This window comes from Cupriavidus sp. 22TCCZM04-2 (assembly GCF_057798895.1).
In genome coordinates, this window is sequence record NZ_JBYOJS010000021.1 from 56,350 (window position 1) to 106,444 (window position 50,095).

A 50,095-nucleotide genomic window follows, 5' to 3' on the forward strand; every position below is an offset into this window, starting at 1 on the left:
GGCCTGCCGGACGACTCGCCCCTGCGCGATGACCTGCCCGTCAACCGTGCCTTCCTAGACGTGGCACAAGATGAGCCCGAGATCCACGTCGAACCCGGCTTCGAAGGTCAGCTCCACGCGTTCAACCTGTTCAAGTACCTTTCCCGCTCGGACGTGACGTGGAACCCGTCGGTCACGTCGGTCTGCGGCCAGAGCCTGTTTTGCCCGACTACCGAAGAGTTCATCCTGCCGGTCTTCCACGGCAACGACCGCGTGGAGTGGTTCCTGCAACTGTCCGACGAGATCATCTGGGACATCGGCGACAAGAACACCGGCGCTCCGCGCGCCCGCGTCACCATGCGCGCCGGCGACATCTGCGCAATGCCGGCCGACATCCGCCACCAGGGCTACTCGACCAAGCGCTCGATGCTGCTGGTGTGGGAGAACGCCACGCCGAACCTGCCCAAGCGGTACGAAAGCGGGGAACTGAAGCCGTATCCGGTGGAGTTCTGATCGTCCGCTCCGTGCCTTGCGCCTCACATACTCCTGGAACATCGTCATGCTGAACAAGCTCTTCATCAACGGCCGCTTCGTCGATGCGCTGGCCGGCGGCACCATCGACGTACTGAATCCGCACGACGGCAGCCTCATCACCGCCATCGCTGCGGCCGAGGCAGCCGACGTGGATCTTGCCGTCGAGGCTGCCGCCAAGGCGTTCCCCGCCTGGTCCCGCATGGCCGCCGCCGAGCGCGGACGCCTGCTGCTGAAGCTCGCCGATGCCATCGAAGCCAACGCCGAGGAACTCGCGCAGCTCGAATCGCTCGACACCGGCCACCCGATCCGCGATTCGCGTGGTCTGGACGTGCCGCGCACCGCCGCCTGTTTCCGCTACTTTGGCGGCATGGCCGACAAGCTGCAGGGCTCGGTCATCCCGGTAGAGACCGGCTTCCTGAACTATGTGCAGCGCACCCCCATCGGGGTGGTCGGCCAGATCGTGCCGTGGAACTTCCCGCTGATGTTCACGAGCTGGAAAATGGGCCCGGCACTGGCGGCAGGCAATACGGTGGTGATAAAGCCGTCCGAGCTGACGCCGCTGTCGTCGCTGCGGATTGCCGAGCTGATGGCCGAGGTGGGCTTTCCGGCGGGCGTGGTCAACATGGTGCCGGGCTACGGACACACGGCGGGCCAGCGGCTGGCCGAGCATCCCGGGGTCGGCAAGATCGCCTTTACCGGGTCGACCGCCACTGGCAGGCGCATCGTGGAGGCGTCGAAGGGCAATCTGAAGCGTGTGCAGCTCGAGCTGGGCGGCAAGGGCGCCAACATCGTCTTCGGGGATGCCAACCTCGACGCGGCCATCAACGGCGCCGCCTGGGCGATCTTCCACAACCAGGGGCAGGCGTGCATCGCGGGCTCGCGGCTGGTGCTGCATGAACGCATCGCCGACGAGTTCCTCGACCGCTTTGGCAAGCTAGCGGCGTCCATCCGGCTGGGCAATCCGCTCGATCCGGAAACCGAGATGGGGCCGCTGACCTCGGCCCAGCATCGCGACAAGGTGTTGTCCTATACCAGTGTGGCGCGAGAGCAGGGTGGGCGAGTGCTGACCGGCGGCCGGGCGCCGACGCTTGCGGGGCTCGAGAAGGGTTACTACGTCGAGCCGACCATCGTCGAGGCAAAGCCGCACGACCGCGTGGCGCAGGAGGAGGTGTTCGGCCCCTTCGTCACCGTGCTGCGCTTCGGCAATGACGAGGAGGCGTTGTCCATCGCCAACGCAACCGAGTACGGACTCGGCAGCGGCCTGTGGACGCGCGACCTGGGCCGCGCGCACAAGATGGCCGACAGCATCCATGCCGGCATGTGCTGGATCAACTGCTACAAGCGGGTGAACCCCGGCAGCCCGTTTGGCGGGCTTGGGCAATCCGGCTACGGTCGCGAAATGGGCTTCGAGGCCATGCACGACTACACGGAAGCGCGGTCGGTATGGGTCAACGTGGACGCTACGATACCGCCGCATTTCAAGCGCTGATGCACTGGGCGGGTCAATGAGTCAGGGAGGGGGGATGGAATCCTTTGTCTACCAGGCCACACCGTCGCGGGTGGTCTTTGGGCCGGGCCGACTGAATGCGCTGCCCGATGAGGTGAAGCGGCTCGGCGCGCAGCGCGCGCTGGTGCTCACCACGCCGGAGCAGCGGCCGCTCGGCCAGCACGTGGCCGCGCTGCTCGGCGAGTGCTCGGCGGGCGTCTACAGCGAGGCGGTGATGCACGTGCCCGTCGAGGTGGCGCAGGCCGCGCGCGATGAGGCGGCGCGGTTGGGCGCCGACTGCTACGTGGCGGTAGGCGGCGGTTCGACTATCGGCCTCGGCAAGGCCATCGCTCTGGTCTCGGGGCAGCCCATTATCGCTGTGCCGACCACCTACGCCGGGTCGGAGGTGACGCCGATCTACGGGCTGACTGAAGGGCGCCTGAAGAAGACCGGTCGCGACCTGCGCGTGCTGCCACGCACGGTCGTCTATGATCCCCAACTGACCCTGAGCCTGCCCGCCGGGATCTCGGCCGCCTCCGGCATGAACGCGATGGCGCATGCGGTCGAGGCGATGTATGCCGAGGATGCCAACCCGATCATCAGCCTGATGGCCGAGGAGTCGATCCGCGCGCTGGCAGGATCGTTGCCCGCCGTTGTGCAACGGCTGGACGACATCGAAGCCCGCAGCCGTGCCCAGTACGGCGCGTGGCTCGCGGGCGTCTGCCTGGGCACGGTCGGCATGGCGATCCATCACAAGCTCTGCCACACGCTGGGCGGCACCTTCAACCTGCCGCATGCGCAGACGCACGCCACCATGCTGCCGCATACCGCACACTACAACCACGCCGCGGCGCCGCGCGCGCTGGAACGCGTGGCGCGGGCGCTGGGTGGCGAACGGGCGCGGGACGCCGGCCCGCTGCTGTTCCGGCTGAACCAGTCGCTGGGTATCGCCACGGCGCTGACCGCCATCGGGATGCCGGAGGACGGGCTGGACGAGGCCGCCACGCTGGCCTGCACCAATCCGTACTTCAACCCCAGGGCCGTCGAGCGCGACGCGGTACGGGCGCTGCTCGAACGCGCCTGGCGCGGCGAAATGCCGGCCTGAATGCGGCAATCACACCTCAGGAGAGCCAACATGGAGCGAAGCCCCCACGCTGCCGCCGACGCCGCACTGACCGAGCAGGTCATCGCCCGTTTCAGCGACACACCCGACCCTCGCCTGCGCGCGCTGATGCAGGGGCTGGTTCGCCATCTGCACGCGTACGTGCGCGAACTCGAGCCGACAGAGGCGGAGTGGTTCGCCGCCATCCAGTTCCTGACTGATACCGGCAAGATGTGCGACGGACTGGTCCGCCAGGAGTTCATCCTGTTGTCGGACACGCTGGGCGTGTCGATGCTCGTCGATGCGATCAACCATCGCCAGTCCACTGGCACCACCGAAACCACCGTGTTCGGCCCGTTCTATATTGCCGGCATGCCTGACCGTGCCTTTGGCGAGAACATGGCGGTCACGCCCGGTACACCCGCGCTGGTCCACGGCCGTGTTTGCTCCGCCGATGGCACGCCGCTGCGCAATGCGGTGCTCGACATCTGGCAAACCGCGGAGAACGGCATGTATTCCGGCCAGGATTCCGCCCAACCCGCGGGCAACCTGCGCGGCCGCTACCGCACTGACGACGAGGGTTACTACGCGATCCGCACCATCGTGCCGGTGAGCTACCCGATACCGACCGACGGCCCTGTCGGCCGCATGCTCGACGCCACCAGGCGCCATCCTTGGCGGCCGGCACACCTGCATTTCATGATCGACGCGCCCGGCCATCGCCGGCTGGTCACGCACCTGTTCAACCAGGGCGATCCATACCTGAACTCGGACGCGGTGTTTGGGGTCAAGGAATCCCTGCAGGTAGCGTACGAGGAGCGCCCCGCGGATGATCCATTGGCACGGCGTTTCGGCTTCGATGGGCCGTTCCGTGAAGCGCGCTACGACTTCGTCCTCGAACCGACCTCGCAAGGCTGATCGCCATGTCCCGCTTCTATGCCATCTTCGCCACTGACAAGCCCGGCATGCTGGCCGTCCGCGAGCGTGAGCGCCCCGCGCATCGCGCCTATCTGCGCAACGCCGCAGCCGCGCAAGGCGTGTTCGTGCGACTGGGCGGCCCGACACTGGACGCACAGGCCGACACGATGAACGGCACGCTGCTGGTCATCGAGGCCGAGCACATCGACGATGTCCAACGCTTCGTCAGCGACGATCCTTATATGCACGCCGGCATCTTCGAACGTGTGGAGATCCGACCGTGGAACTGGAGTCTGGGTCTGCCCGGGCGCGAGGGGTGACGATATGGACACCACCGTGCTGTGCCATCTCGATGACGTGCCCGACGGCGGCGCCCGCGTGATCGACCGTGACCCGGGAGTCATCGTGGTTCGCCGGGGGCAACAGGTCTGGGCCTACATCAATCGATGCCCTCACTTCTCCATTCCGCTGGACTTCGAGCCGGGTACCATCTGCACGTATGAGGCCGAAGTACTGATGTGCGCCCATCATTCCGCGCTGTTCCGGTTTACCGACGGCGTTTGCATCGACGGTCCGTGCCGTGACGCGACGCTGTCATCGCTGGCCGTGCAGGTGATCGACGGGCGGGTGTGCCTGTGCTAGTCGCCGCGCACCATGGCTACTCCTTCACGGCATGTTTCCTGTCGCTATGGGCGTGTGACATGGCATACCGATGGATGAGGGCCGGATGATGGCCCGACCGAAATGGCAGCAGCAGGGGAGCGAGCCCGACTACCGGTTCTCGCTTGCGAACGAGCGTACCTTCCTCGCGTGGATCAGGACCGCACTCGCGATCCTGGCCGGGGGTGTTCTGCTGGATCAGTTCGCCGGACATGTTGAACCGAAGATCCTGCTGGCAACGGTTGCGCTCGCATTGTCAGCGCTGGCAGCGGTGATTGCCAGTTGCGCATACTCGCGCTGGAAGGGCAACGAGATCGCCATGCGCAATGCTGGCCCGCTGCCGGCATCCCGTGGAATTCCATTGCTGGGTGCCGCGATCGTCTGCGTTGCGTTGGTTCTCTCTCTCGGGCTCTTGCTGAAGTTTCATTGATGCGCGATCCAGGGGTTCAACCTGAACGTACGGCGTTGGCCTGGCACCGCACGGCGCTAGCCATGCTGGTCAATGGCGCGCTGTTGGTCCGCGCAGCGGCAGAGGCTCGATCGCCGCTGGCCTGGGTGGTCGCTCTCCTGGTCGTGGTTTCCGCCTTGGGGTTGTTTGTCCTCGGATGGCTCAGAGGCCGAGCCATCCTGTTGGCTGCGGCATCCTCTTCATCGCCGCATGCCGCAGCGATCGCCGCGCTGGTCGGTGCCGTTTGGCTTGCCTGCGCAGCGGTGATGTTAAGCGGCTTCCTCGAGATCTTCGGGTAGTCGCGAGCGGTGAAGAGTCCAATCCGGCGCATACAATGCGCGCATGACTTCGATCCCAGGCCGGAGGCCTCCCTCCTTCAACTTCGCTCATCGAACGGTGCCACGGTCCGCAACCATGCCATTAGCCTGGGGCGGGAAGGCTGAGATGCGCGTGCTCTGCTATCAGTCGCGTGATGTCGGCCTGCTTCGATCGTCGCTTCCCGACCCTGAAGAGACCCTCGGTTTTCCCGAAAGCGACCAGTGGACGATGTCGCAATCCGTGCGCAATGCTCGGAATATATTGAAAACCGACTACTCAACCTCCAGCGCCGTCAGAGTCGCAGGGGGAGACTGACTTTGTTGCCGCCTAGCTATGAGCGGGAAATATGATTGCGTCGTTTGGCGACCGCTTTCCGAACCAACGGAAGTTATGCGAGCGGGCACACTACTACGTCTGCCGGCTTCTGAGTTTGCGGTGCATTGAGTAGGACATCGACTGGGTGATTGACCTACTCTGCCGAGCATCCATCTGGAATTTCCGCTTATTGCTGCTCACCTTGCCGAGCGCATTTGGCTTATGGCAGACTGACCCTAAAGCTTGCCAACAAGATTATGCCAATAACGACCAATGCGGCCACTGAGGAAAAGTCAGCGCCGCGTCAGCGGTGGTTGACTCGCGAAAGAATTGTTCTTTACAGCGCTGCGCTGCTGGCCTGTCAGGTCATTCTGATCGGAATCTGGGCGATGGCCCACTGGGCGTGGCATATCCCCAGCGTTCCGCCCCCAGGCATCGATTTCCGGGTTTATTGGAGTGCCTCATACATCTCTCTTCATGAGGGGGCCATCCAAGCGTTCAATCCGCAGCAGTTGGCCGCTGTAGAAGCCAGATTGCTGCCCGATACCCCATTGGGAGAAATGTATGCGCCATGGGTTTATCCGCCCACGTTTCAGATATTGATCTACCCTCTGGCGCTGCTGCCGTACCTTGCGTCGTATTTGTTGTTCGCAGGTTTCGGGCTCGCGTGCTGCATGGCTGTGTGCGCGCCGGCAGTGAGAGCGGGAGCATTGCCGTGGGTCTGGGTTGCGGCTTTTCCAGGTATCTGGGTAGCCACTGTATGCGGCCAGAACTCTCTTCTGACGTTGGCGCTGGCGGCCGGCGCACTGGGACTGCTGGAGCGTCGCCCCGTCTTGGCCGGTGTGTGCGCCGGCATGCTCGCGATCAAGCCGCAGCTGGCGGTGCTCTTTCCTTTAATGTTTCTTTGTGGCCGACATTACCGAGCATTTGGCGCGATGGCAGTAACAGGTGTCCTGTTCTGTATGGTGAGCGGACTGGTGTTCGGACTACCGCTCTGGCTCAAGTTCTTCAACATGCTTGCGTGGTTCAATACAGTCATTGTGCAGAACGGCGAGGGCGATATCTGGAATGCCATGCCTACTGCGTTTGCACTCGCACGACGAATGGGAGCAAGCCTGTCGGTCGCCTACGCAATCCATGCGGCGGTCGCGGTGCCCGCTGTGTTGGCGACCTTGTTCCTGTGGATACGGAGGGCCCGCATCGAGTTGCGCTGCGCAGCGATCGTCGTCGCGACAATGCTCTTCCAGCCTTACCTTGTTTACTATGATCTTGCGTGGTTGATCTTGCCGATCATTTATCTGGGCGTTGACGGCAAAATGCACGGCGCATGGACTCGCGTCGAGTGCTTGACAATTGGCCTCGCGTGGCTCTTGCCAATAGCATCGTTTCTGGCCGTATTCAAGCCGTCGATCGGACAGTGGGGTGCCCTCCTGTTGCCAATACTGCTGATCGTTGTAGTGCGCCGCGCTCTGCCTTCCCGTGCAATTAATACGAGCTTCTGAGGCACGAGCACGCATGTGCCGCACAGCAGGTTGGCATCTCTGCGTCCGCTAAATCAAATGGTGCAGCGCCGAATCGGTGCAACAACTGAGAATTCGCTTCCAGTCACAAGCAGAACTGGCTCTGCATTGTCGACAATTTACGTAGCCATATCGAACGCTCCTTGCTGGCCGGGTGCGGCACGACGTTAGCACAACCAAGTGCTCCTCCTGAACTGGTCCGCGTAGGGCAGAAGATGCCCGATGCGGTTCTCTGGAATGTGTGAATCCACATTGACGACTATTGGACAAAAGGCCGGGAAGAGTCCCATTGCTCAGACGATCGGAGAACCCGGCATCGACCGGTTGACTCCGCAATCCCTTGCCGTCATTCGGGTCGACGCGATGGCAATGGCCGTTCTCGACAGTTCAAGGCTAATCGCTCCCGCCTCATCGGCCCGTCCTTGCAGGCGCGTTCTTCGCGTTATTAGGAATCAAACCACAGTTAGGTATCCGAGTCCCACTTGTTCTGATATGCGGTCGTCATTGGTGTGCGCTCGCGTCCGCCGTCGCGTTTTCGCCGCATCAGCTTTTCAGAGTGTGTGAGTCGCCGATAACGCAAATTTGTGGCCGCTCGTGCCAACGGTCTATGGCGTACTGCGAATATGCGGCGTGTCGTATGTAACGACTTATGCACTTCACGTCACGGCGGCGTTGTTCGTCGTCGGCTGGGTCACTTGGTTTTGGTCAAGGCCCGCGCGCTACACGCTCAAGGCGGCGGCGTTCGTCTGCGGGACTCTTTTCATGCAGCCATATATGGGCTTCTACGACCTTGCCTGGTTGGCAATTGTTATTGCGTTTCTCGCTGTGGATATGCGGGAGCACGGCTCGCGTCCCGTAGACCATGCATTGCTCGTCGTCACGTGGCTAATGCCATTGCAGGCATTAGCCGCATTGCGGTTTCCTACCCTTCTTCAATGGACGCCTGCCGTCCTCATCATGCTCTTGGCCGTCATCATTCGGCGACACCTAGGCGCCGATGGACAAGTCTCAGTAGGTTGCCGTTAGCAAGGTAGGACCGGTCTGGACAAGTGTAGGCTTGTTTCGCGCGGCTTGTAGCCGCTTCCCCGTGCAGCGAGCGGCGGTCGTGCGGGTTCGGGAGCGCTCGCGGAATCGCTTCCGTGCGTCACCTCCGCAGCTTTGTCGGACAGCGCCCGATACCGACGTGGACCAAGCGCGCACAGGCTGTCAGCATAAGCATGCAGGAGACAGCCATGCCAGGGAAGAGCATCCATATCATGCCTACGCGGCGTCTTATCGTGCCCGTCGTGCTTGGCGCATTGGCTGGGCTGGCAGGAGTTGCCGGCGACGCGCGCGCGGACGTCGCCGCGGGCCAGTCCAAGGCACAGGTCTGCTTCGCCTGCCACGGACCTCAAGGCAACTCTACCAACCCCGCCTATCCGGTGCTGGCCGGCCAGACGGCACGGTACCTCTACCTGCAGTTGCGCGACTTCAAGGAAAAGCGGCGCATCGACCCGGCCATGTCACCGATGGCAGCGCCGTTGTCGCGCGAAGACATGCAGGACCTGGCGAACTACTTCGCGGCGCAGAAGCCGGTGCCCTCGAGCTACAAGGTCGAAGCCGCGCGCGTGGATGCCGGGGGCAAAAAGGCTGATGAAGTGCTTTGCATGACATGCCACTTGGGCGGCTTCTCCGGGCAGAACGAGATTCCCCGCGTCGCCGGCCAAAAGTACGCGTACATCGTCAAGCAGCTCGAGGATTTTCGTGCGAAGCGGCGCACCAACGATGCCGGCAACATGACCAGCGTGTCACGCAACCTGACCGACGACGACATCAAGAACCTGGCCAGCTACATCACCAACCTGAACTGAGCAGCCGCCTGGAAAGGCCGCACGCATCAAGCCTTGGGCGCAGCAGCTTTCGGAACACGCTGGGAGAAGCCCCTGCGTGAATAGCCGGACTGCAATGCTGGCTGCGCACTTCTCGTTGCAAGGCTGTTGCTCAGTGGCTCTCTGTAACCCAACGTTAGGTTCTCTGCAAGCTCCCGAGCGAACGGCATCCGCCGTTCCGCCAGGTCCAGCATCCGCCGGACCATCATCGCGTCCTTCAGTGGCTCCATCACGAGCTGGATGGTGCCGCCGCAAGGCAGCCCCATGCGTCGCGCTTCTTCCGCGTTGACACCGTAGGACCTCCGGCGTGCTTCCCGTCAGCCGCGCCGTCCGGCCGCGATAGATCAGGTCGTCCTCGATGCAGCCGCCAGAGACCGAGCCCGAGACCCGGCCATCGTCCCGCAGCGCGAGCATGGCGCCGACCGGGCGGGGGCTGAGCCCCAGGTGCGGGTCACCGTCACCAGCGTCACGCCGAATCCAGCATCGACAGCGCCTCGCGTCCTTCAGTACCTGCAGGTCGATGCTGTCCATGATGTGCTCCGCGAATGGCGTGTCTATTTTTCCGCGAGACGGCCCAGCGTCTCAGGTACGATTGCTGCCCCTGCCAGGTAGACCAGCGTGGCCACTGCGACGAAGATGCTAAGGACTACCGGAAGGTCGGCTGGTGTGCGTGCAGCGAGTGAGGCCAGGGTCGGCATCATTCCACCAATGGCGAAACCGATGTTCCACGAGAGTCCCGTGCCCGAGGCGCGGATGCTGGTGGGGAATCGTTCGTTCAGGAAGATCAGGATCGGCGCAAAGCCGGCGCACCCGAGCATGCTGAGGGCCGTCGCGTAGAGGCCACGGAGAACGGCGGTCGGTGCGGCCGGCATCCACTGGTAGAGCAGCGGCATCAGCACCACGCTCACCGCGCCGATCAGCAGGAAGGCGCGCTTGCGCCCGATCATCGTGCTCAGGTGGCCCGCTGCTACCGACGCCACAATCACGCCGACGCTGCTCAGCATCAGGGTCGCCGCAGCCTCCCCGGGGGATGCCTTCACCACGACCTTAAGGAAGGTCGGCAGGTAGCCGGACGTCAGGTAGTAGGCGGTGCCGCCGCCCACTGTGAGGAGAATGTTGACCAGCAGCACGCCGCGATATTCGCGCGAGAACAGCGTGCGCAGGGGATGCGTCTGCGGCTTTGCTTGGCCGCTTGCCGCTGTTGCCGCTGTTGCCGCTGTTGCCGCTTTTGCCGCTTGCAACTGCTTCCACAGCGGCGACTCCTCCAGCGAACTGAAGATGACCAGCCCGAGCACCGAGCTGACGATGCCGGCGAAGAACATGCAGCGCCATCCCCAATTCTCGAAGGCGTCGCCGGGAAAGAGGGCCGTCATCGCCATATACGTGATCGACGCCAGCAGCGCCCCAATGCCCGCGCCGCCACCGCCCACCAGCCCCGACACCGCGCCGCGCCATGACGGCGGTACCGATTCCGTGCCGATGGTATGCGTCGACGCTACCACCCCACCGACGAACACCCCCTGCACCAGGCGCAGCAGGATGAACAGCGCCGGCGCAAAGAGGCCGATCTGGCCGACCGTCGGCAGTAGCCCGAATGCCGCTGTCGACAGGCCCACTCCGGTCACGGCAACCACCATCGCCCCCTTGCGGCCATGTCGGTCCGCGTAGGAGCCGAAGATGGCGGAGCCCAGTGGCCGCATGAGCAGCGTGACCGCGAATGATGCATACACCGCTGCCAGCGACAGCATTGCATGCTGGGACGGAAAGAACAGCTTGCCGATCACGGGTGCCACGAACAGCAGGATGAACAGGTCGAACAGATCGAGCGCCCATCCCATGCATGAGGCCGTCACCGCTCCCAGCACCTGCCGGTTGCTCGCAGCCGGTGACACCACGATCCCCGAGCCGCCCGGTTTCGTCTTGTCGTTTGCCAGCATTTCCATCGTTGTCTCCTTGTTTCTTTGAACAAGCGGCTCCCCGCGATGCCCGCCAAAGGGCATCGCCGCGAGTCCTTCTTACCTTTGGGGCGGCCAGTTCAGCCGCGCCCGCGCATACGGTCAGCTACCGCGAAATACAGGCTTGCGCTTCTCGTGGAATGCTTCCACGCCCTCGCGAAAGTCGTTCGAGCTACGCAGGCGGCTGTAGCAGTGCCCTTCGAGTTCGATGGCGATCGACAGCGGCGCGTCCTCGGTGTCATTCAGCAACTTCTTGGCGGTGCGCTGGGCCAGCGGCGAGAATGCACGCAGTTCGTCGGCCAGCGCGTCAGTGGCGGCTTCCAGTTCGGCATCGGCCACGCAGTCCACAACGAGGCCCCAGTCGTAGGCCTGCCGGCCGGCAATGCGGCGCGAGCGCATGACGATGTCCTTGGTGCGGCCGACGCCCACCATCTTCTGCAGCCGCGCGGAGCCGCCCGAGCCCGGAATCTGGCCGAGCTTCTGTTCCGGCAGCGCGTACTCGGTGGTGTGGGTGGCGATGCGGAAGTCGCACGCCAGCGAGAGTTCGAAGCCAACGCCGAAGCAGTAGCCCCGGTTGGCGGCAATCACCGGCTTGCTGCAACGCGCCGGCGCCGCAATGTTCCACGCCAGCTTCGATACGTGCTCGGGCGATGCCTCCAGGAATCCCTTGATATCGCCCCCGCTCGAGAAATGTTCACCTTGCGCGCGCAGGACGATGACGCGCACGCGGTCGTCGGCGTCCAGCGTCTCGAACACGGCGCGCATCTGGTCGCGGGCAGCCATCGAGATCACGTTGTAGGGCGGGCGGTGCAGGATGATGTCGGCCCGCTCGCGCGCAGGGTCGATCTCGACGGAAAAGCCGTCGAGGTCCTGGAGCCGCTGCTGGTCGGGATGGGTCAATGCGAAGGTTTGTGTCACGTCGTTACTCCTTTGTCGGGACGTTGGAAGAAGGGCAGGAAAGCGAGGTGTATTCGCCGGCCGACAGTTTGCGGCGCAGGATCTTGCCGACCGGCGACTTCGGGAGTTCGGCCACGAACACGTAGTCACGCGGGCGCTTGAAATTGACGAGTTCGGAGCCGCGGCAGTAGGTGTCGAGTGCCAGGGCGTCCACGCAACCGCGCGGCTTGACGAAGGCCACTACCTTCTGGCCCCAGCGGGGATCCGGCAGCCCGGCCACGGCCACCTCGTCCACGGCCGGATGCAGGGAGAGAACCGACTCGATGTCGGCGGGAGCGATGTTTTCGCCGCCGCTGATGATCATGTCGTCCACTCTGCCGGTCACGAAGAGATCGCCGTCGGCGTCGAAGTAGCCGATGTCGCCGGTGAAGTACCAACCTTCGTGCAGCGACTTTGCATTGGCGTCGTCGCGGTTCCAGTAGCCTTCGAACGCTTCATCGCCGCGCAGGTCGGCGATGATCTGACCCTCTTCGCCGGGAGCGGTCACCGCCTCAGGCGAAGTGGCGTCCAGCCGTACCACGCGCAGCCGTGTATTGAGGCCGGCGCGACCGGCGCTGCCCGGCTTGCGCCCCGCGCGCTGCTCGATGCTGAATGTGTACACCTCGGATGAACCGTAGTGATTGACGAACAACTCCGGGCGGAATGCTTGTTCGAGCCGTGACAGCAAACCGTCGCTCATCGCCGCGCCGGCGAAGCCAAGCTTGGCGACCGTGCGGACACCCATGCTGTCGAAGCCCGGGTCGGCCAGCAGGTCGTGGTACAGCGTAGGTACAAGATAAAGGCAGCTCACGCGATGGTCGGTGATGGCCTGCAGCGCCTGCGATGGGCTCCAGCGCCGCACGCAGACGAACAGGCCGTCCACCAGCGCCATGGCAAGCAGCGAGCGCACGCCCATCGTGTGGTACAGCGGCATCACGCCGAGCGTGCGCTCGCCGCGCCGATACAGGTTCTGCGCGACGTGAGCCAGGGCGGCGGCGCGCTCCTGCCGGTGGCGGCGCGGCACGCCCTTCGGGCTGCCGGTGGTGCCGGAGGTGTACAGCATCAGCGAGATGTCGTCGGCTGTTGCCAATGTGCTGTCGAGCCGGGGTGTGACGTCGAGCAGGGTGTCGAATGACAGCGAGCCGCCTGGCGCATGGTCCAGTGCGATGCAGGGTATCTCCTGCGCGGCGGAGCTCTCCAGCACGGCGTCGGCGCTGACGGGCTCGAACACCAGCGCCCGGGCGCCGGCATGGCGCACGCAATAGTCCAGCTCGTCCGGCTTGGCGCGCCAGTTCAGCGGGACGATGACCACACCGGCGAACTGGCAGGCCCAGTGCAGCGTAGCCGCCTCCCAGCGGTTCTGCAGGATGGCCAGGAGGCGATCACCGGGGCGCAGGCCGAGGTCGTGCAGGCCGGCGGTCACGCAGCGAATGCGCGCGAACCATTGCTCGTAGGTCAGCAGCAGGTCGCCGTCGACGATGGCGGGGGCGCTGGGGCTGCGCTCCACGCTTTGCAGGAAAGTGCGGCCTAGATCAAGCATCGCGGGTCTCCCCGACTGTCGCCGCTTCCACGTGGCGTGCCCGCGCCCGGCTGGCCGCGACATCAAGGACGGCGGCGACGACCGGCGTGTAGCCCGTACAGCGGCACAGGTGGCCGGACAGCATGTCGCGCACCTGCGCCTCAGTCGGCTCGGGCACCCGTTCCAGGTAGTCCACGCACGACATCAGGATGCCTGCCGTGCAGAAGCCGCATTGCAGGGCGTGGTGGCGTCGGAAGGCTTCCTGCAGGTCGCTCAGGCCTTCGCGCGGCGCGAGGCCCTCGACGGTGTCGATGGCGCGGCCGTCGGCCTGTACGGCCAGCATCAGGCAGGATCGCGCGGCTACGCCGTCGACGCGCACCGTGCAGGCGCCGCAGACGCCGTGCTCGCAGCCGACGTGCGTGCCGGTGGCGCCGAGTTCATGACGCAGGAAGTCCGACAGCAGCTCGCGCGGAGCGCACAGGCCGCTGCGCTCGCTGCCGTTCAGGATCAGGGTGACGCGACGGCGCTCGTCGCGCCGCATCACTGAGAGCGTGCCGGCTGGCGCGCCACGTAGGGTCTTGCTCATCTTGCCTCCTCGATTACGCGCATGCCCAATTGCCGCACCAGGTGGCGGCGGTACTGCGCGCTAACATGGGCGTCGTCCTGCGCGCCCAGCTTCCAACTGAAATCGTTGATGGCCTCGGCCAGCGCCTTGCCTTCCAGGTGTGGCCAGCTCTCCAGTACTGGCCGGTCGGCCACGCCGCCCACGGCCAGTGAGATGGCGTCGTCCGTGACGATCGCAGCGCACGCGACCAGCGCGAAGTCGCCATGCCGGGCCGAGAACTCCATGAAGCCGTAGCGCGCGCCAGGCCGCCTCAGCGGGAAGCGCACGGCTTCCACCAGTTCGTCTGGCTCGCGCGCGGTCATCAGCATTCCCTGGAAGAACCCGGCGGCCGGCAGCACGCGGCGGCGGCGCAAGGAGCGCAGCACGACCTCGCCACCGAGTGCCGTGAGCACCAGCGGCAGTTCTGCGCTGGGGTCGGCGTGCGCGACGGAGCCGCACACCGTGCCCCGGTTGCGGATCTGGAAATGGGAGATGTGCGGGAAGGCGAGCGCGAGCACCGGTACCTCGTCGGAGAGCGATGCGCGCCATTCGACGCTGCCCTGCGTCACTGCGGCGCCCACCACAAGATGGCCGTCTTCTACGCGCACGGTATTGAGGTCGGCGGTGCGAGAGATGTCGACCAGCAGTTGCGGCTGCGCGAGCCGCATATTGAGGACGGCCATCAGCGACTGGCCACCGGCCAGAATGCGGGCGTCCTCGCCGGCACGGGCCAGTGTCTCCAGCGCGTGCTGTGTGGATTCGGCGCGCAGGTAGTCGAACGCGGCGGGTTTCATCGACGAACTCCCAAGAGCGCCAGCATGCGAGCGATCCATCCGGGACTGCGCACCGGCTTGCCGCCTGCCTGCCGGCCGAGCGATTCGAACAACTGGCGCAGCACCACTTTGGCCGCGCCTTCGAGCATGCGGCCGCCGACGGCCGCGACCTTGCCGGACACCTCGGCCTCGTAGTCGTACGCGAGACGGGTGCCGTCGCCGTGCGGGGTCAGCTCTACCATTCCGGAGCCGCGTGCGCTGCCGAGCGAGGACAGGCCGGCGCCTGCCAGCCTTAGCCGGTGCGGCGGCTCCAGGTCGGACAGCGCGATCTCGGCTTCGTAGCGCGCCTTGACCATGCCCACGCCCACGGTTACGTCGGCGCGGTAACGGTTATCGCCGATGCGTTCGAGCGCGTGGCAGCCGGGCACGACCTGGGCCAGCGCTTTCGGGTCGAGCAGGACGGCGAAGACGGCTTCAGGTGTGGCATCGAGATCCACCGTCCCGCGTGCGCACAGGGCCTTCGCGGCCTTGCCGCCTTTGCCGTTTGCAGGCGCTGCGTCTTTCGCCGCTTCGGCCAGTTCGGGGCGCGACGGCGGCGGATCGTCAAAGCCGATCATCGCCATCACCTTGGCGGGCGTAAGTGGCAGGCGGATGTCGCGCACGCCGAGTGCGTCCGCCACGGCGTTAGCGACGCAGGGCGGTGTGCTCATATTGTTGCCCTCGCCGAGCCCCTTGGCCCCGAGCGGCGTGAACGGGCTCGGCGTTTCCAGATGAACGATGACCGGGTCGGGCACTTCGCACGTGGTGGGCAGCAGGTAGTCGGCCAGCGTGCCGGACTGGAAGCTGCCATCGGGGCCATAGCGGAACTCCTCCATCAGCGCCGCGCCGAGTCCCTGCGCGAAGGCGCCGCGGATCTGGCCGTCGGCCAGTGCCGGATTGAGCAGCTTGCCGGCATCGTGCGCGGTGACGTAGCGGTCGATGCGCACGCGGCCGGTGGCACGGTCGATCTCCACGCCGCACAGGTCAAAGGCGAAGCCGTAGCAGGCGGACGTGTTGACGCGATCCTGTTCGTCCGGCGCGTCGAGGTTGGGCGGCGACCAGAACACGGTCTCACGCAGGCCGGGTTCCTCACCGGCAGGCAGGAGTTGCGGCGACCAGTGCGGCGCGTTGCTGGCGGCGCGGGCGAAGGGGAGTGCGGTGTCTGGCGAAGCGCTCTTGCGGGCAATGCGGCCGTTGGTGAAGACCAGTTCGGCCGGGTCGCAACGGAGGTGGGAAGCCACGATGCGCGCCAGCTTGTCGCGCACGCGCGTAGCGGCCAGGTGCACGGTTCCGGCCACGGCGCCGGCGAACCGACTGGAGTAGTTGCCTGCGGCGACGGACCACGCGTCCTTGTGGGTATCGAATTCGACGTTGACCGCCACGTCAGCGGGATCGATGCCGAGTACATCGGCCACGACCTGTGCACATACGGTCATGTGGCCCTGTCCCGCTGGCGTGGAGGCGACGGTCACTACCACGCCGCCGAGCAGGTCGACGCTGACTGTTGCGCTGGCGATAGCGCCGTTCTTTGGCCCAGCCTTGCGGCGTGCCTCGGCCGGTGTGGCGGTGGTGATGTAGCCCATGTTCGATACCGACGGCTCGACGATGGCAGCAAAGCCGATGCCGTACAGCCGGCCCTCGGCGCGCGCGGCATCGCGGCGGCGCTTCAGTTCATCGTAAGCCCCGGCTTCCAGGGCGCGTGACATCGCCAATTGGTAGTTGCCGGAATCGAGCAACGCGCCGGCCGCCGCGCGATACGGAAAGCCGTCGGCGGGCACGAAGTTACGGCGGTAGACGTCGAGCGGATCGAGGCCGAGCTCCACAGAGATTCGCTGTACCAGCCGCTCCAGCGCGAAGTACACCTGGGGCCCGCCGAAGCCTCGCACAAGGCCAGTCGGTGTCTTGTTGGTCAACACCACGCGATTGCGCACCAGCAGGTTGGGGATCGCGTAGGCGCCGGTCAGCAGGCCATGCATGCGATAGAAGGTAGCGGGCTCCGGCGCGCGCAGGTAGCCGCCGCAGTCCTCGAGCTGATCGTACGATAGTGCAACGATGCGGCCATCGGCCTCCACGGCAGCTTCCACGGTGGAGAGCCGCGCGGTGGCCGAGGTGGCGGCGCTCAGATGCTCGAGCCGGTCCTCCACCCACTTCACCGGCGCGCCGGCCTTGCGCGAGGCGAGGCACATCAGCACCACGTAGGGAAACACCGCCTGCTTGACGCCGAAGCTGCCGCCAGAGTCGCGCGGAGCGACGTGGCGCAGGCGGTTGGCGGGCACCTGCAGAGCCATCGCCATGACGGCATGCAGCGAGAATGGCCCCATGAAGTTGGAGGTGACCTGATAGCCCTCGTCGCCCGGCAAGTGTTCGGCAATTACCACGCCACACTCGATCGGTGTGCAGGTGTTGCGCGGGTAGTGGGCGGTCAGCGTCACGCGGTGCGGCGCGGCGGCGAACGCGGCCTTGGGGTCGCCGTAGCAGAAATGGCGATCGCTGGCGACGTTGCTGCCGAGGCGGGGGTGCAGCACGGGGGCGTCGCCTGCCACGGCAGCCTCGATCGACACCACCGGTGGCAGCGCGCGGTAATCCACGCGCACGAGGTCGAGCGCATCCTCGGCCAGCGCGCGGCTTTCGGCCACGACTACGGCCACCGGTTCGCCTACGTAGCGCACGCGATCCATTGCCAGCGCCCACTGCTCCATCGGCGCCTTCACGCCCACCACGAAGGGCCGGGAGCAGGCGGGCAGGTCAGCGGCCGTCAGCACCGCGCGCACGCCCGGTGCCTTAAGTGCCGCCGCGAAGTCGATGGCGCCGAGTTCGGCGTGCGCGTGCGGCGAGCGGAGGATGGCGGCGTGCAGGGTACCGGGCCGGACGCCGAGGTCGTCGGCATAGCGGCCGCGGCCGGTCAGGATGGCGGCGTCCTCGACGCGCGCCATTGGGCGACCGACGTGGGGTGCCGGCCGAGTCTCCTGTACCGTGCCGGTCGTTTCGCCGGCATCGAATCTTTTCATTTGCGACTCCGTTTCACGCGACGGAACCGGGCCGGAAAGCGGCCAGGACCGTGCAACGTCAAACAGAGATTAGTGAGATCGAGATATAAGTACTAATATTGTTTTTTGATAAACAAAATCATTATTTCTGATAGAAGTGGCCGTCACTTTGGCCGCGACTTTGTCTCTAATAATCCATAATTTAAGTTTTTTTCCGCACTCACATGATGAATCGCATCACAGTAAATGATGACGTGATGCATCTTTATTGATACCTATCCGAAGATGGACCTCAGACAAATTCAGTACTTCATTGCGCTGTTCGAGGACGGTTCCGTCACACGGGCGGCGAAGCGGCTCAACATCGTGCAGCCGGCGCTCAGCATGCAGATCGCCCGGCTGGAAGAGGAATTTGGGCAGAAGTTATTCGAGCGTATCCCACATGGAATGGCGCCTACGGCTGCTGGCCGGATGATGTACCGCCTCTTCCTGCCCATCGTGCGCGACCTCGCGAGCGCGCGGCAGCAGATGATGCAGCGCGAGGAGCAGATGGCCGGCCGCATCGCGCTGGGCATGGTCGCCTCTGAGACAGAGAGCGTGCTGGTGGGATCGCTAGCGCGCTTCAACGTGCGCTATCCGAATGTGGAGGTATCCGTGGCGGACGGTTTCAGCGCCGCGCTGATCGATCTTGTGTCCGCCGGCCAGCTCGACGCGGCGGTGGTCCACCGGCAGCGCGGCCGGCCAGCACTACAGGTGCAGCCATTGCATGACGAGGAGATGGTGTTGGTGACCAGTGCCGCGCATGGTCCAGAACTACCGGAATCGGTAGAGATGGCGAAGCTGCCGGGGTTGGAGTTGGTGCTACCGACCAAGCGCCATGGCCTGCGCGTGGTGCTGGATACGGCCACGCAGGCGCACGATGTCACCCTTGCGCCGAAGTTCGAGGTCGACATCCTCGGCACCATCGTACAATTCGTGCAAGCCACGCGCTTTGCTACCGTGCTGCCGCGCATCGTGGTGCAGCGGGCCGTGGAAGACGGCCGGCTACGCATGCATGCCATTGTTGCTCCGCGCATCGTGCGACACCTGGTCTGCGTCAGCCATCCGCAGCGGCCGCTGAGTACGGCCACGGAAGCGTTGATCACCATCGTGGCCGAGGAAATCCGGCGAGTTTCCGGCGGCGGCTACCCGTGAGACTCACGTCGCATGGCGTCATTCAATCGCTGGAACTCGGGATCCAATCAAGACCCCGTCCCTTCTTTCCGGAGCTGGAGCGGCAAGTGGCATCGCGCTCATGAACGCGATTAGCGGATTTGCTGGATTCTTCGCCCCGTGGCTCGTGGGCGTTGCGCGCAGCCAGTCGAGTGATTTCAACCCGGCGATTTACTGCCTTGCGGCAAGTGCGGCGATGGCTGCAATCCTGGCGGCATTATTGCCGTACGGTCGAAAGTGAATGTGGTACCTCTCGAGGTGGCATGAGTATCGAGCCTGCGTGTCCGGAGTAGAGAGGTCAGCCGACGTTCGAATGACTTGGCAAGGCTGGGGGCCGAGGGCCGAAATTGGCCGATTATGGCCCTCGGCGCTCATCCGGAACCATCCGGTGCGTCAATCCGTAACTGTTGTACGTTGCCACACACCCCTTCTCGTCTAAAGATTATCGATTGTCAGCTTTACGGCCGACCGGCGCCTTACGACTGTGGATGCAACGGTCGGTGCAACGGGTTGATGGAATCGTTCAGTCGGTGTATCGAAGTTCAGTGTGGCGGAAGCCGTGAATTCCGAACTTGCTTGCGCGGCGCCCAATCTGGCATCGGATAACCCGCGCAAGATAGTCGGACTTAGTCAACTCCAAACTCAGTGCTTCTGCGCGTGTTTGGTGTTCCGATGCATGCGATTGTCTTGTGCCTTTTCGTGGCTCGAGCCTTCCAGGCTTCTCCGGTCCTCAGCACGCTGTAGGCCCTTGTCGCGGTCGCTGGAAAACGAGCCATTGGAATTTGTCATGGCCTCTTTGCTTGCGTGGCTAGGAGCCGCGCTACCGAAGTTGCCACCACCGCCTCCACCACCGCCACGCGCAGAAGCAGTAAGACTCAAGCCAAGCAGCAGACTTCCGACGGCAACTACCAGTGTTTTCTTGAACATCACGTCCCCTTAAAAATGTCGAGAGTAATCCTCACTCACCCCTAATATAGCCTGAGACGGGTTGGCGCCGCGTAACAAACAGTAAGGTAAAGCACTTGGCCGGAAAGCCTGCAAGCCGCTCAACGAGAGGCGACCAGGGAATACAGGAGCCGATAGCTAAACTGGCAAGGAACCGTAGACCGGGGCGGCATCATGTCACCGGTTGGGTCCGAAACCGCATGGACGATACGGTAGAGGCAATACTGCACGGCTCGCTAGAGCAGCTCGCCGACATGTGCGCTTGGTTGAGTGAAGGTACGTCGGCAGCGCTTGTGGAACAGCTTGAAGTGATAGAAGTGATGCCACACCTTGCGTGCTTTGACCGCTTCGAACGCATACAACCCTGTAGCTGGCATGCACAACTACAGCAAACACGGTCAGAACGTGATTGCCTACAGGAAATCTGTTTGTGTCTGCTGGCTCACATAAGCCATTGCCATGAGATGCGCCCATGGAGATACTTTGATGCAAAACAAGACGAGGGCATCATGTGTAGGCGCATCGCACAATTCAGCTCGTTCGCCATATGGGAAGCCGAACTGGGGGTCCAATGCGTCTACTCGGGAACCTGGCAGAGCTATAACATCGCCCCCGATGACAGTCCCGTTGTGCTACATAAGCTACATGTGAACGCGTCACAACTGCCGAGTCCGTCCATTGGGGTTATAAGCCATGTTTGCCCTATCCTACGCATTCGGTTTCCAACGCTCGGGTAGACCGGGTAGCCAAGAATGACTACTTCAAGGCACTTTGGCGGAAGCGGCAGCGGGTAATTGTCCCGGTGGACGGCTGGTACGAATGGCCAACGATACAAGGCATCAAGCGGCCACAATTTATAAGTCGCAGGGATGGACCGTGCTTCCTCGCAGCCTTGGCATATTGGGAACCTGGCGCCACGGTTCAGCCTGATGGCGCGGGCTTCGTCATCATTACCGATGATGCTAAAGGGGGGCTGACCGATGTCCATGATGGCCGGCCAATCGTACTGTCGGGGGTGGACGCCTTAGCATGGCTAGACCCGGAGTTAATCCCCCGGGGGGCGTCGGTATTGATGCACCACTGCCTTCCCATCGATGCCTTCCAGTGGTGGGAGGTGGGCCTGGCAATCGGGAACCTGCAGAGTGAGGGCAAGGACCTGATACAGAACGTTGTCACTGCGTGAGAGCTATCGGCAGGCGGACAAAGTAAAACGGGTGGCGTTGCGTTTCAAATTTGAACAGACCAAGCGTCTAGTAATTCTTTCGAACTCGCTATACGCTTCCTCAAGATTGTTGGGTTTTCTCGAAAAATTCGATAACTTCCATTCCAAAAAAACAGAAAGGACAATTTGTGAGCCCGTTGAGGTCCCTGCCTCACGGGCTCATTTTTTTCTCACTTCATCGCCTTTGTAATATGCGAGGTATGTGTGTCACTTCAAAACGGCCCTGCCTATTTCTGTTCTGGCGACAGATATCGCATGCCCCCTTCCAGTTGCGAAGCGGTAGTCCCCCCGCCTGTTGGCAAGGCGACAAGCGCATTATTCCAGAGGGCTCTTTTCACGCCTATAGTCAGCATTGCTGAAATTTTCTTGACTACTTGCTGGGCTTTTTCTTGTCTGGTTGGGAATTAGGGGCCGGAGGCTGGGCAATAAGCAGAGGCTGGGCCGCTGGGCTAGGCGTCGTTGCTGGTGTCTTTTCTGGGGCAGGCGCTTGGGGGACTTGACCGTTCTCATAACCCGTTGAAACAGACTCCAGGTAGCCGGGTGGAAACTTCTGTTCCGTTGTTGCCGCCGGCTCGCCATGCGCGACAGCGCAGCATGTAAGGGCGCTTATGGCAATAACTTGCCGCCAAGCAGTCTGCAGAAGGGGGGCGGTGAGCCTCATGAGCAACTCCTTATCGGGGGGCAGCCCTAATTCGCTTAGCAATTCAAGCTTGTGCTCGACTGTAATGCGACAACGAGTTCTGGCGTTATGTCAGGCCGGGATGTGGAGTCGACCGTAGCGAGAGTCGTGCCAGGCCTGCTGTGAGGCAAGAAGCCGGCATGAATAGGCAGGCCAATTAAATTGAATTGTATTAAAACGTTTCACTTTCAATATGTCGCAATCGGCACAGGCCTGCAGCGGCTGACACCATGGCGACCAACCAGGAAGGCGGACCAATTTTCAGTGCGTTAGTACGAACGAGGACATGCCGGCCATCGTTGTCCATTCGCTAAAATCTGTTGCAAACCTGTGACAAGGAATTTTTTTGTCAGAATGAATGAATCTGAAATTCACCGGGACGATCCACGGTCGCTCGTCGCTTCCCGCCTGAAAAGCGACCAACGTACGGCGGACGCGGGTAGGCACCTGCATGTGTTGTGCACATCGCGACAACTCCACAAGGCACTGTGCGGTATCGCCGTCGTGCAACTCGTGCAGCGCCTCGCCGGCTGCCTATACTTCCAAACGGACTAAGGCGTACGCTGCCCCAGTCCCGGGGAAGTTGCCGTCCCGCCTCTCGGCGACGCTGCCCCAAGGGGGATAAAAATGGCAAAAGCAAATCCCGCAGGTGCTATAGGGCGATTGGTTGCCCCTTTGATTTTTGCACTCGCATTGCCCGTCTTCGCTCCGGTCATGAGCTATGCCCAAACACCGCAAAACGTAAAGCAAGCCATGGCATCACTGAAGGCTAAGACGGCCAAATTGGGCGCACCGGGGATTAGGGGGGAAGATGCTGTTGCAGGAAAACCGGCGCCAGCTTTGTACTTTGGCGCGACCAAAATGAACAACAACTTTGCCGTTGTCGATGAAGTCAAGAAGGAGCATGGCGGCACGGCAACATTGTTCGTCAAAAGCGGCGATGATTTCGTGCGCGTAGCGACGAATGTACTGAAGGACGATGGGTCGAGGGCGATCGGCACTGTCCTTGACCCGAAGGGAAAGGCCATGGCGGCAATACGCGGCGGTGGCGCCTACTACGGTGACGCTGACATCCTCGGTAAGCCATACACCACTGGATATGAGCCAATTCACGACGCCAGTGGAGGTGTCATTGGCGTTTACTATGTAGGGTATCCAAAGACGCAATGAGTTACGCCACTCCCAGATGCGTCACTCGGCGGTGACGCATCTACGGGCAGGGCCTCGCGCGGCAGTCAGGAAGCACAACATGTCTTCGGAATCGACTGGGCCTCTGACGAGGCGCAGTCGTATGACGGCCGCCCTTCTATCCTTCTCAGCCGCCTGCAAGTTGCTCCTCTCCAATGGCCGCTATCAGGCGACTCGACCATCGCTTCCCGGTAATCGCCCCAGGAAGGTATGACGAAAGTCGCTTCCCGACCACCCTCCGCGGGAATTGCAGCCGTACAGCTTCATGTGTCCAAAGCTGCCCTGAAGGGTACCGTTCGCATTGGTTTCCACCCATGCTCGCCCAGGAGCATTTCCTTTAGTGGACTAAATCAGACGTGATTTCAGCCAGCGAATTGCATCCCTGCCGTGGCGACGGTCGAAGGAGCCGGAAGCCGCCCCGCCTTTGCCACGCCTCGCAGAGTTCGATGCAGAACTTGATTGATACAAGTCAACAAGCAAGGATCTGCCGCTTCTATCATGAAACAAAGGTCGATGGCTGTGGCGCCGCGCACCGCGGCCTTCCTGTGCATGCCGGGTGCCATCGGACTGGCGTTTCCTCTTGGTTTTGCCTCTTCTGCAATCGACACATCTCCGAAGCGTTGGCAAGCGGTACCCTGTGTCCCGATTGCAAGGGAGAGTCATCATGGATGACGAGATCGGAAAGAAGATCCTGGCGCTACTGGAGCATCACCGGGTCATGACGATTGCCACGATCAGGCCGGATGGCTGGCCGCAAGCGACCACTGTGGGCTACGTCAGCAAAGGCCTTGTCCTCTACTTCCTATGCGGCCTGGAAAGCCAGAAAGCAGCAAATCTAGCTCAGGACGACCGGGTATCCCTGACCATCGATGACGATACCTCAGACTTGATGGCGATCACGGGACTGTCCATGGCAGCGCGCGCGAAGCCCGTCCTCGACCCGGTCGAGGCGGACGACGTACTGCACATGCTTCCCCTTAAGTATCCACAGCAAACCAAGTTGCCAGTACCAATGCCTACCCGGAACGAGGTGAGGATATTCCGAGTGACGCCCACTGTCATTTCTGTCCTTGACTACTCGAAAGGCTTTGGACACACGGACCTGGTCGTGCCAATCCTTGACTAAGACAACATAGACGTCGGCAATCCGCCGCGCAGTTCTGCTACCGAGACGGCTCCGTCAAATGAAAAACTCGCGCGTCATAGTCACTCATTACGGTGGCCCTGATTCGCTTCAGGTGATAGATGAAGAGTGCCCTGAGCCAAAGAACGGTGAGGTGCGAGTAAGGGTGCTGGCAGCGGGTGTGTGCCAGCCCGACCTGATGATGCGCGAAGGCTTTCATCCCGAAACGCCTCCTCTGCCATTCACACCGGGGTGGGATCTGGTTGGACTGGTGGATCGACTTGGCGCCGGAGTTTCCGAGGTCGGTTCAGATCAGTTGGTGGCCGCGCTGCCCATCACTGGCGCGTATTCCGAGTTCGTCTGTCTGCCGCAGCGTGAACTTATTCCCGTGCCTTTCGGACTGGACGCCGCCGAGGCTGTCAGCCTAGTGCTGAACTACGTCACGGCCTACCAGATGTTACATCGGTCTGCGAAAGTCAAAGCGGGCCAGAGCGTGTTGATTCATGGCGCGACAGGCGGCGTCGGCTCGGCACTGATGCAACTCGGGGGACTTGCCGGTCTCAAGATGTACGGGACTTGCTCATCGCAACATACGCCTGTGATTTCTGCTTTGGGCGGGATCCCGATTGATTACAAACAGGTTGATTTTGTGAATGAAATTCACCGCCTCACGGGATCGGGTGTGGACGTCGTTTTTGATGGCATCGGCGGACCCAATATTTGGCGTTCGCGCGAGGCGCTGCGTCCCGGCGGGACGGTAGTGGCTTATGGACTCTCTGCCTCGCTGCGAGGAGGGCGAGTGGCGTCAGGTCGCTCAGGTCGCAGGAATCGCTTCCAACGACTCGCCATCTTCGGTTTGTTCATTGCCGCGAGCTACATTCTCCCGGGTCGGAAGCGCGTCGTTCCCTATAGCATTCAGTGGCTCAAGCGAATGCGGCCAGCATTATTTCGCCAAGACCTGATCACCTTATTCGATTTGCTTCAACAGAAGAGAATCAAGCCGCTGATTGCGGAAAGGTTTTCTCTGGCCGAGGCAAGACGGGCGCATCAGTTGCTTGGAGAGCAGGGTGTTACAGGCAAAGTCGTTTTGGTGGCAAAAGGCCTTGTCGCAACTGCGAACTGCAAAGATGGCCGCAGAGAAGATACTCTCGTCCACACCGAGAACGCCCGATCATGAGATCAGCCAACGTTCGATCGCTTTCGCGATAACTGATGTCCGTGGGAATGCTCGCGGGCCGATCCGGTGTCCATCGTCACTGACCGACCGTCCCTGCCATTAGTGGGCTCGTCCAGCCAACGGCGGGTGTTGGGCCACAGCAGCCACCGGTGATTGCCACCACCAGTCTGCTGCGTGCTCATGCGTGGCGTCGGAATCGTTATGCGCGAGACCAACTCATCCGTTCCCTCACGGCCTTGGCCAGGCTGGCATAGTGGCGCCGCACGACATCGGATGTCTCCACTTCGCGCGTCGTAACCAGCGCGTCGATGCTCAGGCCATCGACCGGATCGAACGCCAGTACATCCATGCCCGGGATCTTATTGATATTGATGACGTGGGACGGTTTTCGATGCGATTCCTTGATCTGCACGAGCAAGTCGGTGCCGCCCGCCAGAACGCTGGCCCGACCGCCGCAACGGTGCAGCAGCGCCGACGCCTCTGCAAGCGTTGCAGGTTCGAGGTATTCAAACGCACTCATCTTCGTTCCTGTTTGGATGAGTTGGCGGTCCGTCGTCGGTACCGCCGGTAAGACGGTGACGTCTTCAGAACTTGTGGCGCACGCCCACGCCAAACGTATCGCCGTGCTCGATGCCGGTGATCTTGTCGTAGTAGTAAGCGGCGTAGAGGTCGGTCCTCTTCGACAGGTTGTAGTCGTAGGCAACGGCAAAGGTGTTGCGCTTGAAATCGCCCAGCGAATTGTCGGTCTTGTCGTAAGCGTACGAAGCCAGCAGGCTGCCGGCGCCGATGGGCACCGACGCGCCGAACTGGCCGTTGACGTGCTTGATGTTGCCGGACGCCGCCGTGGTTGCGCGGGTCTTGATGTACTGGCCCTGGGCAAACAGCTTGACCACCTTGAAGTCATAGGACAGGCCCACCTGGGCGGCGTCCTGGCGCGATAGACCGGCGCTGGCCAAGTCGGTCGGCGCATTGTTGAAGCGAACTTGCTGGTATGCCACCGTCGCGGCGAACGGGCCGCCAAAGTACAGGACGTTGCCACCCCACTTGTTCTTGCCCGCGGCGCCCGGCTGTTCGCCGAATCCATAGATGAAGTTGGCGGTCAGGCCGCCGAAGTTCGGCGTGCTGTACAACACCGAGTTGTTCCACCCCGAATCGCCGATGATGCCGGGATCGGTCACCGCGCCGCTGGTCGCGCCGAAGTAAGTGTGGAAGATGGTCGGTGAGAACACGTACGAATCGACCAGCGGGTTGAACAGGATGGTCGAGATGAAGTACGGCGCGGTGTTGCGGCCCAGCTTGAACGTGCCCGCGGTATCGTTCTGCAGGCCGACGTAGGCGCCGCGGCTAAACATCGAGTCGCCGTTGAAGCGCCCGCCGCTGCCGCTGTCGGTGCGGAAGAAGCCGTCCAGGTCGAAGATGGCCTTGGTGCCGCTGCCCAGGTCTTCCGCGCCCTTAATACCCCAGTAGGACGTCTGCATCCCGCCCGAGTCGGCGACCCAGGCGCGCTCGCCGACGCCCGGGCTCTTGACGCCGCCAACGAACATGTCAGCCTGGCCGTACAGCGTGACGCTGGACTGTGCCATGGCCGCGCCGGAAAGAAGGGTAGCCGCTACCGCCGCCAGCTTCAGTGCCGGCTTGTACTGCTTCTGCATGTTTAGACCTCTGTGAATTAATCTTGCTGGAACGTTGTGTAATGGGAACCCTGTCGGGTTCCATTTATGTCTTCGTGCTTTTATTCGTGCCACCCGGCGTGGGCTCGGTGTGGTGGTGCTTGGGTGCCGGTGGCATCGGGTATATCGATTTTTGTTTTATAGGTGACGCTTTCTTTCCGGGCGTGTACTAATCCCCGAGTGCCCGCATCTTCAGCAGCGCAACGGCTTCGCGCGCCTGGGCGCCCAATTCGGCCAGGTCCACGCCCGGCAGCGCATCGTCCTCGGCGATCACGCGACCGCCTACCAGTAGTGCTCGCAGCGTTGGCCGGCCACCGCTGGCCACCGGGGCAATGGCCGGATCGTGTAGTCCGAAGAAACGCGGATCGTCGAGTCGGTAGACCGCGAGATCAGCAGCCTGCCCCGGCGCAAGGGTGCCGACGCCCTCCAGCCCCAGTACTGCCGCACCGCCGGCGCTGCCCCAGCGCACCACGTCCTCCACGCGCGCGGCATCGGCGCCACCTTCGCCCTGGCCGCCCTCGGCATGCGAGCGCGCCAGTTCACCGCGCCTGGCACGCTGCATCAGCCATGCGGCATGGGCTTCGGAAATCATGTCCGCCGCCTCGTTGGAGGCCGCACCATCCACACCGATGGACACCGGCACACCGGCTGCCTCCAGTGCCGGAATGTCGGCGATGCCGCTGCCGAGCCGTCCATTGCTCTGCGGGCAGTGCGCAATGCCCGTCTCGGTTTCGCCCAGCATCCGGATTTCCGCCGGAGCGAGCTTGACGAGATGCGCGAACCAGACATCCGGCCCCAGCCACTCATGCTCGCCGCAGAACGCGACTGGCAGCGTGCCGTGCAGGGCGCTGGCGGCGTTTTGGTATTCCACAGTTTCAGACAGGTGGCTGTGCAGCCGGATGCCAAGGCGACGTGCCGTGCGCGCGCATGTACGCAGTTGCTCCGGTGACATCGAATACAGCGGCGTCGTGGGCGCCATGACTACGCGGCGCATCGCCCCGGGCCCGGACTGGTGATAGCGCGCGGCCAGCCGTTCGCAGTCTGCCAGGTAGGCATCGAGCGTTTCCGGGCGCAACGCCTGCGGCAAGGCACTCTCGAGCCCGCGCGATTGCGTCGCGCCGCCGCGGCAGAGCACGAAACGCAGCCCCAGTGCATCGGCTTCCTCAAACAGGATCGCCGAGCCGTCGAACGGCATGCCGGGGTAATACAGATAGTTGTGGTCCGCCACCGTACCGCAGCCGCTGCGCACCAGCTCGACCAGGCCGATGCGGGCGGCCAGACGGAAGGCATGTTCGTCGAACGCCGCGCGGAACCGGTAGGGAGTGGCGCCCAGCCAGGGCGTCAGCGTCAGGTTCAGCCCTTGCGGCTCGCCCTTGAGCAACGACTGAAACAGATGGTGGTGCGTGTTGACCCAGGCGGGATAGACGACGCAATCCGTCGCATCGATGACGCGTTCACCGGGTAGCGGCCTCAGATGGCCGATCGCGTCTATCCTGCCATTCACGATGCGCAGATCTGGCCCGGGACTGCGCTCGGGCCGGCCCGGGCTGCCGTCCTGCCCGGTGAGTATGGCGGCAGCGTTGCGGATCAGCAGGGATGCGTGTTGTTCAGAAGGGGTCGTCATGCCAGTTCACTTTCATGCCAGTGGGACAGCGCAAGCCGCGACAGTGCAACCATGGCCACAAACAGGGCGATACCCGTCACCGTGATCAGGAACAGCGCGGCAAACAGCCGGGGAATGTTGAGGGCGAAGCCCGCCTGCAGGATCTGGTACGCCAGCCCGGCACCGGTGCCGCCCGTGCCGGCCACGAACTCCGCCACCACCGCGCCGATCAACGCCAGACCGCACGAGATGCGCAGTCCACCAAAGAAGTACGGCAGTGCGCTCGGAATACGCAGGCGCACCAGCGTGTCCCAACGGCTCGCGCGATTGATGCGGAACAGGTTGGCGAGTCCCGGGTTGACGCTGCGCAAGCCGAGCACCGTGTTCGAGATGATCGGAAACACGGCCACCAGCGTCGCGCAGATGACGAGCGCCAGCGTCGGCTCCTTGACCCAGATGATGATCAGCGGCGCGATCGCCACCACCGGGGTGACCTGCAGCAGGATTGCATAGGGAAACAGGCTCGCCTCGATCAGCCGGCTCTGCACGAACAGGAATGCAGCGACCGTGCCGCATACCACGGCCAGCGCAAACGCCAGCAACGTGATGCGCAGCGTCACCCACAGGGAACCGAACAACAGGGACCAGTCTTCAGCCAGCGTCTTGCCGATGGCCACGGGCGACGGCACCAGATAGGACGGCACGTCGAATGCCATGCAGACGGACTGCCAGGCGAACAGCAGGACGATGCCCACGGCCAGCGGCGCTGCCACGCGCTGTACGGCCGGACGGGACAACAACGGAGGGTTCATGATGGGTTCTCCAGGGATCAGTCGGCCGCCGGCGCACCGGTATTGGCCTGTGTCAGCAAAGCCGACAGTTGTGCGCAGTACTGCATGAAGGCCGGCGACACGCGGAAGGCATCGTCGCGCACGGCTGGGCCTTCGATCGGCACGTCAGCAATGACCCGACCCGGGCGAGCCGCCATGACGATCACGCGGCTCGACAGATAGACCGCCTCGTAGATGCTGTGCGTGACAAACACCACTGTCAGCCCGCGCTCGGCCCACAGTGCGCGCAGGTCGGCATCGAGCTTGTTGCGCGTAAACTCGTCCAGCGCGCCAAAGGGCTCATCCATCAGCAGAAGGTCGGGTTGTACGGCCAGAGCGCGCGCGATCGACACACGCATCTGCATGCCGCCGGACAATTCGCGCGGGTACGCCTTTCCGAAGTGACCGAGGCCAACGAGCGCGAGGGCGCGCCGTACGCGCTCGTCGGCCTCCGCGCGCGGCATGCGGGCCAGATCGAGCGGCAGGCGCGCGTTGTCCGCCACGCTCGCCCATGGCATCAACGTTGCCTCCTGGAACACCATCGCGAACGTACGCCCTGGCGTGCCGATTCCCGCGGCGAGCGCAGGGCGGCCCCACCAGCGCACATGGCCAGCCGACGGTTGTTCAAGTCCGGCAAACAACTTGAGCAGCGTGCTCTTGCCGCAGCCGGACGGCCCGAGCAGTGAGACGAACTCGCCCGGCTGGATGGCTAGCCTGACCCGCTCGAGGGCCACGGTGCCGTTCGGATACGTCTTCTCGACCTGGTTGGCGAACAACGCCGGGGCATCGGCGGCACGCACGCCATCCAGCGGCGGCTGGCTTCCACCCCCTTGCGGGACGGCAGCAGTGCGACTGCTACGAAAGACGAGCGACATGGCGGCCTCCCCAATAGAACACAGATTCAGCAAGCAATGCGGTCTTCATGGCATCACCTTCAGGTCCTTGACAAACTGCGTGGTGTAGGCGCGCTTCCAGTCCACATCGGCCTTGAGCAACCCTACCTCGACCATGAAATCACGCGTCTTACGCCAGCGCGCGTCGGTCATCACGCCGATGCCCTGCGTGGCGGCGTCTCCGCCGGTGATCATGCGGAACTGCTTGAGCTTCTCGAGGCCATAGGCGATCTGGTCGTCCTTCATGTTCGGGTTGTCACGCTTGATGAGCGCGTTGGCGGGCGCCGGGTCGGCCAGGTAGCTCTTCCAGCCTTCCATCGAGGCACGCACGAAACGGGTGACCAGGTCCGGCCTTTCCTTGACGGTCTTCTCCATCGTCACGATGGTGGTGCCGTAGGGCGGGTAGCCATCATCGGCAAACAGGAAGAAGCGCGACTTCACGCCCGCCTTGTCGGCGCTGAACAGTTCCGACGACGCGTAGGCCTGCTGCGCGGCATTGGGATCGGCAAAGAATGGCTGCAGGTTGAACGTGTAGACGCGCGACTGCGATTCATCGAGCTTGTACTTGCCTCGCAGCCACGGCCACCAGGTCGTGCGTCCGGAGGTGGAGACCAGGATGGTGCGTGTCTTCAGGTCCGCCAGGCTCTTCACGTCTTCATGCGTCATCATGCCTTGCGGATCGGTCTGCATCGAGGCGCCGACCGTGGTGACAGGCACACCCTGCTCGACACTCTTGAGTACCTGCAGGTCATAGCCCATGAGGAAGTCTGCCTGGCCGCTGGCCAGGATCTGCATGCCGTTGACTTGCGGCCCGCCCATGCGGATCTGCACATCGAGGCCGTATTTCCTGTAGAGGCCGGTGGCAACGGCCTGGTAGAAGCCGCCGTGTTCGGCCTGGGCGTACCAGGAGGTGAGGAAAATGACCTTGTCGAGTGCAAAGGCGCTGGCGGACCAGCAGGTGGCGGCAATGGCTGCCAACCCGAGCAGGCGGCGGAGCAAGAGGCGAGGTGTCATGGCGGGGCGTGGTTTGAGCTGTCGTTCAACACGCCTGCGGTCGCGCCATGATGAGAGCCCGAGCGGTTCCATGGATGCCGGGCATGCGTCATGAAGGCACGGCCTCGGCCCGGACTACCGGACGCAGGCGCGGCTTTCAAGAGCAATTTCCGGCTGTCGCGCCGATGATCCGAAAAGCCGTCCGGCTCCTGGCGCGACAGTGAACGCTTCTACTCTCGCCCGTACTTCCGCAACTTCCATGCCATCTGCGGCGGTGCGAGAGGCCTGTGCATGGTTGCCGCCCCGGCCATGTCGGCACGCCATCGCTGTGCACGACATGCACGTTGGCGGTGCATCGGGATTTCCACTGGTGCGTCCACCGCGCAATTCCCCCTCTCCTGACTGGCCTCACCGCCTGGCGTGGACTTTGCATTGTCGCTGGCGAGAGTAGAAGCGTTCACCAGTCGCGCATGTGGTGCCGGCTGGCCGGGAATTGCTCTTGAAGTCGGAACAGGTCGGGCCGCAACGGCTTGGCTTGCTTACCTTCGGAGCTTCAAGACTGCACTGCCCGGATCGACTGCTCATGCTTCCGCGCGTTGCCTGCCGCTCCGGGTCCGACTCCCATCGACCTTCTTTCGCACGGAGCACACATGACTACGCTGACCGCCTCTCCTCATACGCTGACCGAACTCGACAAGGAAGCCCGCATGGGCGGCCGGGGTTCCGAGACCCATGCGCGTGAAGTCCGCCGTATCGACCTTTCCGACTTCGAGGCGCGCCGCCCGGAGATCACCGAAGCGCTGTGGGCAGCCGCCACCGATGTCGGCTTCTTCCAGCTCGTCAACCACGGCATCGACCTGGCGCAGGTCCAGGGAGCGTTCGAGATGGCACAGCGCTTCTTCGCCCTGCCGGACGCCGTCAAGGCGCAGTACCCCTTGCAGCGGGCACTGAACAGCGGCTGGGAGAGCAAGGCGCAGGTGCGACCGTCCACGGGCACACACGACCAGAAGGAGTCGTACCAGATCACGCTGCCGCACATGGCGCCGCTGTGGCCGACCGAAGACGAGCTGCCGGCGTTTCGCGCTGTCATGCTGACGTTCGAGGCGCAATGCTGGCAGGTCGGCATGCGCGTGCTGTCTTGCTTTGCCGAGAAGCTCGGCTTCGCGCGCGACTTCTTCACCCGCGCGCACGACCCGTCCCGACCCACCTACCAGAGCACGCTGCGCCTGCTGCACTACTTCCCGAGCGATCCCTCGGTGCCATCTGGACTGTGGCGCGCCGGCGCGCATACGGATTTCGACTGCCTGACGCTACTGTTCCAGCGCGCGGGCCAGGGCGGCCTGCAACTGTGTCCGGGCAAGGAGATGGAGGGCCAGGAATGGACCAGCATCGAGCCGGCGGATGACATCATCACCTGCAATATCGGGGACATGCTGATGCGCTGGAGCGATGACCAGTTGCCCTCCAATTTCCACCGCGTGCGCAACCCGCAGCCGCACGAATACCAGGGCTCGCGCTACAGCGTGGCCTTTTTCTGCCAGGCCAACCGCGACGTGATGATCGAAAGCCCGTCCGGCAAATACGCGCTGATCAGCGCGGAAGACTATCTGCGCCAGCGTGTAGCCGCCAACTTCCAGGCGACGATGTAAGGATCCGGGCAGCCACTGACGCAGCCGGTTCAGATGGGTAACTTCAACGATCGCCCGCTGACTGGGATAGCCGTCGGGACGGCGCCTGCGGAAGTCACCGCCCGCCGTGCGCTGCCTTCCGCATTGCTTCCAATATTCTCAACTTCTGAGTAAGTGATTAGGCTTTGTACCGGGGGATCCGCCACGGAAGATCATCACTCGCTATGTCAAGCGACTGACGGCAACCAAAGCACGAGTGAGCTACCACGCCTAGGAACGTGGCGACGCGCGAGCAGCTCACCGGTTTCAAGCGGCGTATAGGCTAAGCCATGGCGCGGTTTGCCTGACCGAGATCCACGCCATGACATCGTCAAACTGTATCAACCCGGAGATATCCGATACGTCAATTTTGGCCTGCAACGGAAGATTAGAAGCATAGGAAAGCAAAGGTAAGAAGGGCGACTGGGGAGCGATATTGCGGCCCGACGCCGAACACATTCCTCTTGGACCGGCTCCGCAGGGCGAGGAGCGGCCCCATGCCGGTTGCATCATTTGCACCATCACGGGTGGCCCCACAGTCCTGCGCTTATCACTTGTCTGATCCGCTCCCACTGCCATCATGTCCGAGCGAGCGCGGTAGATTCCAGTTGTAGCGAAGGGAGAGGTAACGCAGCGCGAAGCACGCCATCAAGGCGGTCCAGGTTCGCCCACTGGACACCCATCCCAGGCGCTCGCCGGACACCTCGATGACGGCACCCACCAGAGCCGCCGACGCATAGACCTCGCGCCGAAGGATCATAGGCACCCGATTGAGTAGCACGTCACGCGCCACACCACCACCCACGGCGGTAACTACGCCGAGAATCACCGCCACCTCGGCGTTATGGCCGAAAATCAAGGCCTTCTGCGCGCCGGTCACTGCAAACAATCCGAGTCCCAGAGAATCGAACAAGGTCACCGGGTGTGCAAGGCGCACGACCAGCGCACGCGCAGCGAGCACCACCCATGACGCTGCCATAGCTACGGCGAGATAACGCCAATCGGTTAGTCCCGCGGGCGGCACGGCGCCGATGCACAGATCGCGCAGCACGCCTCCGCCGCAAGCGACCGCAAAGGCAATGGCGATGACACCGAACCAGTCGAGGCCGCGGTCTCTGGCCGCGACCGCGCCGCTGAAGGCAAAGGCAAATGTGCCGGCCAGATCGAGAAACGTGAACAGACGGTGGTCATTCAAGCCGGCAATGGCCAATTCGTGGACGTTCATACACTGGGACACAACCACGCGCTGGCGGCTGTCAGCATAGCCGCCAAGCCGGTCTCGAGCGTCGGATGGATCTGCGGCGCGAACTTCGGTGAGTGGTTGCTAGGGATTCTGTTGATGGTCCTCTCCTGTTTGGCCTTCTCGTACACCTCCGGGTTGGTACCGCCGACGAACCAGAATACATAGGGCACGCCCCAAGTGCGACCGAAGATGCTGAAGTCTTCGCTGGCCGATGCCGGACCGGGTGCCTGCGACGCCTTCTCGCCAAACTGGCGGCCGAAGGCCTGCGCCACCTTTTCCGTAGCGGCCAGATCGTTATCGGTCAACGGGTAGCTGTTGATCGTGGTTAACTCGGGCGGACGCTCGGCACCGGAGGCATCGCACTCGGCGCAACAGATGCGGCGGATCGAATTGAGCATGTATTCGCGCGTGTCCTCACTGAAGGTGCGCATGTTCAGCTTGATGGTGGCGTCGTCGGGGATGATGTTCTCCTTGGTACCGGCCTGCAGCGAGCCGATAGTGAGCACCGCCGGTTCGGTCGGCGCGATTTCCCTAGAGACAATGGTCTGCAGGCGCAACGTGGTCGCTGCTGCCATGATGACCGGATCGATCGAGGTTTGCGGCTGAGAGCCGTGCGAACCGCGCCCGAACAGCTTGATTTTCAGGCTATCTCCGGCGGACAGCGTAATGCCGGGACGGTAGTTGACGGTGCCTGCCGCGCCGACCATCACGTGCTGCCCGAGGATAATTTCGGGCTTCGGAAAGCGACCCTCGCCCCATTCGCCCACCATAGAGGATGCGCCCTCGGCCGTTTCCTCGCCGGGCTGGAATACGATCAACAGCGTGCCGCTCCAGGCGGTGCGACTTGCAGACAAGATACGGGCGGCACCGATCATCCAGGTCACGTGCATGTCATGGCCGCATGAATGCGCGACGCCGACTTCTACGCCTTCATCGTCGCGCGCGATCACAGTACTGGCATACGGCAGGCCGGTGTCCTCTGCCATTGGTAGGGCATCCATGTCGGCGCGTAGCATCACGGTCGGGCCTGTGCCATTCTTCATCACGCAGACCACGCCAGTCACGCCGACGTTGCGCGTCACCTCGTAGCCCAGACCTTCCATGGCATCGGCGACGATTTTCGCGGTGCGAACTTCCTGCATCGACAACTCTGGGTGCTGGTGGAGGTCCTTGTAGAACGCCTCGAGTTCGGCCACCAGGGCGGGATCGGCGCGGTCGAGGACTTCAGTGAGAGGATTCATGATGACTCCAGAAGTGTCGAGTTGAACAGGGGACTCAGGCCGCACCTTCAACCCCATAGGCACCGCGAGCACGATCAAGGTTGGCCATCGCCACCGCCACCGTCAGGACGTCGAAACCCCGCGTAACGATGGCGGTTTCGCGCACGAACAGATTGTTCTGGCGGCCGGCGAAGGTGAGCACGCCGTCGAGCCAGTATATGCTTTCGCAACTAGCTCCAAACACGGTGAAAATGGCCCACAAAAACACTAGCAAAGTTCACGGCTCGCTGACCGCGTAATTCACTGCATTCGCAAATGTGTCGAAAGGAGCGCATGCTTACCCTATGGCAAAGACCTCCCGCAGGAGACCCACGCGAGAACGGGATGTGCTGGGTCGTCCATCACTCTGTGGGATGCTCCAGCCGGCTGATGATGGGGCGGCGTTTCTCGACGAAGGACCGCTTCTAAAGTGGAATTGCCATGTGAATGTCTCGGCAGCGCATGGGACGAGAGTCTCCTGATGGCCCGAGCCCGGCCATCGTCTCATGTTCACGGCGCCGCGCTGGCCCAAGTGGCAACAGAAAACCCTGAGCGGCCTCGTGAGCTTCGCGGCGGTTGCGGCTGTTATTAAGGAGCAACACCCACGGGCCCGTATGCGTGCCCAAAGATGCGGGCGCAGGTCATACCGCCGCGTCGTACTGATGGATCTGCGCAGCTAGTCGTTGCAGCAACCGGTTCGCGGCAGGCGAAAGCTGGCGGCCCACGCGCGTGATCAGTTGAGCCTCCGGACTTTGCAGCAACCGGTTCTCGACCGGGATTGCCATCAATTGGCCGGCTTCCAGCTCAGGGGCAACCGCGATCCGCGCCAGAAACGTGAAGCCGAGATTATTGGTGACGAACAGCTTGAGCAAGGTGACCGAATTCGTTGTCAATGCTGGCGTCAGCCGGACGCGGTCGAGCAGCATCGCCGCCTCCACCAGCCGCCGCGTGCCGTGCTCCGGATGCGTCAATGCCAGCGGATAAGGAAGCAAGTCCTGCAGCGTGACCGATCCGAACTTGCCGGCGAGCGGGAAATCCGGCGCAACGATCGCGTGCATCGGTTGACGCGATTCAGAGCGGCTGACGACCTTGGGGTCGGGCGACGGGTTGAACGCCAGCCCGATGTCGGCCTCGTCCTCGGCCACGCGGCGCACCACTTCGTTGGTGCTGCACAGGTCCACTGTGAGCGAGATTTCCGGGTGGCTTTCGCGGAACTGCCGTATCGGGCCGCCGACCATCGTCGACGCGAAGCCTTCACCCATGACGACGGTGACCTTGCCGCGGCGCAGTCCCCGCAATTCCTGGATCTTGGAAACGAGGTCGGCCTGGTGGGCACGCTGTAGTGAAAAGTACTCGAGCAACAGCGCGCCAGCGTCGGTTGGCTTGACCCCTCGCTTGTTGCGCTCGATGAGCGGCGTGGCGAGTTCCTCCTCGAGCAATGCGATCTGCCGACTCACGGCAGAGGGCGCGATGTCGAGGAAGTCGGCCGCCGCGCGCACTGTGCCGCAGCGCACCGCTTCATACAGGTAAGCAATACGGCTTTCGGTGTAGGGCGCTGTCATGCGGTCGTTCCAGACGAGGCGTGTAGGCGCCCATTCTGGCACGCCAGCGGAATCGGGAGTATCGGTCTTTCCTCTACCGCTCCGATTGAAACATCAGCAGGTGCATGCCATCGTCTATCGGCAGCCAGCAGGGCACGACCTTCATGCCGATGCAAACCTCATGCAGCGAACAATTGACCAGGTTGGCAATCACATTGACGCCGACATCGAGGGTCACCGACGCGACCACATAGGGCTCGTGCCCACGAAACGGCGCGGCGCCGCGCCGCACTACGGTCCATGAAAAAACTTCGCCGCGACCCGAGACTTCGCGCCATTCGATGTCGGTCCTGCGGCCGGTGAAGATGCTGGTTGGGCGCGGGTAATGCTGATACTTGCCGGTCGCCCGGCAATACTGGATGACCAGCTTCTTCTCGCGTGTCGCCGCCCAGAATGGCTGCGTGAAGCTGGATGGCTTGATCGCGCGCTTGACAGCAAACGTATCATCGGGAAGTTCGGGAATAGCTGTTTCCATGGTCCGCCTTGTGTAGGGATCATGCGTTGGGAGCAAGGACCAGGGCGCTGCTCGTGCCCCAGTTGCGCGAGTAATTGATCCAGCCGATGCCGCTCACCAGCGCATTGGCGGTGTTCCTGACCTGACGCGCGCCGCCTTCGCCCATCAACTGCCTCACTGCCTCGATCAGGTTGTGCGAACAGCATGCCGCTTGCCCCGCCGAGATCTGGCCGCCGCCGGTATTCAAGGGTAGGTCACCATCGAAGGCAAAGTTCATGTCGCGGATGAACTGCACGCCCTGACCCGGCCCACAGAATCCAAACGCCTCGAGCTGCAGCATGATCGCGATGATGAAATCGTCGTAGGGGTGAAACGATGCAATGTCCTTGAGCGCGAGTCCCGCCTGGGCGAGGGCGCGTTTGCCGCAAACCTCGTGGCCACTTCGGGTGACATCGACGAAGTTCTCCCCGCCCTGGAAGTTGGTCCGCTCGCCGTAGCCGATCGGTATGACGAACTTGTCGATGCCCTTTTCCCTGGCGCGTCGCCTGCTCGTCATCAGCAGGCCGGAGGCGGCGTCGCAGCGCATGACGCAATCGAGCAGACGTATCGGGTCGGCAATCATGCGCGAGTTGAGGTAGTCATCGATCGTGATCGGCTTGCGCAGCTTCTCGCAGGCGTTCTCGTTCAACACGGCATGGGCGCGCTGGGTGACCGCGAGCTTGCCCAGCATCTCGTAGTCAAGTCCATACTGATGCTCGTAGCGCCGCGTCAGCAAGCCGAAAGCATCGGGGGGGCCGAAGACACCGTACGGATCGGCCCACTCGCGGCGGAAGCTGCGGTCACCCCGGTTGTTTTCCGCCACGCCAGTGTCGGCGAACAGCAGCAAGGCCGTGGTGCACAGGCCGGCATCGATTGCCGCCGCGGCACGTGCGACGCTGCCGGTGGCTGAACAGCCGCCGATATGCACCTGGTCGCAGTAGTCGAGTTCCAGGCCGAGCTGGTCGGCCGTGACCTGTGCCCAGAAGCTCTCACCGGCCGCCGTCAGCCCGAATCCGGCCATGACCAGGCCGTCGATCTCCCCCTTCTCGAAGCCGCTGCGCTCGAGCAGGGCTTCGAGGACCTCGGCATCAAGCTCCCAGACGTCGCGATCGCTTTTTTCCATTACCTTGGTTTCGGCAAAAGCGACGATCGCCGAATCGCGCAGGCGGTTCACAGCGTTTCTCCCCCTCCCGGCGCCTTGATGGGCACCGCCTTCTTGTTCAGGAACTCGCTCAGGCGTGCGGTCGTTTCGGAGCTGAGGGTATATTCACTGACCAGTCGCTCGACGAAGATGCCATCGTCGTAAGACATATCAGCGATGCGCGGCAGGGCATTGGTGACGGCGAAGTTGGTCAGCGGCGCGTTGGCGCAGATGCGCCGGGCCAATGCGACTGCCTTCTCCAGCGCCTGTCCCTTAGGCACCACATACTGCACCGCGTTGAAGCGCAGCGCCTCCTCGGCGTTCAGCACGCGTCCCGTCAACATCAAATCCGTCATGAGGGCGGTCCCGATCAGCCGGCTGATCCGCACCGAGCCGGCGCCGCCGACGAAGATGCCACGTTGGCCCTCGGGCAGGGCGAAGAACGCCGTTTCGTCGGCGACCCGGATATGGGTGCTGGCCGCGGCCTCGAAGCCACCACCGATGGTGGCGCCATGCAAGGCAGAGACGAACGGTATCCTGCCCCGGGCAATCAGCTCGGTGTCGTAATTGCGGGGATACGGCAGCTTGTGCTCCTTGCCGCTTTCCCACATCGCCGCGGCGTAGGCGAGATCCAGCCCGCCGCTGAAGCACTCCCCATGACCAAACAGAACGCCACACCTGGCTTCTTCACCCGCGCGCATCACCGCCGTGTGCAACTGCTTATGCAATTCGTCGTTGAAGGCATTGCGCTTGGCCGGGCGGTTGAGACCGATCAGGGCAACGTCGCCATCGAGTTCATAACTTACTACTTCATTACTCATCTCTTTCTCCTTCCTTGTTTCGTTCATTTCACGAGGGCAACAGCCAGGTCATCCCTGCGCCATTGCATCGAGGTGGGCAAGTAGATTTCGTTTGAGCAACTTGCCGGTGTCGGTCATCGGCAAGGAGGGCAACACGCGAAACAGTGCCGGTTGCTTGTAGGGGGCCAGTTGCTCGCGCAGGTAGCCGCGCAGTACTTGCTCATCAAAGCCCACGCCGTCGCGGAGCTCGAGGAAGGCGATCACCTTCTCGTTCCCATCAGGCTCTCGCTGCCCGACGACCGCCGAGCGCTGCACGCTGGGATGCTGATTGAGCACAGCTTCGACTTCTGCCGGATATACGTTGAAGCCGGAGCGGATGATCAGCTCCTTCGTTCGGCCGACGATGAACAGCGCGCCGTCCTCGCCCAGCCGCCCAAGGTCACCGGTGGCATACCAGCCGCCGGGACGGAACGCCTGCCGGGTAGCCTCGGGATCTCGAAAGTAGCCGGGCGTCAAATACGGGCCGGCAAGCCAGATCTCCCCGGTCTCTCCTGTCGCTACATCGCGATGGCCGGCGTCCACGATGCGCATGGACATGCCTTCCAGTAGATAGCCAGCGGCGGTGTCCTGGCGCCGCACGTTGCTCGTGGTGGCGCAGCCGACCGGCGATTCCGAACTCGCATAACCGTGGTGCAGCGGCAGGCCGAAACAAGCCTCCACGCGCTCCTTCAGCGCGAGATCGAGCGGACTGCTCCCTGTGTAGAGGTAGCGCAGATGCGGCGCTGATGGCCGGGCGATGCCATGGCTCTCGAGGTGGGCAAGGAGGCGTGAGTACAGCGCCGGCGGACCTTGCAGTTGACTGACCCGATGGTGGGCGAGTGCGTCGAGCACGTCGGCGGCTGAGAAGGTCTGCCGCAGGACCAATGTTGCGCCCGAATGGAGCGACGAGGCCAGCACGGCGGCGAGGCCAAAGATATGGGTCATCGGCACGAACAGGCACAAGCGATCGTCGCGCCCGAGGCCGCGGGATTTGCAGGAGACGCGCGCGGCATGCAGCACGGCCGCGTGAGTCACCATGACGCCCTTGGGCCTGCCGGTGGTGCCGGAGGTGGAGATGATTGCCGCGACGCGTTCGGCTTCGCTGCCCTGTTCGGCGACCGCCTCAAGGTTCACGTCGCTGTGCATGAGTCCGTCGAGCGTCGATGAACGGGCGTGGTGGCGCCGGGCATGGGTCATTGCCACCGCGGAGACCCCCGTGGTGAAGTAGGCCAGCCGCGCATCGACCAATTGCGCAAAAGCGTCGACTTCGCCGGCGGCCATGCGGGCATTGACTCCGCAGGACCAGGCGCCGACGCGGCTGCAAGCGAGCAGCAAGGCGATATGCTCGGTGCAGTTTTCCGTCACGATTACCACCCGATCGCCGGAGCGCACGCCCAGGGCGAGCAGTTCCGCCTCCAGGGCGCTGGCCATGGCGCCGACCTCGGCATAGGTCACAGTGCGATCGGGCAGATGGATGAATTCGCGGTCGGGCTCACTCGCGAGCCACGGCTCGAGGAGTTCGTGGATGCGGCTTGGATTCATCAAGGGTTCTCCAGAAGGAAACAGATTCGGGCGCGATGCCTTGCCTGGATCGGCAATGCGCCCTGGCGGACCAGCGCCATCAGCCGAACACATTCAATGCATGCCGCGCGATGGCAATCTTGAGAACGTCGGTCGGTCCATCGGTGATCAACATGCTGCGCTGATCACGCCAGAATTTCTCGATCGGCAGTTCGGTCGAGAGCCCGATGCCGCCGTGGAGTTGCATGCATCGATCCGCAGCTTCAAAGGACTTGCTGTCACCGAAGTTCTTCACCATGTAGGCTTCCGTGCGAATGTCCTCGCCGCGATCGTGTTTCCACGCTGCGTGCCTGACCATCAGTTCGAGCTGATGCCACTCCAGGTAGGAATCGGCAATCGACCATTGCACGCCTTGCCGTTCAGCAAGCGGCTTGCCGAAGGTCACCCGCTCGTTCGCGTAGCCCGCGGCCAGCTCGAGACAGCGCTCCATCACCCCGCAGGCCTTGGCGCCGTGACGCACGCGAAGTACGGTGAGCACTTTCTGTGCGTGCTTGAAGCCTTCACCTTCGGCGCCGATGCGATTTTCCACCGGCACTCTGACATCGTCGAAGGCGATTTCCCAAGGCGTGTCGTCGACCAGCATCTTCTGTGCGCGCAGCAGTTTGACCCCGGGAGCTTTCATGTCGACGATGAAGGCGGAGATCCCCCCGTGCGAGCCCTTTGTGCGGTCGGTCGCGGCCATCAGTTGCGCATAATCGGCATCAGCCGCGCCGGTGATGAAGCGCTTGAAACCGTTGATCACGTAATGATCGCCGTCGCGCACGGCGGTGGTCTTCATGCCGCCGGGGTCAGAACCCGCATCGGGCTCGGTCTGGGCAAAGCACCATTTCAATTCGCCGCGCAGTGTCGGCAAGAGAAAGCGCTCCTTTTGCGCAGGGTCGAGTTCATAGAGCACGGGGTACACGGTCGCGCCGAACGGATTGATCGCCCGTACCGGCAGGGCCACCGTGCGGGCGAGTTCCGACCACACGACGGTTTTGGCGAGCAAGCCAAAGCCCAGTCCGCCGTATTCGACGGGCACGTCGAACTTGTCAAGTCCCAGCTCTTTCCCGAACGCCTCGACGCGGGTACGCAGTTCGGGAATCAGCTTGTCGTCCTTGCGCGCTGTGAGTTCGGCCGGGATGAGCTCCTGATTCACAAAGCGGCGCAGCGAATCCTTCAGCATGCGCAGTTCTTCCGGTAACGCAAAATTCATTATTTCGTCTCCGTCCATACCCATTTCTTTTTTGGCGCCCCCGCGTGCGCGCATGCCGACGGCATATACGCGGCTGTCATTGGCCGCGCGCGCAGCGCTCAGCGCGATGAATTCGACTGGATGTACTGGTTGAAGAAGGTCTCCATCCCCGGCGGCGACCTTTTCAGTTCCACAATGACGCGCTCTCCGTCGGCACCAAGGACGAAATGCGCCGGCGCCAGCGCCGCCTTTTCGTACTGCGCCATGAATTGCGGATCCTTCGCCATCCTTTCCACTGCGCTACGCAGTTCAGCGACGGCGGCGTCGGGGGCATTGGGCGGCATGAAGATCACGCGCGCCATGCGCGAGATGCTGTTCAGGAACTGCAGCGCTTCCCACTTCGCACCGCCAGGGTTCACATTGGCGCCGTGGATTTCGCGATAGAGCTCCAGGAAGGTAGGCACATCGGGAAGATGGGGACTGCGGTTGCCATCGCCGCGCTCGAACTGGAAGAGCGGAATCGCCAGACCCCTGCCCACCAAGCTGTTTTTGGCAAAGGAGTTGTAGCCGGGCAAGGAATTGCTGACCAACTGGATGTCGCCCTGGAGCATCGCCACTTCGGCCTCGCGCGTCCCCTTGTAGCCGGTGATGGTCCGGTATTTGGCGCCTAGCAGGTCAAGGGCCAGACTCTGGCGCAACGCCGACCAGTCCGAACCATTCGAAAGTACCGCGGCACGAAACGGATTGACGTGGGCAATGTCGGCAGGCTTGGCGATGCCCGGGGCGGTGTCACGCCGAATGTAAAGCAGGTTGGTCTGCTCCATGCCGGCAATGAACTTGAAGTCGTTGAATTGGACCCGCAAGTTCGGATGATGCAGGATCTGCTGCATCGGGTCCCAGGTAAAGAAGCCGATGTTGAACTTATTGGTCTCGGAGACGTCGCCGAGTTGGTTGACGCCGATCATGCCGCCGGCGCCGGATACATTGCGAACGACGACCGCGCTGGTGCCTTTCAGAAAGCGCGGCAGATGTTGCGCAAAAACGCGCCCCTCCAGGTCGGTGGGGCCGCCCACCGGGAAATTGACAATCACGTTGACCACGCGGCCGGCAAATTCCTGCGCATGGGCAACACCCGTTCCAGAGAGCATCGCCAGGACGCAGGCAATGCTGCGAAGCTTAGACATCAGACGCATTTCTTAAACTCCTGATAGCCGACATGAAGTGAGTCGCGACGCCGGTAGCTCCGCTGATCGAGTCTGCGGGCGTCGCAGGCACAACGAATCGCTTGGCGCGATCCAGCTCCTGTCCGTTTCGCGGTCAAGTCACGAACGGCCTACCCGTGTCGTCGGCGTGGCGGCGGTCTGGACCCACACGCTCTTCGTCTGCGTGTATTCGTACAGCGCCTCGACGCCGCTCGTGCGCCCGTAGCCGCTGTTCTTGTAGCCGCCAAATGGCGAGGCAACATGCACGGAGCGGTAGCCGTTGATCCAGAATGTGCCGGCGTCCACCTGGGCCGCCACACGGTGCGCGCGGGCAACGTCATTGGTCCACACTGCACCGGCCAGGCCGAATTCGCTGTCATTGGCGATCGCGATCGCTTCCTCCTCCGTGTCGAACGGAATCGCGGCGATCACGGGTCCGAAGATCTCGGTGCGGGCGACTTGCATCGAGTTCGAGACGCCGGCGAACAGCGTCGGCTTGACGTAATAGCCGCCCGACTCGAAATCCGTGGTGCCGGCCGCGAGCTGGGCGCCTTCTGCGACGCCCGCGACGATCATCCGCTTGATGTGCTCGTACTGGCCGCGGTTGCTGATCGGCCCAATCTCCGTCGACGATTCGAGCGGATGCCCGATGCGCAGCCGGCGCGCGCCCTCTGCCACCTTGTCGACCAGTTCGTCGTAGATTCGGCGCTGCACAAGCAGGCGCGATCCGGCGGTGCAGCTCTGGCCCGTGCCCGAGTAAACGGCTGCCTGGGCGCCAATTGCGGCCATGTCGAGGTTTGCGTCTTCGAAGACGATATTCGCGGACTTGCCGCCGAGTTCAAGGATGCACGGGATCAGGTGCCGCGCAGCAGATTCGGCGATCTTTGCGCCCGTTGCGGGCGAGCCGATGAAGACGACCTTACGCACGATGCTGTTCGCGATGGCTGTCTGGGCTGTCGTGTGACCGTAGCCGGCCAGCACATTGACCAACCCGGCGGGCAGGCCGGCCTGTTCAGCCAGCGCGGCAACCGCCAGCGACGTGAACGGCGTCAGCTCCGACGGCTTGAGCAGCGCTGCATTGCCGACGGCGATGGTCGGCGCGACTTGCCAGCCGAACGACAGGATGGGGATATTCCACGGCGTGACATGGAGGATGGTCCCGTAAGGCTCGCGGCGCGTGTAGTTGAGGTGGGTGGTCGGCACGGCGATGACGTCGCCGTGGAACTTGTCAGCCCAGCCCGCGTAGAACTCGAACATCTCGGCCACCATCTCGGCCTCGCGTCGGCTGTCGCGGATCGGCTTGCCGGTCGAGATCGATTCGAGGCGGGCCAAGGCTTCGCCGTGCTCCCTGATTTTGGCGGCCACCGCGAACAGCGTGCGCCCACGCACGGCGTGGGTCATGCCCCACCAGATTTTCTGCGCCTCGTGCGCGGCCGCGCAGGCCAGCGCGGCCACGTCGGCACCGGCGTCGCGATAGGTGACGCTCCTCTCTCCGGTCGCAGGGTCGAACAACTGGATCTCGTCGCCGGTGCCCGGGATCAGCATCCCGCCCACATACGAACCGATGTCCTTGGCACCTGGAAAGAATTCGGCAAAGGCCGCCACCAGGAATCCTGCTTTCGATTGCTCCATCGTGAATGCTCCAGTCAGTGGTGTTCGTCCGGGTCAGTATGGTTGGACGGTGGAGGCTGTTCAATGGCACACGATCAGCAATCGTGTTCTGAAAAAGAGAACAGCATTTCGTTGCGCCATCTACTTGTCGGCCGAAGCGGTAAGACGTGGCTTCAATGGAGCACGGTACCGAGCGAGCCGGCGAATCGCTTCCCTACACATGTCTGCTGCTTTGCATTTCATGACAGGCCCGCCTCCGCGAACCCCGCCCTCCTGCAATCAATGCGATGCATGATGGCCTGTCGGCCGATGCATGGCCTGAGCCTCCGGCCCCTACGCAGCCCGACCGAATTTAGCCGCAACTTCGGTATGGCGTGGGGCATGGGCGTGGCTGGATAGATCGTGCTGGAAGCGCTTACCGCGGGAGAGATTGCGCCGGTTTCCCTTCAGGTGCGGTCCATCGCTGCACCGGGTCCTGGCCGAACCGAGCTGCCGGTAGGGACCCCGCGCTTCTCAAGTTTCGCGACAACGCCCTGTTGCTTATCATAAAGATGGCAGGCCTGGGCAAGTGATGACTTGGCCAGGCGAATATGCGCTCAAACGACCATCCTGTTCTCCGGGGGGCTGAGCAGCCGCTCTCGGGTCGAATAGCGGCAATGGGAGGTGAACTGCAATGAGTCACGCTATCGCTGTTCACACGCCTGACAGCAATGTGCCTATCGTAGCGGTCGGTGCATCGGCGGGTGGTATCGGTGCGCTACAGACCCTGTTTGCCTCCTTTACTGGCACACCGCCTTACGCGATGGTCGTGTTGCAGCACTTGCCACCCGCTCATACCAATCGCCTGGCGGATGTGCTGCGTAAATGGACAAAGATTCCCGTGATCGAAGCGCGGGATGATGCGCGTCCCTCGCCTGGATACATCTATATCCCGTCACCTGACAGCATCCTGACGCTGGAGGAGGGGGTTTTCCGCACACGGCCGGCACAAGGCGGCGCTCGCCGCCCGGGCATCGATATGATCGATGCATTCCTTGAAAGCGTCGCGGCGCAGGGCCGTCCGCGGGCGGTTGCGGTGATACTTTCTGGCATGGGCATGGATGGTACTGCGGGCGCGGTAAGTCTCCGGCAGGCCGGCGGCATCGTCATCGTCCAGGATCCCCTGACGGCGCAGCATGACGCCATGCCCATGGCAGTGATTCGGCGACGCATTCACGATCATGTGTTGCCCGTCACTGCTATGGCGGGGCAGTTGCTTGCCTGCTTTGAAGAGGGATACACACGACCGGCTGCCTCGGAACTCTGGGAATCCACGGTTGCCAGAACGCTCGATCGGATCCTGGCACTGATTCGCCGCGAAGTTGGTTTTGATCTCAGCGGCTATCGGCCGTCGCCATTGCTATGGCGTATCCAGCAACGTATGGACGTGCGGCTCGTCTATTCCTTTGAGGACTACGCCTGGCTCGTCGAGGACGACCCCATCGAGCTTGAGGCATTGGTCCGTGGCCTGCCCATTCATGTCACGGAGTTCTTTCGTGACGCTGAAGCCTGGAGCGCTTTGAAGCATGACATGCTCGAGCCGATGGTGAAAGAGAACGACGGTACGCCGCTGAGACTCTGGACAACTGCTTGCTCGACTGGCGAAGAAGCTTACTCGTTGGCGATACTGCTGGACGAAATCGTCCAGGAAAGCGGACACGCAGTCGATTACCAGATATTCGCGACCGACGCGGCGCCAGAAGCGGTCGCCATGGCGAGCCACGGTGGCTTCAGGGCTGAGTCCTTCGCCAAAATGGACCCGGGTCGGGTCTCTCGCTATTTCTATGCGGTAGATGGTCGCTATCGCATCAAACGCTTCGTGCGCGAACGCATGGTGTTCGCCGTCCAGGACGTGATATCGGACCCGCCTATCGCCGGGGTCGATGTCGTGACCTGCCGCAACCTTTTGATTTATCTGGAACCTGCCACCACCAAGGACGTGCTGCGCACACTCAACAGCGCTTTACGTATCGGAGGCGGCCTCTTCGTCGGGGCGAGCGAAGCGTATCCGGTGGATAGCGTTGGCTTCGTGCCAGTCTCGAGAAGGTGGAATATCCACAGGAAAGTGGACGACATTGGAGAGGGCAAGCGCAGCCTGGCGCCAAGCAGCGCCAGCATTGCAAGGTCAACGGTTCGCACGGCGGCGCAGTCGCCTCATCTTCCGGCGGTACTGATTGACGAACAATGCAATCTTCTACGCCTGTATGGAGATACGGCGGGAATTTTGAGTTTTCCCGCTGGGGAGCCGACCCTGAATCTTCTGCGGCTTGTAAGCCGTGCCTGCGCAGCGGAGCTCAGGATCGCGGTCCAAAGGGCGTTGGCTTGCGCACAACCGCAGGCGTTCCTGGGTATGTTCGAGATGGCAGGCAAGACTGCCTCTGTCAGGGTCAGCGTGACCCCCCTGGAACCCTCAACCGACGGAAGGCTGAACCGATTGCTGGTCTCGTTCAGTACCGAGGATGCGGTCGGCAATGATGTGGATCCGCTCGCAGCCAGCAAGGAGCTTTGCGATATCCATGGTCAAAGGATGGATTGGGAAGAGGACCTGCGCATTTCTCGCGAAGAGCTGGAGGCCTCGCGCGAAGAACTGCAAGCGCTTAACGAAGAGCTGAAGGCCGCAAACGCGGATCTGAACGCCAGCAACCAGGACCTCAACGACGCGAATTCCGATCTGAAGGCGAGAGTCGCCGAAATCAGGATGCAAAGCGATGTGCTGTCTTCGGGCGCTGTCATGACGGTCTTTCTTGATCGGGACCTGAAGGTGCGCTGGTTCACGCCGGCCATCTCCGAGGCCATACCGCTCATGCCGAATGATGTTGGCCGAAGCGTTTCCGACCTGCGCCGGTCGTTTCGCGATGACGTCTTCATTTCGGATATTCGGGCCGTTCTGGCAACAGGAATCCAAAGCGATGCCATCGTCGGACGAGGCCAGGATCGCTGGCTTCTGAGGCGCATCTATCCTCATCGCTCATCCGAGGGCGTCATACTAGGCGTAGCTATCACGTTCGCCGATGTCACGGACCGAACACGCGCCGAACACGGGCTCCAACGCAGCAAGATCTGGCTTTCTGCACAAAAGGAAGCATTTCAGTCGGCCATGAACGGCGACTCGCTGGAATGCTCGCTTGGCATCCTCATCCAGAGTCTGCTGGACCAGGCGGAAGATCGTCGACGGTGCGCGTTCTACATCGCCCGGGGTGATACGTTGCACCATGTAGCCGGTATGCCGGCTGACTACGCGAAATGCGTGGACGGATTCCTGATTTCGCCTGAATCGCTGGCATGCGGTCTCGCCGTTGCCACGGGTACCCCAGTCATTACGCGTGATGTACTCGACGAACCCCGGTGGCAGCCATGGACATGGTTGGCAGACCAGTTCCACTACCGCGGCTGCTGGTCCTTCCCCGTGGAGACCTCCGCAGGCAACCTGGTGGGTTCACTGGCGATGTACTTCGAACAGCCGCGGGAACCGTCGGAGATCGACATCGAGCTGGCGGCGGCATTCACCCAAACCGCAGGAATTATTATTTCGCGGCATGCGTCAAGTTGAAGAATCATGCTTCCCCGGCGGCAGTGCGCCTTGGACACGGGGTATCACCATGGACAGGATTGCTTGCGTGGCGCTGCCGGACATTGCGTCGAGGCAGGCATTGCAACAATCCGCGGCCTCGTCTGACGCCTGATGCGTCGGCGCGCGCCCATCCTTCCGCTATTCGTTTTCAAGATATCAGGTGTTGGATTTCTTGATTTTACGATGGCGCGGGCGCTTTCTACACTGCTCCGAACAAAAGAAGCATACGGAGACAGACAGCGTGAATACCTCACTTTCGCCGCCTGGCGCGAAGCCCTGGCCGCGGGCAGCCTCTACCATCCCCACACGCTCGACAATGTCCGCGTCCACGTGAGCGGCCCCCCGGTGCTACTGCGACCACCTTTGCTGCAATAGGCGGAGCGCCGGGCAATTCCAACAGATAACGGGGCCGGCGCGCGACCAGCGTGCCGGCAAGCCGTGCGGCCTACCCGGCAGCACGCTGTCCCGATGCCATCGCGCCCGCATGACCCGCCGCCAGCTCCGGCGCGGGCCCATGCGATCGCTGCGGCAGCACATAGAGGAGACACCTGTATGAGCTTGTTCCGAACCAAGAACATAGATGCCATGCTGGCGGACAGCCACGCTGGCGGCCTGAAGAAAGTGCTTGGGCCGATCGATCTCGTGATGATGGGCATCGGCGCCATCATCGGCACCGGCATCTTCGTGCTGACCGGCACCGGCGCGCTGACCGCCGGCCCGGCGCTGACGGTGTCTTTCGTCATCGCGGCCATGGCCTGCGGCTTCGCCGCGCTTTGCTATGCCGAGTTTGCTTCCGCCATCCCGGTGTCGGGATCGATCTATACCTACAGCTATGCCACGCTGGGCGAGATCATCGCCTGGATGATCGGCTGGGACCTTCTGCTCGAATACGGCCTGGCCACCTCGGCGGTGTCGGTGGGCTGGTCTGGCTATTTTCAGTCGCTCGTCGCCGGCTTCGGCCTGAAGCTGCCGGTGGCACTCACGGCCGCGCCAGGCGCGGTGCCCGGTGTCGAGACCATGGTCAACCTGCCGGCCATGCTGATCATGCTGGCGATCACCTGGGTGGTGTCGTACGGCGTGAAGGAATCGACGCGGCTGAACAATGTGATGGTGGCGATCAAGATCAGCGTGGTGCTGCTGTTCATCGCCGTGGGCGTGTGGCACGTGAAACCGGCGAA

Annotated in this window: 44 protein-coding genes and 2 pseudogenes (1 of these 46 cut by a window edge); 21 read left to right on the forward strand and 25 right to left on the reverse strand. The window is 62.8% G+C overall.

From position 1 onward, the window contains the following. From AC3FKG_RS24900 to AC3FKG_RS24950, 11 genes and pseudogenes are all read left to right on the forward strand, one after another. Nucleotides 1-492, forward strand: partial view of a hydroxyquinol 1,2-dioxygenase gene (locus AC3FKG_RS24900; protein WP_483712442.1) — the 3' end only. It extends 534 nt beyond the left edge of the window; the window shows 492 of its 1,026 coding nt (coding positions 535-1,026); its start codon lies beyond the left edge, outside the window; its stop codon occupies nucleotides 490-492. A gap of 46 nt (nucleotides 493-538) precedes the next feature. Beyond that, nucleotides 539-2,002, forward strand: coding sequence for an aldehyde dehydrogenase family protein (locus tag AC3FKG_RS24905; protein WP_483712440.1), 1,464 nt, complete (start codon nucleotides 539-541; stop codon nucleotides 2,000-2,002). A gap of 34 nt (nucleotides 2,003-2,036) precedes the next feature. Beyond that, a complete protein-coding gene (locus AC3FKG_RS24910; RefSeq protein WP_483712439.1) occupies nucleotides 2,037-3,104 on the forward strand; it encodes a maleylacetate reductase in 1,068 nt (355 codons plus the stop codon). A 30-nt stretch (nucleotides 3,105-3,134) separates the two neighbouring features. Further along, nucleotides 3,135-4,019 (forward strand): intradiol ring-cleavage dioxygenase, encoded by an 885-nt coding sequence (locus AC3FKG_RS24915; RefSeq protein ID WP_488744393.1) that lies wholly within the window; start codon nucleotides 3,135-3,137, stop codon nucleotides 4,017-4,019. Nucleotides 4,020-4,024: 5 nt separating this feature from the next. Next, the gene (locus tag AC3FKG_RS24920; protein ID WP_488744394.1) at nucleotides 4,025-4,339 is read left to right on the forward strand and encodes a YciI family protein; all 315 of its coding nucleotides are present in this window, start codon (nucleotides 4,025-4,027) and stop codon (nucleotides 4,337-4,339) included. A gap of 4 nt (nucleotides 4,340-4,343) precedes the next feature. Beyond that, nucleotides 4,344-4,661, forward strand: coding sequence for a Rieske (2Fe-2S) protein (locus AC3FKG_RS24925; RefSeq protein WP_488744395.1), 318 nt, complete (start codon nucleotides 4,344-4,346; stop codon nucleotides 4,659-4,661). A gap of 85 nt (nucleotides 4,662-4,746) precedes the next feature. Beyond that, nucleotides 4,747-5,109 carry a YidH family protein gene (locus AC3FKG_RS24930; protein WP_488744396.1) on the forward strand — a complete coding sequence of 121 codons (363 nt, stop codon included), beginning with the start codon at nucleotides 4,747-4,749 and terminating at the stop codon, nucleotides 5,107-5,109. Further along, on the forward strand, nucleotides 5,109-5,426 hold the full coding sequence (locus AC3FKG_RS24935; protein WP_488744418.1) for a DUF202 domain-containing protein: 318 nt from the start codon (nucleotides 5,109-5,111) through the stop codon (nucleotides 5,424-5,426). The genes AC3FKG_RS24930 and AC3FKG_RS24935 overlap by 1 nt, the downstream gene beginning before the upstream one ends. A 483-nt stretch (nucleotides 5,427-5,909) precedes the next feature. Next, nucleotides 5,910-7,262 carry a glycosyltransferase family 87 protein gene (locus tag AC3FKG_RS24940; RefSeq protein WP_488744397.1) on the forward strand — a complete coding sequence of 451 codons (1,353 nt, stop codon included), beginning with the start codon at nucleotides 5,910-5,912 and terminating at the stop codon, nucleotides 7,260-7,262. Nucleotides 7,263-7,698: 436 nt separating this feature from the next. Further along, nucleotides 7,699-7,923, forward strand: a pseudogene (locus tag AC3FKG_RS24945) (hypothetical protein); the annotation flags it as partial. 589 nt (nucleotides 7,924-8,512) lie between these two features. Continuing rightward, nucleotides 8,513-9,130 (forward strand): c-type cytochrome, encoded by a 618-nt coding sequence (locus tag AC3FKG_RS24950; protein ID WP_483712429.1) that lies wholly within the window; start codon nucleotides 8,513-8,515, stop codon nucleotides 9,128-9,130. Here the strand turns inward: AC3FKG_RS24950 and AC3FKG_RS24955 are convergent. The 7 genes from AC3FKG_RS24955 to AC3FKG_RS24985 all read right to left on the reverse strand — a co-directional run bounded on the left by AC3FKG_RS24955 (nucleotide 9,068) and on the right by AC3FKG_RS24985 (nucleotide 17,982). Further along, a complete protein-coding gene (locus AC3FKG_RS24955) occupies nucleotides 9,068-9,679 on the reverse strand; it encodes an XdhC family protein (RefSeq protein ID WP_488744398.1) in 612 nt (203 codons plus the stop codon). The genes AC3FKG_RS24950 and AC3FKG_RS24955 overlap by 63 nt on opposite strands. A gap of 23 nt (nucleotides 9,680-9,702) precedes the next feature. Beyond that, nucleotides 9,703-11,091, reverse strand: coding sequence for an MFS transporter (locus AC3FKG_RS24960; protein ID WP_488744419.1), 1,389 nt, complete (start codon nucleotides 11,089-11,091; stop codon nucleotides 9,703-9,705). Between the two features lie 114 nt (nucleotides 11,092-11,205). Further along, nucleotides 11,206-12,021 (reverse strand): enoyl-CoA hydratase/isomerase family protein, encoded by an 816-nt coding sequence (locus tag AC3FKG_RS24965; protein WP_483712427.1) that lies wholly within the window; start codon nucleotides 12,019-12,021, stop codon nucleotides 11,206-11,208. Between the two features lie 4 nt (nucleotides 12,022-12,025). Then, nucleotides 12,026-13,579 (reverse strand): AMP-binding protein, encoded by a 1,554-nt coding sequence (locus tag AC3FKG_RS24970; RefSeq protein WP_488744399.1) that lies wholly within the window; start codon nucleotides 13,577-13,579, stop codon nucleotides 12,026-12,028. Further along, the gene (locus tag AC3FKG_RS24975; RefSeq protein ID WP_488744400.1) at nucleotides 13,572-14,144 is read right to left on the reverse strand and encodes a (2Fe-2S)-binding protein; all 573 of its coding nucleotides are present in this window, start codon (nucleotides 14,142-14,144) and stop codon (nucleotides 13,572-13,574) included. The genes AC3FKG_RS24970 and AC3FKG_RS24975 overlap by 8 nt, the downstream gene beginning before the upstream one ends. Further along, nucleotides 14,141-14,956, reverse strand: coding sequence for an FAD binding domain-containing protein (locus AC3FKG_RS24980; protein WP_488744401.1), 816 nt, complete (start codon nucleotides 14,954-14,956; stop codon nucleotides 14,141-14,143). The genes AC3FKG_RS24975 and AC3FKG_RS24980 overlap by 4 nt, the downstream gene beginning before the upstream one ends. After that, nucleotides 14,953-17,982: a xanthine dehydrogenase family protein molybdopterin-binding subunit gene (locus AC3FKG_RS24985; protein ID WP_488744402.1), complete on the reverse strand. Its 3,030-nt coding sequence runs from the start codon at nucleotides 17,980-17,982 to the stop codon at nucleotides 14,953-14,955. Before AC3FKG_RS24985 ends, AC3FKG_RS24980 begins: the two co-directional genes overlap by 4 nt. Before the next feature lie 264 nt (nucleotides 17,983-18,246). Here AC3FKG_RS24985 and AC3FKG_RS24990 point away from each other — a divergent pair, with 264 nt between their 5' ends. Continuing rightward, nucleotides 18,247-19,155 carry a LysR family transcriptional regulator gene (locus AC3FKG_RS24990; protein ID WP_488744403.1) on the forward strand — a complete coding sequence of 303 codons (909 nt, stop codon included), beginning with the start codon at nucleotides 18,247-18,249 and terminating at the stop codon, nucleotides 19,153-19,155. A gap of 100 nt (nucleotides 19,156-19,255) precedes the next feature. Next, nucleotides 19,256-19,414, forward strand: coding sequence for a hypothetical protein (locus AC3FKG_RS24995; RefSeq protein WP_483712421.1), 159 nt, complete (start codon nucleotides 19,256-19,258; stop codon nucleotides 19,412-19,414). Nucleotides 19,415-19,815: 401 nt separating this feature from the next. On the opposite strand, the gene AC3FKG_RS25000 is transcribed toward AC3FKG_RS24995, so the two are convergent. After that, nucleotides 19,816-20,100, reverse strand: coding sequence for a hypothetical protein (locus AC3FKG_RS25000; protein ID WP_488744404.1), 285 nt, complete (start codon nucleotides 20,098-20,100; stop codon nucleotides 19,816-19,818). Between the two features lie 95 nt (nucleotides 20,101-20,195). On the opposite strand from AC3FKG_RS25000, the gene AC3FKG_RS25005 reads away from it, so the two are divergent. The 5 genes and pseudogenes from AC3FKG_RS25005 (at nucleotide 20,196) to AC3FKG_RS25025 (ending at nucleotide 25,507) form a co-directional block, all read left to right on the forward strand. Next, the gene (locus AC3FKG_RS25005) at nucleotides 20,196-20,855 is read left to right on the forward strand and encodes an acylphosphatase (RefSeq protein WP_488744405.1); all 660 of its coding nucleotides are present in this window, start codon (nucleotides 20,196-20,198) and stop codon (nucleotides 20,853-20,855) included. Next, nucleotides 20,792-21,301: pseudogene (locus tag AC3FKG_RS25010) on the forward strand (SOS response-associated peptidase family protein); the annotation flags it as partial. The gene AC3FKG_RS25005 and the pseudogene AC3FKG_RS25010, both read left to right, overlap by 64 nt. A 1,345-nt stretch (nucleotides 21,302-22,646) precedes the next feature. Then, nucleotides 22,647-23,189, forward strand: coding sequence for a Cache 3/Cache 2 fusion domain-containing protein (locus AC3FKG_RS25015; RefSeq protein ID WP_488744406.1), 543 nt, complete (start codon nucleotides 22,647-22,649; stop codon nucleotides 23,187-23,189). Nucleotides 23,190-23,871: 682 nt separating this feature from the next. Next, nucleotides 23,872-24,333 (forward strand): pyridoxamine 5'-phosphate oxidase family protein, encoded by a 462-nt coding sequence (locus AC3FKG_RS25020; protein WP_483712414.1) that lies wholly within the window; start codon nucleotides 23,872-23,874, stop codon nucleotides 24,331-24,333. Between the two features lie 58 nt (nucleotides 24,334-24,391). Further along, nucleotides 24,392-25,507 carry a medium chain dehydrogenase/reductase family protein gene (locus tag AC3FKG_RS25025; RefSeq protein WP_483712413.1) on the forward strand — a complete coding sequence of 372 codons (1,116 nt, stop codon included), beginning with the start codon at nucleotides 24,392-24,394 and terminating at the stop codon, nucleotides 25,505-25,507. Nucleotides 25,508-25,706: 199 nt separating this feature from the next. Here the strand turns inward: AC3FKG_RS25025 and AC3FKG_RS25030 are convergent, their stop codons facing one another. The 6 genes from AC3FKG_RS25030 to AC3FKG_RS25055 all read right to left on the reverse strand — a co-directional run bounded on the left by AC3FKG_RS25030 (nucleotide 25,707) and on the right by AC3FKG_RS25055 (nucleotide 31,517). Further along, nucleotides 25,707-26,027 (reverse strand): FAD binding domain-containing protein, encoded by a 321-nt coding sequence (locus AC3FKG_RS25030; RefSeq protein ID WP_483712411.1) that lies wholly within the window; start codon nucleotides 26,025-26,027, stop codon nucleotides 25,707-25,709. A gap of 64 nt (nucleotides 26,028-26,091) precedes the next feature. Further along, on the reverse strand, nucleotides 26,092-27,159 hold the full coding sequence (locus AC3FKG_RS25035) for a porin (RefSeq protein WP_488744407.1): 1,068 nt from the start codon (nucleotides 27,157-27,159) through the stop codon (nucleotides 26,092-26,094). A 187-nt stretch (nucleotides 27,160-27,346) separates the two neighbouring features. After that, nucleotides 27,347-28,801, reverse strand: a complete 1,455-nt coding sequence (locus AC3FKG_RS25040; protein WP_488744408.1) for an amidohydrolase family protein — start codon at nucleotides 28,799-28,801, stop codon at nucleotides 27,347-27,349. After that, the gene (locus tag AC3FKG_RS25045; protein ID WP_488744409.1) at nucleotides 28,798-29,592 is read right to left on the reverse strand and encodes an ABC transporter permease; all 795 of its coding nucleotides are present in this window, start codon (nucleotides 29,590-29,592) and stop codon (nucleotides 28,798-28,800) included. Before AC3FKG_RS25045 ends, AC3FKG_RS25040 begins: the two co-directional genes overlap by 4 nt. Before the next feature lie 17 nt (nucleotides 29,593-29,609). Further along, nucleotides 29,610-30,485, reverse strand: a complete 876-nt coding sequence (locus tag AC3FKG_RS25050) for an ABC transporter ATP-binding protein (protein WP_483712405.1) — start codon at nucleotides 30,483-30,485, stop codon at nucleotides 29,610-29,612. Between the two features lie 45 nt (nucleotides 30,486-30,530). Beyond that, nucleotides 30,531-31,517: an ABC transporter substrate-binding protein gene (locus tag AC3FKG_RS25055; protein ID WP_483712404.1), complete on the reverse strand. Its 987-nt coding sequence runs from the start codon at nucleotides 31,515-31,517 to the stop codon at nucleotides 30,531-30,533. A gap of 629 nt (nucleotides 31,518-32,146) precedes the next feature. Here AC3FKG_RS25055 and AC3FKG_RS25060 point away from each other — a divergent pair. Then, the gene (locus tag AC3FKG_RS25060; RefSeq protein ID WP_488744410.1) at nucleotides 32,147-33,145 is read left to right on the forward strand and encodes an isopenicillin N synthase family dioxygenase; all 999 of its coding nucleotides are present in this window, start codon (nucleotides 32,147-32,149) and stop codon (nucleotides 33,143-33,145) included. Nucleotides 33,146-33,713: 568 nt separating this feature from the next. Here AC3FKG_RS25060 and AC3FKG_RS25065 read toward each other — a convergent pair. The 11 genes from AC3FKG_RS25065 to AC3FKG_RS25115 form a co-directional block, all read right to left on the reverse strand. Beyond that, nucleotides 33,714-34,388 (reverse strand): trimeric intracellular cation channel family protein, encoded by a 675-nt coding sequence (locus AC3FKG_RS25065; RefSeq protein ID WP_483712402.1) that lies wholly within the window; start codon nucleotides 34,386-34,388, stop codon nucleotides 33,714-33,716. Continuing rightward, nucleotides 34,385-35,647, reverse strand: coding sequence for a M20 family metallopeptidase (locus tag AC3FKG_RS25070; RefSeq protein WP_488744411.1), 1,263 nt, complete (start codon nucleotides 35,645-35,647; stop codon nucleotides 34,385-34,387). Before AC3FKG_RS25070 ends, AC3FKG_RS25065 begins: the two co-directional genes overlap by 4 nt. 34 nt (nucleotides 35,648-35,681) lie before the next feature. Next, a complete protein-coding gene (locus AC3FKG_RS25075) occupies nucleotides 35,682-35,828 on the reverse strand; it encodes a hypothetical protein (protein WP_483712400.1) in 147 nt (48 codons plus the stop codon). A gap of 478 nt (nucleotides 35,829-36,306) precedes the next feature. Continuing rightward, complete coding sequence (locus AC3FKG_RS25080; RefSeq protein WP_483712398.1) at nucleotides 36,307-37,227, reverse strand: LysR family transcriptional regulator; 921 nt, start codon at nucleotides 37,225-37,227, stop codon at nucleotides 36,307-36,309. A gap of 73 nt (nucleotides 37,228-37,300) precedes the next feature. Next, the gene (locus AC3FKG_RS25085; RefSeq protein WP_483712397.1) at nucleotides 37,301-37,741 is read right to left on the reverse strand and encodes a Zn-ribbon domain-containing OB-fold protein; all 441 of its coding nucleotides are present in this window, start codon (nucleotides 37,739-37,741) and stop codon (nucleotides 37,301-37,303) included. Nucleotides 37,742-37,760: 19 nt separating this feature from the next. Next, nucleotides 37,761-38,933 carry a thiolase family protein gene (locus AC3FKG_RS25090; RefSeq protein WP_483712396.1) on the reverse strand — a complete coding sequence of 391 codons (1,173 nt, stop codon included), beginning with the start codon at nucleotides 38,931-38,933 and terminating at the stop codon, nucleotides 37,761-37,763. Next, entirely contained in the window at nucleotides 38,930-39,721 is a 792-nt protein-coding gene (locus AC3FKG_RS25095) for a crotonase/enoyl-CoA hydratase family protein (protein ID WP_488744412.1), read from the reverse strand. Before AC3FKG_RS25095 ends, AC3FKG_RS25090 begins: the two co-directional genes overlap by 4 nt. Before the next feature lie 48 nt (nucleotides 39,722-39,769). After that, on the reverse strand, nucleotides 39,770-41,281 hold the full coding sequence (locus AC3FKG_RS25100) for a class I adenylate-forming enzyme family protein (protein WP_488744420.1): 1,512 nt from the start codon (nucleotides 41,279-41,281) through the stop codon (nucleotides 39,770-39,772). Nucleotides 41,282-41,360: 79 nt separating this feature from the next. Continuing rightward, complete coding sequence (locus tag AC3FKG_RS25105) at nucleotides 41,361-42,533, reverse strand: acyl-CoA dehydrogenase family protein (RefSeq protein ID WP_488744413.1); 1,173 nt, start codon at nucleotides 42,531-42,533, stop codon at nucleotides 41,361-41,363. 80 nt (nucleotides 42,534-42,613) lie between these two features. After that, nucleotides 42,614-43,687 carry a Bug family tripartite tricarboxylate transporter substrate binding protein gene (locus AC3FKG_RS25110; protein WP_488744414.1) on the reverse strand — a complete coding sequence of 358 codons (1,074 nt, stop codon included), beginning with the start codon at nucleotides 43,685-43,687 and terminating at the stop codon, nucleotides 42,614-42,616. Between the two features lie 129 nt (nucleotides 43,688-43,816). Continuing rightward, nucleotides 43,817-45,328, reverse strand: coding sequence for an aldehyde dehydrogenase family protein (locus tag AC3FKG_RS25115; protein WP_488744415.1), 1,512 nt, complete (start codon nucleotides 45,326-45,328; stop codon nucleotides 43,817-43,819). 652 nt (nucleotides 45,329-45,980) lie between these two features. On the opposite strand from AC3FKG_RS25115, the gene AC3FKG_RS25120 reads away from it, so the two are divergent. Both AC3FKG_RS25120 and AC3FKG_RS25125 read left to right on the forward strand, forming a co-directional pair. Then, nucleotides 45,981-48,896, forward strand: a complete 2,916-nt coding sequence (locus AC3FKG_RS25120) for a chemotaxis protein CheB (RefSeq protein ID WP_488744416.1) — start codon at nucleotides 45,981-45,983, stop codon at nucleotides 48,894-48,896. Nucleotides 48,897-49,469: 573 nt separating this feature from the next. After that, nucleotides 49,470-50,095: amino acid permease (locus AC3FKG_RS25125; protein WP_488744417.1), on the forward strand; the 626-nt coding region annotated here is incomplete at its 3' end.

Bases quoted from the DNA above. Each gene is read 5' to 3' on its own strand.
- AC3FKG_RS24905 (WP_483712440.1), top strand. From the start codon at position 539: ATGCTGAACAAGCTCTTCATCAACGGCCGCTTCGTCGATGCGCTGGCC.
- AC3FKG_RS24910 (WP_483712439.1), top strand. From the start codon at position 2,037: ATGGAATCCTTTGTCTACCAGGCCACACCGTCGCGGGTGGTCTTTGGG.
- AC3FKG_RS24915 (WP_488744393.1), top strand. From the start codon at position 3,135: ATGGAGCGAAGCCCCCACGCTGCCGCCGACGCCGCACTGACCGAGCAG.
- AC3FKG_RS24920 (WP_488744394.1), top strand. From the start codon at position 4,025: ATGTCCCGCTTCTATGCCATCTTCGCCACTGACAAGCCCGGCATGCTG.
- AC3FKG_RS24925 (WP_488744395.1), top strand. From the start codon at position 4,344: ATGGACACCACCGTGCTGTGCCATCTCGATGACGTGCCCGACGGCGGC.
- AC3FKG_RS24930 (WP_488744396.1), top strand. From the start codon at position 4,747: ATGATGGCCCGACCGAAATGGCAGCAGCAGGGGAGCGAGCCCGACTAC.
- AC3FKG_RS24935 (WP_488744418.1), top strand. From the start codon at position 5,109: ATGCGCGATCCAGGGGTTCAACCTGAACGTACGGCGTTGGCCTGGCAC.
- AC3FKG_RS24950 (WP_483712429.1), top strand. From the start codon at position 8,513: ATGCCAGGGAAGAGCATCCATATCATGCCTACGCGGCGTCTTATCGTG.
- AC3FKG_RS24955 (WP_488744398.1), bottom strand. From the start codon at position 9,679: ATGGACAGCATCGACCTGCAGGTACTGAAGGACGCGAGGCGCTGTCGA.
- AC3FKG_RS24960 (WP_488744419.1), bottom strand. From the start codon at position 11,091: ATGGAAATGCTGGCAAACGACAAGACGAAACCGGGCGGCTCGGGGATC.
- AC3FKG_RS24970 (WP_488744399.1), bottom strand. From the start codon at position 13,579: ATGCTTGATCTAGGCCGCACTTTCCTGCAAAGCGTGGAGCGCAGCCCC.
- AC3FKG_RS24975 (WP_488744400.1), bottom strand. From the start codon at position 14,144: ATGAGCAAGACCCTACGTGGCGCGCCAGCCGGCACGCTCTCAGTGATG.
- AC3FKG_RS24980 (WP_488744401.1), bottom strand. From the start codon at position 14,956: ATGAAACCCGCCGCGTTCGACTACCTGCGCGCCGAATCCACACAGCAC.
- AC3FKG_RS24985 (WP_488744402.1), bottom strand. From the start codon at position 17,982: ATGAAAAGATTCGATGCCGGCGAAACGACCGGCACGGTACAGGAGACT.
- AC3FKG_RS24990 (WP_488744403.1), top strand. From the start codon at position 18,247: ATGGACCTCAGACAAATTCAGTACTTCATTGCGCTGTTCGAGGACGGT.
- AC3FKG_RS24995 (WP_483712421.1), top strand. From the start codon at position 19,256: ATGAACGCGATTAGCGGATTTGCTGGATTCTTCGCCCCGTGGCTCGTG.
- AC3FKG_RS25000 (WP_488744404.1), bottom strand. From the start codon at position 20,100: ATGTTCAAGAAAACACTGGTAGTTGCCGTCGGAAGTCTGCTGCTTGGC.
- AC3FKG_RS25015 (WP_488744406.1), top strand. From the start codon at position 22,647: ATGGCAAAAGCAAATCCCGCAGGTGCTATAGGGCGATTGGTTGCCCCT.
- AC3FKG_RS25020 (WP_483712414.1), top strand. From the start codon at position 23,872: ATGGATGACGAGATCGGAAAGAAGATCCTGGCGCTACTGGAGCATCAC.
- AC3FKG_RS25025 (WP_483712413.1), top strand. From the start codon at position 24,392: ATGAAAAACTCGCGCGTCATAGTCACTCATTACGGTGGCCCTGATTCG.
- AC3FKG_RS25030 (WP_483712411.1), bottom strand. From the start codon at position 26,027: ATGAGTGCGTTTGAATACCTCGAACCTGCAACGCTTGCAGAGGCGTCG.
- AC3FKG_RS25035 (WP_488744407.1), bottom strand. From the start codon at position 27,159: ATGCAGAAGCAGTACAAGCCGGCACTGAAGCTGGCGGCGGTAGCGGCT.
- AC3FKG_RS25040 (WP_488744408.1), bottom strand. From the start codon at position 28,801: ATGACGACCCCTTCTGAACAACACGCATCCCTGCTGATCCGCAACGCT.
- AC3FKG_RS25045 (WP_488744409.1), bottom strand. From the start codon at position 29,592: ATGAACCCTCCGTTGTTGTCCCGTCCGGCCGTACAGCGCGTGGCAGCG.
- AC3FKG_RS25050 (WP_483712405.1), bottom strand. From the start codon at position 30,485: ATGTCGCTCGTCTTTCGTAGCAGTCGCACTGCTGCCGTCCCGCAAGGG.
- AC3FKG_RS25055 (WP_483712404.1), bottom strand. From the start codon at position 31,517: ATGACACCTCGCCTCTTGCTCCGCCGCCTGCTCGGGTTGGCAGCCATT.
- AC3FKG_RS25060 (WP_488744410.1), top strand. From the start codon at position 32,147: ATGACTACGCTGACCGCCTCTCCTCATACGCTGACCGAACTCGACAAG.
- AC3FKG_RS25065 (WP_483712402.1), bottom strand. From the start codon at position 34,388: ATGAACGTCCACGAATTGGCCATTGCCGGCTTGAATGACCACCGTCTG.
- AC3FKG_RS25070 (WP_488744411.1), bottom strand. From the start codon at position 35,647: ATGAATCCTCTCACTGAAGTCCTCGACCGCGCCGATCCCGCCCTGGTG.
- AC3FKG_RS25080 (WP_483712398.1), bottom strand. From the start codon at position 37,227: ATGACAGCGCCCTACACCGAAAGCCGTATTGCTTACCTGTATGAAGCG.
- AC3FKG_RS25085 (WP_483712397.1), bottom strand. From the start codon at position 37,741: ATGGAAACAGCTATTCCCGAACTTCCCGATGATACGTTTGCTGTCAAG.
- AC3FKG_RS25095 (WP_488744412.1), bottom strand. From the start codon at position 39,721: ATGAGTAATGAAGTAGTAAGTTATGAACTCGATGGCGACGTTGCCCTG.
- AC3FKG_RS25100 (WP_488744420.1), bottom strand. From the start codon at position 41,281: ATGAATCCAAGCCGCATCCACGAACTCCTCGAGCCGTGGCTCGCGAGT.
- AC3FKG_RS25105 (WP_488744413.1), bottom strand. From the start codon at position 42,533: ATGGACGGAGACGAAATAATGAATTTTGCGTTACCGGAAGAACTGCGC.
- AC3FKG_RS25110 (WP_488744414.1), bottom strand. From the start codon at position 43,687: ATGCGTCTGATGTCTAAGCTTCGCAGCATTGCCTGCGTCCTGGCGATG.
- AC3FKG_RS25115 (WP_488744415.1), bottom strand. From the start codon at position 45,328: ATGGAGCAATCGAAAGCAGGATTCCTGGTGGCGGCCTTTGCCGAATTC.
- AC3FKG_RS25120 (WP_488744416.1), top strand. From the start codon at position 45,981: ATGAGTCACGCTATCGCTGTTCACACGCCTGACAGCAATGTGCCTATC.